Annotated in this window: 51 protein-coding genes and 1 riboswitch (1 of these 52 only partly in view); of the genes, 27 read left to right on the forward strand and 24 right to left on the reverse strand. The window is 74.9% G+C overall.

What is annotated here, in order from left to right:
- Positions 1-67: 67 nt before the first annotated feature.
- A complete protein-coding gene (locus FB00_RS14205; RefSeq protein ID WP_052877691.1) occupies positions 68-682 on the reverse strand; it encodes a DUF4190 domain-containing protein in 615 nt (204 codons plus the stop codon).
- 184 nt (positions 683-866) lie between these two features.
- Between FB00_RS14205 and FB00_RS14210 the strand changes: the two genes are divergently transcribed.
- Positions 867-3,920 (forward strand): carbohydrate binding domain-containing protein, encoded by a 3,054-nt coding sequence (locus tag FB00_RS14210; protein WP_047233587.1) that lies wholly within the window; start codon positions 867-869, stop codon positions 3,918-3,920.
- Between the two features lie 57 nt (positions 3,921-3,977).
- On the opposite strand, the gene FB00_RS14215 is transcribed toward FB00_RS14210, so the two are convergent.
- Complete coding sequence (locus FB00_RS14215; RefSeq protein WP_047233619.1) at positions 3,978-4,763, reverse strand: exodeoxyribonuclease III; 786 nt, start codon at positions 4,761-4,763, stop codon at positions 3,978-3,980.
- A gap of 72 nt (positions 4,764-4,835) precedes the next feature.
- On the opposite strand from FB00_RS14215, the gene FB00_RS14220 reads away from it, so the two are divergent.
- Positions 4,836-5,600, forward strand: coding sequence for an SDR family NAD(P)-dependent oxidoreductase (locus tag FB00_RS14220; protein ID WP_047233588.1), 765 nt, complete (start codon positions 4,836-4,838; stop codon positions 5,598-5,600).
- A gap of 17 nt (positions 5,601-5,617) precedes the next feature.
- Here FB00_RS14220 and FB00_RS14225 read toward each other — a convergent pair whose 3' ends face one another.
- On the reverse strand, positions 5,618-6,565 hold the full coding sequence (locus FB00_RS14225) for an NAD(P)-dependent oxidoreductase (protein WP_082141334.1): 948 nt from the start codon (positions 6,563-6,565) through the stop codon (positions 5,618-5,620).
- A 47-nt stretch (positions 6,566-6,612) separates the two neighbouring features.
- Between FB00_RS14225 and FB00_RS14230 the strand changes: the two genes are divergently transcribed.
- The 3 genes from FB00_RS14230 (at position 6,613) to FB00_RS14240 (ending at position 12,733) form a co-directional block, all read left to right on the forward strand.
- Positions 6,613-7,020 (forward strand): MerR family transcriptional regulator, encoded by a 408-nt coding sequence (locus FB00_RS14230; protein ID WP_047233589.1) that lies wholly within the window; start codon positions 6,613-6,615, stop codon positions 7,018-7,020.
- A gap of 60 nt (positions 7,021-7,080) precedes the next feature.
- Positions 7,081-7,668 carry an orotate phosphoribosyltransferase gene (pyrE, locus tag FB00_RS14235; protein ID WP_419865527.1) on the forward strand — a complete coding sequence of 196 codons (588 nt, stop codon included), beginning with the start codon at positions 7,081-7,083 and terminating at the stop codon, positions 7,666-7,668.
- 223 nt (positions 7,669-7,891) lie between these two features.
- Positions 7,892-12,733, forward strand: a complete 4,842-nt coding sequence (locus FB00_RS14240; protein WP_047233590.1) for an HtaA domain-containing protein — start codon at positions 7,892-7,894, stop codon at positions 12,731-12,733.
- A 77-nt stretch (positions 12,734-12,810) separates the two neighbouring features.
- On the opposite strand, the gene FB00_RS14245 is transcribed toward FB00_RS14240, so the two are convergent.
- Positions 12,811-13,584 (reverse strand): HAD-IIA family hydrolase, encoded by a 774-nt coding sequence (locus FB00_RS14245; RefSeq protein ID WP_047233591.1) that lies wholly within the window; start codon positions 13,582-13,584, stop codon positions 12,811-12,813.
- A 1-nt stretch (position 13,585) separates the two neighbouring features.
- Entirely contained in the window at positions 13,586-14,398 is an 813-nt protein-coding gene (locus tag FB00_RS14250) for a VTT domain-containing protein (protein WP_331386746.1), read from the reverse strand.
- 112 nt (positions 14,399-14,510) lie between these two features.
- On the opposite strand from FB00_RS14250, the gene FB00_RS14255 reads away from it, so the two are divergent.
- The 3 genes from FB00_RS14255 (at position 14,511) to fbaA (ending at position 17,247) form a co-directional block, all read left to right on the forward strand.
- Complete coding sequence (locus FB00_RS14255) at positions 14,511-15,353, forward strand: SDR family oxidoreductase (RefSeq protein ID WP_047233623.1); 843 nt, start codon at positions 14,511-14,513, stop codon at positions 15,351-15,353.
- A complete protein-coding gene (locus FB00_RS14260) occupies positions 15,350-16,114 on the forward strand; it encodes a TrmH family RNA methyltransferase (RefSeq protein WP_419865528.1) in 765 nt (254 codons plus the stop codon). The genes FB00_RS14255 and FB00_RS14260 overlap by 4 nt, the downstream gene beginning before the upstream one ends.
- Positions 16,115-16,224: 110 nt before the next feature.
- Positions 16,225-17,247 carry a class II fructose-bisphosphate aldolase gene (gene fbaA / locus FB00_RS14265; protein ID WP_047233592.1) on the forward strand — a complete coding sequence of 341 codons (1,023 nt, stop codon included), beginning with the start codon at positions 16,225-16,227 and terminating at the stop codon, positions 17,245-17,247.
- 170 nt (positions 17,248-17,417) lie between these two features.
- Here fbaA and FB00_RS14270 read toward each other — a convergent pair whose 3' ends face one another.
- Entirely contained in the window at positions 17,418-17,849 is a 432-nt protein-coding gene (locus FB00_RS14270) for an STAS domain-containing protein (RefSeq protein ID WP_047233593.1), read from the reverse strand.
- Positions 17,850-17,987: 138 nt separating this feature from the next.
- On the opposite strand from FB00_RS14270, the gene FB00_RS14275 reads away from it, so the two are divergent.
- On the forward strand, positions 17,988-20,210 hold the full coding sequence (locus FB00_RS14275) for a SpoIIE family protein phosphatase (protein WP_047233625.1): 2,223 nt from the start codon (positions 17,988-17,990) through the stop codon (positions 20,208-20,210).
- Positions 20,211-20,225: 15 nt separating this feature from the next.
- On the opposite strand, the gene FB00_RS14280 is transcribed toward FB00_RS14275, so the two are convergent.
- Together FB00_RS14280 and FB00_RS14285 are read right to left on the reverse strand one after the other, a co-directional pair.
- A complete protein-coding gene (locus FB00_RS14280) occupies positions 20,226-20,588 on the reverse strand; it encodes an STAS domain-containing protein (protein WP_047233594.1) in 363 nt (120 codons plus the stop codon).
- Between the two features lie 76 nt (positions 20,589-20,664).
- On the reverse strand, positions 20,665-21,099 hold the full coding sequence (locus tag FB00_RS14285) for a DUF3151 domain-containing protein (protein WP_047233595.1): 435 nt from the start codon (positions 21,097-21,099) through the stop codon (positions 20,665-20,667).
- Positions 21,100-21,405: 306 nt separating this feature from the next.
- Here FB00_RS14285 and FB00_RS14290 point away from each other — a divergent pair, with 306 nt between their 5' ends.
- Complete coding sequence (locus tag FB00_RS14290) at positions 21,406-22,692, forward strand: adenylosuccinate synthase (RefSeq protein WP_047233596.1); 1,287 nt, start codon at positions 21,406-21,408, stop codon at positions 22,690-22,692.
- Between the two features lie 87 nt (positions 22,693-22,779).
- Positions 22,780-24,102, forward strand: coding sequence for a phosphoribosylamine--glycine ligase (gene purD, locus FB00_RS14295; RefSeq protein ID WP_047233597.1), 1,323 nt, complete (start codon positions 22,780-22,782; stop codon positions 24,100-24,102).
- Positions 24,103-24,259: 157 nt separating this feature from the next.
- Here purD and FB00_RS14300 read toward each other — a convergent pair whose 3' ends face one another.
- Positions 24,260-25,855: a ricin-type beta-trefoil lectin domain protein gene (locus tag FB00_RS14300; RefSeq protein ID WP_231581861.1), complete on the reverse strand. Its 1,596-nt coding sequence runs from the start codon at positions 25,853-25,855 to the stop codon at positions 24,260-24,262.
- 295 nt (positions 25,856-26,150) lie between these two features.
- Between FB00_RS14300 and FB00_RS14305 the strand changes: the two genes are divergently transcribed.
- The gene (locus tag FB00_RS14305) at positions 26,151-27,095 is read left to right on the forward strand and encodes a phosphoribosylaminoimidazolesuccinocarboxamide synthase (RefSeq protein ID WP_047233627.1); all 945 of its coding nucleotides are present in this window, start codon (positions 26,151-26,153) and stop codon (positions 27,093-27,095) included.
- Between the two features lie 4 nt (positions 27,096-27,099).
- Here the strand turns inward: FB00_RS14305 and FB00_RS14310 are convergent, their stop codons facing one another.
- Complete coding sequence (locus FB00_RS14310; RefSeq protein WP_047233598.1) at positions 27,100-27,444, reverse strand: hypothetical protein; 345 nt, start codon at positions 27,442-27,444, stop codon at positions 27,100-27,102.
- 173 nt (positions 27,445-27,617) lie between these two features.
- Between FB00_RS14310 and FB00_RS14315 the strand changes: the two genes are divergently transcribed.
- From FB00_RS14315 to FB00_RS14340, 6 genes are all read left to right on the forward strand, one after another.
- Entirely contained in the window at positions 27,618-27,992 is a 375-nt protein-coding gene (locus tag FB00_RS14315; RefSeq protein WP_231581862.1) for a PadR family transcriptional regulator, read from the forward strand.
- The gene (locus FB00_RS14320) at positions 27,989-28,561 is read left to right on the forward strand and encodes a hypothetical protein (RefSeq protein WP_047233600.1); all 573 of its coding nucleotides are present in this window, start codon (positions 27,989-27,991) and stop codon (positions 28,559-28,561) included. The genes FB00_RS14315 and FB00_RS14320 overlap by 4 nt, the downstream gene beginning before the upstream one ends.
- 188 nt (positions 28,562-28,749) lie before the next feature.
- Positions 28,750-29,037 (forward strand): phosphoribosylformylglycinamidine synthase subunit PurS, encoded by a 288-nt coding sequence (gene purS / locus FB00_RS14325; RefSeq protein WP_047233601.1) that lies wholly within the window; start codon positions 28,750-28,752, stop codon positions 29,035-29,037.
- Positions 29,037-29,756, forward strand: coding sequence for a phosphoribosylformylglycinamidine synthase subunit PurQ (gene purQ / locus FB00_RS14330; RefSeq protein WP_047233602.1), 720 nt, complete (start codon positions 29,037-29,039; stop codon positions 29,754-29,756). The genes purS and purQ overlap by 1 nt, the downstream gene beginning before the upstream one ends.
- A 10-nt stretch (positions 29,757-29,766) precedes the next feature.
- Complete coding sequence (locus tag FB00_RS14335; protein ID WP_052877693.1) at positions 29,767-30,915, forward strand: GNAT family N-acetyltransferase; 1,149 nt, start codon at positions 29,767-29,769, stop codon at positions 30,913-30,915.
- A gap of 71 nt (positions 30,916-30,986) precedes the next feature.
- Entirely contained in the window at positions 30,987-31,298 is a 312-nt protein-coding gene (locus FB00_RS14340; protein WP_047233603.1) for a hypothetical protein, read from the forward strand.
- Here the strand turns inward: FB00_RS14340 and FB00_RS14345 are convergent.
- The 4 genes from FB00_RS14345 to FB00_RS14360 all read right to left on the reverse strand — a co-directional run bounded on the left by FB00_RS14345 (position 31,285) and on the right by FB00_RS14360 (position 34,887).
- Positions 31,285-32,175, reverse strand: coding sequence for an LLM class flavin-dependent oxidoreductase (locus tag FB00_RS14345; RefSeq protein WP_047233604.1), 891 nt, complete (start codon positions 32,173-32,175; stop codon positions 31,285-31,287). The genes FB00_RS14340 and FB00_RS14345 overlap by 14 nt on opposite strands.
- Before the next feature lie 29 nt (positions 32,176-32,204).
- The gene (locus tag FB00_RS14350) at positions 32,205-33,182 is read right to left on the reverse strand and encodes an MBL fold metallo-hydrolase (RefSeq protein ID WP_047233605.1); all 978 of its coding nucleotides are present in this window, start codon (positions 33,180-33,182) and stop codon (positions 32,205-32,207) included.
- Between the two features lie 11 nt (positions 33,183-33,193).
- Positions 33,194-33,682: a hypothetical protein gene (locus FB00_RS14355; RefSeq protein ID WP_047233606.1), complete on the reverse strand. Its 489-nt coding sequence runs from the start codon at positions 33,680-33,682 to the stop codon at positions 33,194-33,196.
- A 140-nt stretch (positions 33,683-33,822) separates the two neighbouring features.
- Positions 33,823-34,887 carry an LLM class flavin-dependent oxidoreductase gene (locus tag FB00_RS14360; RefSeq protein WP_047233607.1) on the reverse strand — a complete coding sequence of 355 codons (1,065 nt, stop codon included), beginning with the start codon at positions 34,885-34,887 and terminating at the stop codon, positions 33,823-33,825.
- A gap of 72 nt (positions 34,888-34,959) precedes the next feature.
- On the opposite strand from FB00_RS14360, the gene FB00_RS23015 reads away from it, so the two are divergent.
- Positions 34,960-35,082: a hypothetical protein gene (locus FB00_RS23015; RefSeq protein ID WP_255364885.1), complete on the forward strand. Its 123-nt coding sequence runs from the start codon at positions 34,960-34,962 to the stop codon at positions 35,080-35,082.
- On the opposite strand, the gene recD is transcribed toward FB00_RS23015, so the two are convergent.
- The 3 genes from recD to recC are packed head-to-tail and all read right to left on the reverse strand — an operon-like array spanning position 35,058 to position 44,085.
- On the reverse strand, positions 35,058-37,073 hold the full coding sequence (recD, locus tag FB00_RS14365) for an exodeoxyribonuclease V subunit alpha (RefSeq protein ID WP_082141336.1): 2,016 nt from the start codon (positions 37,071-37,073) through the stop codon (positions 35,058-35,060). The genes FB00_RS23015 and recD overlap by 25 nt on opposite strands.
- A complete protein-coding gene (locus FB00_RS14370) occupies positions 37,070-40,642 on the reverse strand; it encodes a UvrD-helicase domain-containing protein (RefSeq protein ID WP_231581863.1) in 3,573 nt (1,190 codons plus the stop codon). The genes recD and FB00_RS14370 overlap by 4 nt, the downstream gene beginning before the upstream one ends.
- Positions 40,639-44,085, reverse strand: a complete 3,447-nt coding sequence (recC, locus tag FB00_RS14375; RefSeq protein WP_231581865.1) for an exodeoxyribonuclease V subunit gamma — start codon at positions 44,083-44,085, stop codon at positions 40,639-40,641. The genes FB00_RS14370 and recC overlap by 4 nt, the downstream gene beginning before the upstream one ends.
- 191 nt (positions 44,086-44,276) lie before the next feature.
- On the opposite strand from recC, the gene FB00_RS14380 reads away from it, so the two are divergent.
- The gene (locus FB00_RS14380; protein WP_156186418.1) at positions 44,277-44,762 is read left to right on the forward strand and encodes a hypothetical protein; all 486 of its coding nucleotides are present in this window, start codon (positions 44,277-44,279) and stop codon (positions 44,760-44,762) included.
- 24 nt (positions 44,763-44,786) lie between these two features.
- Here the strand turns inward: FB00_RS14380 and FB00_RS14385 are convergent, their stop codons facing one another.
- From FB00_RS14385 to FB00_RS14395, 3 genes are all read right to left on the reverse strand, one after another.
- Positions 44,787-45,509 carry a class I SAM-dependent methyltransferase gene (locus FB00_RS14385; protein ID WP_047233610.1) on the reverse strand — a complete coding sequence of 241 codons (723 nt, stop codon included), beginning with the start codon at positions 45,507-45,509 and terminating at the stop codon, positions 44,787-44,789.
- A gap of 155 nt (positions 45,510-45,664) precedes the next feature.
- Entirely contained in the window at positions 45,665-46,915 is a 1,251-nt protein-coding gene (locus FB00_RS14390; RefSeq protein ID WP_197088818.1) for an O-succinylhomoserine sulfhydrylase, read from the reverse strand.
- Positions 46,912-47,403 carry a rhodanese-like domain-containing protein gene (locus FB00_RS14395; RefSeq protein WP_082141338.1) on the reverse strand — a complete coding sequence of 164 codons (492 nt, stop codon included), beginning with the start codon at positions 47,401-47,403 and terminating at the stop codon, positions 46,912-46,914. Before FB00_RS14395 ends, FB00_RS14390 begins: the two co-directional genes overlap by 4 nt.
- Positions 47,404-47,668: 265 nt before the next feature.
- Here FB00_RS14395 and FB00_RS14400 point away from each other — a divergent pair, with 265 nt between their 5' ends.
- From FB00_RS14400 to FB00_RS14410, 3 genes are all read left to right on the forward strand, one after another.
- Positions 47,669-48,250: a hypothetical protein gene (locus FB00_RS14400; RefSeq protein ID WP_197088819.1), complete on the forward strand. Its 582-nt coding sequence runs from the start codon at positions 47,669-47,671 to the stop codon at positions 48,248-48,250.
- Positions 48,251-48,295: 45 nt separating this feature from the next.
- Positions 48,296-48,411, forward strand: a riboswitch (SAM riboswitch).
- A 35-nt stretch (positions 48,412-48,446) separates the two neighbouring features.
- Complete coding sequence (locus FB00_RS14405; RefSeq protein WP_047233612.1) at positions 48,447-49,883, forward strand: aminotransferase class V-fold PLP-dependent enzyme; 1,437 nt, start codon at positions 48,447-48,449, stop codon at positions 49,881-49,883.
- 114 nt (positions 49,884-49,997) lie between these two features.
- Positions 49,998-50,645 (forward strand): GNAT family N-acetyltransferase, encoded by a 648-nt coding sequence (locus tag FB00_RS14410; protein WP_082141339.1) that lies wholly within the window; start codon positions 49,998-50,000, stop codon positions 50,643-50,645.
- Between the two features lie 83 nt (positions 50,646-50,728).
- Here the strand turns inward: FB00_RS14410 and FB00_RS14415 are convergent, their stop codons facing one another.
- Complete coding sequence (locus FB00_RS14415) at positions 50,729-50,902, reverse strand: CsbD family protein (RefSeq protein WP_047233613.1); 174 nt, start codon at positions 50,900-50,902, stop codon at positions 50,729-50,731.
- A gap of 92 nt (positions 50,903-50,994) precedes the next feature.
- Here FB00_RS14415 and FB00_RS14420 point away from each other — a divergent pair, with 92 nt between their 5' ends.
- Both FB00_RS14420 and FB00_RS14425 read left to right on the forward strand, forming a co-directional pair.
- Entirely contained in the window at positions 50,995-51,648 is a 654-nt protein-coding gene (locus FB00_RS14420; protein WP_047233634.1) for a GNAT family N-acetyltransferase, read from the forward strand.
- 51 nt (positions 51,649-51,699) lie between these two features.
- Positions 51,700-51,930 (forward strand): hypothetical protein, encoded by a 231-nt coding sequence (locus FB00_RS14425; RefSeq protein ID WP_047233614.1) that lies wholly within the window; start codon positions 51,700-51,702, stop codon positions 51,928-51,930.
- Here FB00_RS14425 and FB00_RS14430 read toward each other — a convergent pair.
- From FB00_RS14430 to FB00_RS14440, 3 genes are read right to left on the reverse strand one after another with little or no spacing between them, the layout of a single operon-like run.
- On the reverse strand, positions 51,914-53,014 hold the full coding sequence (locus FB00_RS14430; protein WP_052877694.1) for a MaoC/PaaZ C-terminal domain-containing protein: 1,101 nt from the start codon (positions 53,012-53,014) through the stop codon (positions 51,914-51,916). The genes FB00_RS14425 and FB00_RS14430 overlap by 17 nt on opposite strands.
- A complete protein-coding gene (locus FB00_RS14435) occupies positions 53,011-54,447 on the reverse strand; it encodes a 3-oxoacyl-ACP reductase (protein WP_047233615.1) in 1,437 nt (478 codons plus the stop codon). Before FB00_RS14435 ends, FB00_RS14430 begins: the two co-directional genes overlap by 4 nt.
- Positions 54,448-54,474: 27 nt before the next feature.
- A complete protein-coding gene (locus FB00_RS14440) occupies positions 54,475-55,893 on the reverse strand; it encodes an acetyl-CoA C-acetyltransferase (RefSeq protein WP_082141340.1) in 1,419 nt (472 codons plus the stop codon).
- A gap of 255 nt (positions 55,894-56,148) precedes the next feature.
- Here FB00_RS14440 and FB00_RS14445 point away from each other — a divergent pair, with 255 nt between their 5' ends.
- Positions 56,149-57,003 (forward strand): TetR/AcrR family transcriptional regulator, encoded by an 855-nt coding sequence (locus tag FB00_RS14445; protein ID WP_231581864.1) that lies wholly within the window; start codon positions 56,149-56,151, stop codon positions 57,001-57,003.
- Positions 57,000-57,291, forward strand: partial view of an acyl-CoA dehydrogenase gene (locus FB00_RS14450; RefSeq protein WP_047233617.1) — the beginning only. The gene runs 1,841 nt beyond the window's last position; the window shows 292 of its 2,133 coding nt (coding positions 1-292); it begins with the start codon at positions 57,000-57,002; its stop codon lies off the right edge, out of view. The genes FB00_RS14445 and FB00_RS14450 overlap by 4 nt, the downstream gene beginning before the upstream one ends.

Genomic DNA, 57,291 nt, shown 5'->3' on the forward strand with positions numbered 1-57,291 from the left:
GGGGCGGGCGGCCGGGGCGGGCCGGCCGGGCCGCCGGGCGGGGCGAAGAGGTCGTCGTCGGCCACGGCTACGAGTCGCTCAGGGTCGCGGCGAGCACGATGAGCATCGCGAACGCCGTGCAGACGGCTCCCACGACGATCCCGGTGACGGCGAACCCGCGCCCGCGCGTCCCGTCGCGCATCACCTGGTTGAGCGCGACGATCCCGAGGACGAGGCCGACGATCCCGGGGAAGCCCGCGCAGAGCACGAGGCTCGCGATCGAGACGATCATCGACGCGAGCGCCAGCCCGTTCGTCCGCGGCGGCGCCGTGTACACGGACCCGTACGGGGGCGGGTAGGCGCCGTAGCCGGGAGACCCGGGGTAGGCGGACGGATCCGACGGCGGGTACCCGCCGCCCGGTGCGGAGCCGTAGGCGGGTGCGGTGCCCGGGCCGTAGGGCGACCCCTGCCCGACCGGAGCGGCGGGCGCGCCGTAGGGGGCTCCCGTCCCGGCTGCCGGTGTGCCCGGGTACCCGCCGCCCGCCCCGGACGGTGCCACGAAACCGCCCTGCTCCGGCGCCGGGGCGCCGGCGTCGGTCGGCGGGTTGTACGGGGTGAGCGGAGGCTGGTGCGGGCGCGGGGCGGCGTACGGGTCGACAGGTTCGTCGGGCGACCCGTACGGCGGGACGGGGGGCGTGGTCATGGACACACCGTAGCGACGGGGGCGGCGCGCCGTCCGCCGTATGAACAGGCTCTTGTAAGCCGTCGCAAATATTGCTACATCTTGCAGCAACGGTACAGCCAGGGTGCGTCCTCCACGACGGCGGCACGCGGACCGGCGGCCGACGTCCCGGCACCGACGCCGGGACAGACACGGAGGATCACGGATGCGAACAACGAGGCTCGCAAGATCGCGGGCACGCCTGGCGGGGGCCCTGGCCCTCGCCGTCGCCCTGCCGGGAGCGGCCGGCCTGAGCGCCGTCGCGGCGCCGAGCACGACGACGACCGCGGCGACCGCGACGACGGCCACGACGACCGTCTTCTACCCCGACCGCCCGGGCTGGACGGCGACGAACGTCCACTACGGCGTCGACGGCGCCGCGTGGACGACGGTCCCCGGCGTCCCGATGGCGGACGCCTGCGCGGGCTGGCTCACGGCCGAGATCGACCTCGGCGCGGCGTCGGGGGTGCAGCTCACCTTCAACGACGGCGCCGGGACCTGGGACAACAACCGGGGTGCCAACTACCGCGCGGGCGCGGGGACGGTCGTCGTGCGGGACGGCGCGCTCACGTCGGGCGCGTCGCCGTGCGGCACCGATCCCACGGACCCCACGGACCCCGCCGACCCCACCGCGACGATCTACTACGCGACGTCGTGGGCCGCGCCGAAGATCCACTACCAGGTGGGCTCGGGCGCGTGGACGAGCGTCCCGGGCACGCCGATGACCGCCGCGTGCGCGGGCTGGTTCGCGCACACCATCGACCTCGGCGATGCGAGCGGCGGCCAGGTCGTCTTCAACGACGGCGCCGGGCGGTGGGACAACAACGGGGGAGGCAACTACCGCTACACCGCGGGACCGCAGACGGTCTCGGGCGGCGTCGTCGCGCCCGTCGCGCAGAGCCCGTGCGGCCCCGACGTCCCCGAGGAGCCGGACACGCAGGCGCCCAGCGTCCCGTCCGGGATCGTCGCGACGGCCGACGGCGTGCGCGTGACGGTCACGTGGGACGCCGCGACGGACGACACAGCCGTCACCGGCTACACCCTCACCCGCACCGGGGGAGCGGGCCCGGTGACGCGGGACGTCACGACCGCGTCGGCGACGGACGTCGGGCTGCTCGAGCGGACCGCGTACACGTACACCGTGGCGGCCGTCGACGCCGCCGGGAACCGCTCGGCGGCGAGCGCGCCGGTCGTCGTCACGACGGGGACGAAGCCCGTGGTCGACCCGGGGACGACGGGCGAGCCGCTCGGCGGCGACCCGCGCGAGGACTCGATCTACTTCGTCATGACCGCGCGCTTCAACGACGGCGTGAGCGAGAACAACCGCGGCGGGTCCCAGCACGTGAAGTCGGGCAACGCGGCGAACGACGACCCCATGTTCCGCGGCGACTTCCAGGGGCTGATCGACAAGCTGGACTACGTCAAGGGCCTCGGCTTCTCGGCGATCTGGATCACGCCCGTCGTGCTCAACCGGTCCGACTACGACTTCCACGGCTACCACGGCTGGGACTTCTTCCGCGTGGACCCGCGCCTCGAGACGCCGGGCGCCTCCTACCAGGACCTCATCGACGCCGCGCACGCGAAGGGCATCAAGATCTACCAGGACGTCGTGTACAACCACTCGTCGCGCTGGGGCGCCAAGGGCCTGTTCGTGCCGACCGTGTGGGGCGCGCGCGACGGCCAGTGGGACTGGATGTACTCGGCCAAGGAGGAGGGCCGCGAGTACGACCCGATGGAGGAGAACGACGGCAACGACCCGACCCTGACCGCCGCGCAGAACGCGCTCGCGAAGGGCCGCACGTACAACGGCGACCTGTGGTCGACGACGGCCCCGGCGGGGAGCACGTGCTCCGGGTTCGGCACGCCCACGCAGTACAAGAGCCCAGAGGGGTTTCAGATCTACCACTGCCAGTGGCCCTCGCCCACGTCGGGCATGTTCCCGAAGAGCACGTACCACCAGTGCTGGATCGGCAACTGGGAGGGCAAGGACGCGCAGGACTGCTGGCTGCACGACGACCTGGCCGACTTCAACACCGAGAACGCCGAGGTGCAGCAGTACCTCATCGACGCCTACAACCGGTACATCGACATGGGCGTCGACGGCTTCCGCGTCGACACCGCCGTGCACGTCCCGCGCGTCATGTGGAACCGGCACTTCCTGCCCGCGATCCAGGAGCACGCCGTGGCGACGCACGGCGAGAAGGGCAAGGACTTCTACGTCTTCGGCGAGGTCGCGGCGTTCGTCAACGACAAGTGGAACCGCGGCTCCGTGAACCACTCCGCGCAGTTCTACACGTGGAAGGAGCGCAAGGAGTACTCCCTGGACGACGTCGTGGCGGCCGCCGAGCAGTTCCAGTACGAGAACCTCCTGGGCACGGGCAACCAGCCGACGTCGGACAACGCGTTCCTCGGTGGCGCCGACGGCAACACGTACCACGCGCCCGACCACTCGAAGTTCTCGGGCATGAACGTCATCGACATGCGCATGCACATGAACTTCGGGGACGCGGGCAACGCGTACCACAACGGCAAGGACTCGGACGACTCGTACAACGACGCGACGTACAACGTCGTGTACGTCGACTCGCACGACTACGGGCCCAACAAGTCGACCGTGCGCTACGCCGGCGGCACCGACGCGTGGGCGGAGAACATGAGCCTCATGTGGACGTTCCGGGGCATCCCGACGCTCTACTACGGCTCGGAGATCGAGTTCCAGGCAGGCAAGCCGATCGACTGCGGGCCGACGTGCCCGCTCGCGACCACCGGACGCGCGTACTACGGCGACCACCTCGCGGGCGACGTCGTGGCGAGCGACTTCGGCGTCGTGGAGTCCGCGTCGGGCGCGGTCGCGCAGACGCTCCAGAAGCCGCTCGTCCAGCACGTGCAGCGGCTCAACCAGATCCGTCGCGCCGTGCCGGCGCTCCAGAAGGGGCAGTACTCGACGGTCGGCGTGCAGGGGAACATGGCGTACAAGCGCCGGTTCACCGAGGGTGCCGTGGACAGCTTCGTGCTCGTCACGGTGACGGACGCCGCGACCTTCTCCCGCGTCCCGAACGGCACCTACGTGGACGCCGTGACGGGCGACCGGAAGGTCGTGACGACCGGGACCCTGACCGTCCCCGCACCGGGCAAGGGCAACCTGCGCGCCTACGTCCTCGACCTCCCGGGCAACCCTGCGCCGGGCAAGGTCGGGCAGGCGGGGCCGTACCTGAAGTAGCTCGGGAGAGCCTCGACCGTCCCGCCCGCGTCCACGCACCGCGGGCGGGACGGTCGCTCAGTCCTCGAGGTCGACGACGACCGGCACGTGGTCCGACGCGCCCTTGCCCTTGCGCTCGTCGCGGTCGATCGTCACGCCGGTCACGCGGGCGCGCGCGGCGGGGGAGAGGTAGGCGAAGTCGATCCGCATGCCCTCGTTCCGCGGGAAGCGCAGCCGCTGGTAGTCCCAGTACGTGTACGTGTGCTCGGCGGGGAGCGCCTCGCGCGTGACCTCGGTGTACCCGGCTGCCCCGAACGCGGCGAACGCGTCCCGCTCCGCGGGCGTCACGTGCGTCTTGCCCGCGAAGTACGCGACGTCCCACACGTCGGTGTCGAGCGGCGCGACGTTCCAGTCCCCGACCAGGGCGACCTGCGCCGCGGGGTCGTCCGCGAGCCAGCCCTCGGCCCGGCCGCGCAGCTCGTCGAGCCAGCGCAGCTTGTACGCGTAGTGCGGGTCGCCGACCTCGCGGCCGTGCGGGACGTACAGGCTCCACACACGCACGCCGCCGCACGTCGCGCCCAGGGCACGCGCCTCGACCTTCTCGCCGAAGGCGGGCTGGCCCGGGAAGGAGGTCTCGACGTCGTCCAGGCTGACGCGCGAGACGACCGCGACGCCGTTCCACTGGTTCACGCCCACGTGCGCGACCTCGTAACCCGCCGCCTCGAACGGCGCGACGGGGAACTGGGCGTCGGCGCACTTGGTCTCCTGGAGCGCGAGGACGTCGGTCCCGGTTCGCTCGAGGAACGCGACCGCCCGGTCGACGCGGGCACGGACGGAGTTGATGTTCCAGGTCGCGAGGCGCACGGGCTCCACCGTACCGACGTCGGTGTCCGTGTGGCGGCGGGGTCCGGGCGCCGCCGCCCGTAGGCTGTGGCCATGGCGACAGCACTCATCACCGGCGCGAGCGCCGGCCTGGGCCTGGAGTTCGCGTGGCAGCTCGCCACGGCGCGGCACGACCTCGTGCTCGTCGCGCGCGACGAGGCGCGCCTCGAGGAGGTCGCGGGCCAGGTCCGGGCCGCCGCGGGCGTGCGGGTCCAGGTCCTGCCGGCCGACCTCTCCGTGCCCGACGACGTCGCGCGCGTGGCCGAGCGCCTCGCCTCGACCGGGGGCCCGGACGAGCGGCCGGTCGGGCTGCTCGTCAACAACGCGGGCTTCGCGACCCAGCAGCACTTCGTGGACGGCGACCTCGACGTCGAGCTCCGTGCGCTCGACGTCATGGTCCGGGCCGTCCTGGTCCTGTCCCACGCCGCCGCCGGGCAGATGACGGAGCGGGGACGCGGCGCGATCCTCAACGTCGCGTCCGTCGCCGCCCTCACCGCCGGCGGCACGTACGCGGCGGCGAAGGCGTGGGTGCGCTCGTTCACGGAGGGCCTCGCCGTCGAGCTGCACGGCACGGGGGTCACCGCGACCGTCCTGTGCCCGGGCTTCACGCACACCGAGTTCCACGACCGCGCCGGCATCGACAAGTCCGTCCTGCCGGACCTCGCGTGGCTCGACGCCGACCGCGTGGTCGCGACGGCGCTCGCGGACGTGCGGCGCGGCGTCGTCATCTCGACCCCGTCGGTGCGCTACCGCGTCGCGTCGGCCGCGCTGCGGGCGATGCCCCGCTCGGCCGTCCGGGCGATCGGCAAGTACCGGTAGGTGCGCAGCCTCGCTCGTCAGGAGGCGCCCGGCGCCGGGGTGAGTTGCTCGATCAGCGCGGCGTAGCTCAGCTCCGCCCGGCCGGCGGCGATCGCGCGGGCCACCACCGACCCGAACAGCCGCGGGAGCTCCGCGTCGACGCCCAGCTTCTCGCTCACCCGGACCAGGTGGGCGATCCCGCCCGCGTGGGTGGCGAGCGTCGCGTCGTCGGGCGTGAAGGAGCCGCGGTCGATCTGGGCGGCATATCCGGGCAGCCACCCGACCGTCTCCTGCGCGACCTGCGCCGCGAACGGCGTGAAGGCGGACGCGTCGACGCCGGCGGTGCTCAGCAGCGCCACCCCCTGGAGCCAGGCGTTCAGGACGCCCCACATCACGCTGAGGCCGGCGACGTCGTACAGCGCCGACAGGCCGTGGTCGTCGCCGAGGAAGGTCGCGTCTCCGAGTGCGGCGAGGAGGGACTGGTGGGTCTCGAAGGCCGCCCTCGAACCGCTCAGCAGGATGACCGCGTCGGCGGTGCCGATGGTCGAGGGGACCGCCATGATCGCGCCGTCGAGGGAGCGGGCGCCGGCCTGGTCCGCCCACCGGGCCAGCTCGCGGGCCTGCTCCGGGTCGCCCGAGGTCAGGTTGACCAGGACCCGGCCGTCGAGCTCCCCGGAGACCGACGCGAACGCTTGCCGGAGCGACTCGTAGTCCGCGACGCAGACGATGCTCACGGGGCTCGCGAGGACCGCGCTCTCGACCGAGGCGGCGAGCCGCGCACCTCGGGAGGCGAGTCTCTCCGCCTTCGCGGCCGTGCGGTTCCAGACCGTCACCCGGTGCCCCGCCGTCAGCACCGCGTCTGCCAGAGCCCTGCCCATCAGCCCCAGGCCGACGATCGTCACGTCGGTGCTGGTCTCGGTGCTGGTCTCGGTGCTGGTCTCGGTGCTGGTCTCGGTGCTGGTCTGGGTGCTCGTGTGGTGTGCCATGGCAGCATGGTCGACGTTCAGACCGGTCTGAAGGTCAAGGGGGCGTCGTGCACATCGGAGAGCTGAGCCGTCGGAGCGGGGTCAAGGCCCACCAGCTCCGGTACTACGAGGACCAGGGGCTGCTGGAACCGGACCGTACCGCGGGCGGATACCGCCGGTACGACGAAGCCGACCTGGTGAAGGTGAGGCAGATCCGGCACCTGCTCGACGCCGGGCTGTCCACCGAGGACATCCGCTACCTGCTGCCGTGCGCCACCGGGGAGGCTCCGGAGCTCGTGGGATGCCCGGAGCTGCTGACCGCCCTGCGGGCGCGGCTGGATCGCGTGGACGACCAGATCGACACGCTGACCCGGTCCCGCGAGGCCCTGGTCCGCTACATCGACGACGCCGAGCGGGTGGGCGGCGCGACGTACGGGCCCTTCGGCGCGAGCCCGGTGGAGCCGGTCCACGCGTGAGGGGCCGGGAACGCCCGGGCGGTCCTGACGGGCGGCGCCCCGCCGACTACCCTGGCCGTCGTGACTAGTGATCTGGGCTCGACGCTCGCCGACACGCCCCGCGAGCAGCTGCTCGCCCTCATCCGTGAGCTCGCCGTCGTGCACGGCCGGGTGACGCTCTCCTCCGGCAAGGAGGCGGACTACTACGTCGACCTGCGGCGCGTGACGCTGCACCACCGAGCCGCGCCCCTCATCGGGCACCAGCTCCTCGACCTCCTCGAGGAGCGTGGGCTCGGGACGGCGGAGGTCGACGCCGTCGGCGGGCTGACCCTCGGGGCCGACCCCATCGCGACCGCGCTCCTGCACGCCGCGGCCTCGCGCGGGCAGGACCTCGACGCGTTCGTCGTGCGCAAGGCGGCCAAGGCGCACGGCATGCAGCGGCAGATCGAGGGCCCGGACGTCGCCGGCCGCAAGGTCGTCGTGGTCGAGGACACCACGACGACGGGCGGGTCGCCGATCACGGCGATCGAGGCCGTGCGCGCCGCCGGTGGCGAGGTCGTCGGGGTGGCGACGATCGTCGACCGCGCGACGGGCGCGGGCGAGAAGATCGAGGCGTTCGGCGTGCCGTACCACTTCCTCTTCAGCCTGGAAGACCTCGGCCTCGCCTGATCCCGGTCCTCCCGCCGTCCTGACGACGCCCCGTGGCCACGCCACGGGGCGTCGTCGTGCGAGCAGCCGCGCGACGAGGCACGCGTCACACCAAGATAGGTCAGGCTTACCTTGCTTTGGTGAGGCGAGCCTTATATGGTCCGTCACGACGGAGCGTCAGCACGCTCCGCGTCGTCGGTCCCGCTCCCGCCGGGACCTCGCCCGGACCAGCACGGGAGACCTTGTGCGCACTTCATCGTCGAGACGCGTCCGCCGCGGCCTCGCCTCCTTCCTCGCCGCGGCCCTCGCCGCAGGCCTGACCGTCGCGGGAGCGGGGGCTCCCGCGCAGGCGGCCCCGACCGACGTGACGGGCGGCTCGGCCACCTGGAACTTCGTCGACTCCTGGACGTCGTACGTCACCGGCCCGATCGCGCAGGGCACGGTCACGCCGGCCCTCCAAGGGGGCCAGTCCTCCTACGGCCCGGCGTCCGGCACCTACGACGACGGGTCCGGCATCGGCTCCGTGCGGCTCGGGGGCTCCACCCGCTACCAGGGCCACCACGGCGCGCTCGACGTGACCGTCTCCGACCTGCGCCTCGACCTCACCGGCCCCACGACCGGCGTCCTCTACGCCGACTTCGCCGGCACCGTGAACGCCGGTGCCGGCGACGACGCCAAGGTCGCGGACGTCGCCGTGTCGGCGACGCGCGACGGCGACCAGGTGACGTTCGTGGCGAACGGGACCGTCGCGGCGTCGCTCGGCGACGTCTCCTCCTACTTCTCGTCGTACGCGGGGAAGCCGATCGCGACGCTGACCGCGCGCGTCGAGTCCCCCGAGCCGGCGGCCCCGGCGCAGGCGACGACGACCACGCTCGCCGTGACGCCGGCGGGCACCTCCGTCGCGGGCACGACCGTGACGCTCGCCGCGACCGTCGCGCCTGCCGCCGCGGGCACGGTCGAGTTCCGTGACGGCAGCGCCGTGCTGGGCACCACGCCGGTGGCCGACGGCGTCGCGCGCCTGGAGACGGCGAGCCTCGCCGCCGGTGCGCACGAGCTGAGCGCGACCTTCGAGCCGGCCGACCCGGCGGCCTTCGTCGCCTCCACGTCGGCCGGTGTCGCGCACTCCGTGACCGCCACCGCGCCCGAGCCCGAGCCGGAGCCGGAGCCCGCGGTGGACCCGAAGGTCACCGTCTCGCCGTCCACCCCGGTGGACCCGGCGGTGGAGAACACGTTCACGGTCTCGGGCACCGGGTTCGTCGGCGACGGCGCGCGGTTCGGCGCGTACGTGGTGGTCGGTGAGAAGTCGATCTGGGACGGCTCGGGCCCGCTCGTCGCGACCGGGTGGCTCCAGCTCGGCTGGGTCATGCCGCAGCAGGTGGTCGACGGCGCGTTCACGACGACGCTGACGGTCCCGGCGGGCTCGTTCGACCCGTCGAAGGAGTACGTGGTCGCGACGTCGGCGGCGCACGGCCTCTCCGCGACCGACCGCAGCCTCGACACGTTCACCCCCGTCGCGGTGCAGCAGCCGGAGCCCCAGGAGCCTGTCAGCGCGCCCTTCCCGCAGATCGCCGAGCCGGGGACGACGCACGGCACCGTCTCGTGGAAGGTCTCCGACCGCGTCTTCTCCTACTACAACGACAAGCAGGTCACGGGCGGCGTCACCGCCGACGGCACGTTCGGCTTCCCGGTCACGGCGGTGGCGCAGTCCGGCGGCGTCACCGACCTGACGCTGTCCGGAGCGGTCCGCCTCACGTGGAAGAACACGTACGCGGGCAGCACGCCGTTCTACTGGCTCCAGCTCGAGGACCTCACCGCGCGCGTCGACCAGGCGGGGCACGGCGTGCTGTCGGCCGCGGTGTCGTGGGACAACCTCACGGACGCGGCCGACTCGTCCGCCGCGACGCGGCTCGACGTCGCGACGTTCACCGTCGACCCGGGGGCGCTCGGCACCGGCCGGGTCCTCGTGACGTCGTCGGCCCAGCAGTACACGGACGCCCTCCTCGCCTACCTCGAGCCGACGGGCCAGCGCGCGCACTTCGCCGCTAGCGGCCCGAACGACGCGAACGCCGAGGCCAAGAAGACGGCACCGGTCACCCTCGCGTTCGGCGAGGACGAGGTCACCGCGTGGGAGCCCGCCATCGACGTCTACGCCGCGGACGGCACCACGCCGCTCGGTGACACGCCCGTCCAGGTCGGCGACACGATCGTCGTCAAGGGCTCGGGCTTCGACCCGGCGGCGAACGTCGGGGGCTACGGCATGCCGATCCCCGCGACGCTCCCGCAGGGCACGTACGTCGTGTTCGGGTCCTTCGCGGAGGAGTGGCGTCCGTCGGAGGACGCCAAGGGGTCGGCGCGCAAGGTCGGTTCGCAGTCGTGGGCACTCGCGGCGTCCGTCCTGGACCAGGTCCCGCCGCAGTACCAGGGGGCGATCCGCGCGGCCTGGACCGAGATCGCCGAGGACGGCACGTTCGAGGCGCGCCTCGTCGTGAAGAACCCCGCGGCGCTGGAGGGCGGGCGCTACGGCGTCTACACCTACCCCGCCGGCGGCGCCGTCAACGCGGACCAGGAGCTCTACGCCCCGGTCGTGTTCGACGTGCCCGCGTCGCTCTCGGTGACGCCCGCCACGACGACGGTCGAGGCAGGCGACACCGTGCGGATCGCCGTGGACGGCCTCGTCGAGGGCGACGTCGTCAAGGGCGTGACGTTCGGCGGAAAGGCTGCGACCTTCTCGCGTGACGGCGCCACGATCCTGCTCGCCGTCCCGGCCGACGCCGCCGCGGGGTCCGTCCCCGTCGTCGTGACGTCCGAGCTCGGCGTGACAGGCAGCACGACGCTCACCGTCACGGCCCCGGCTCCGGAGCCGGAGCCCGCGGTGGAGCCGAAGGTCACCGTCTCGCCGTCCACCCCGGTGGACCCGGCGGTGGAGAACACGTTCACGGTCTCGGGCACCGGGTTCGTCGGCGACGGTGCGCGGTTCGGCGCGTACGTGGTGGTCGGTGAGAAGTCGATCTGGGACGGCTCGGGCCCGCTCGTCGCGACGGGGTGGCTCCAGCTCGGCTGGGTCATGCCGCAGCAGGTGGTCGACGGCGCGTTCACCACGACGCTGACGGTCCCGGCGGGCTCGTTCGACCCGTCGAAGGAGTACGTGGTCGCGACGTCGGCGGCGCACGGCCTCTCGGCGACCGACCGCAGCCTCGACACGTTCACCCCGGTCGCGGTACGCCAGCCCGCGCCGGAGGCCCGGCCGACCACGACAGCGCTCGCCTCTTCGGCGACCTCGGTCGTCGAGGGCACGGCCGTGACGTTCACGGCGACGGTCACCCCGCAGGCGGCCGGCGCGGTCCGCTTCACCGCCGGGGACACGACGCTCGGCACGGCGACGGTCGTCGACGGCGTCGCGTCGTACCGGGCGACCGGACTCGCGGCCGGGTCGCACGCCGTGACGGCGACGTTCGTCCCGTCGGACAGCACCGCGTTCGTCGGCTCGGCCTCGTCGCCCGTCACGGTGACGGTGACGGCGAAGCCGTCGGTCCCGACGACGGCGGGCTCCCTGACGTGGGGCGTCAAGGAGTCGTTCCGCAGCTACATCGTCGGCCCGGTCGCGGGCGGCGGGGCGACGACGTCGTCCGGCGCTGCCGTGGTCGACGGACTCTTCCGGTTCGGCCAGGCCGACGGCGGAACGTGGACCGCGGCGAGCGGGCGGGGCAGCGTGAAGTACTCCGGCACGGTCCGCTTCACGGGTCACTCGGGCGCGCTGGACCTCGCGCTGACGAACCCGGTCGTCGACGTCACCGGACCCGGTGCGGGTCGCCTGCTCGTGGACGCCCGCTCGACGGGGCTCGACGGCTCGACGTTCGACCGCAAGGGCGTCGTCGTCGCCTCGCTCGCGCTCGGTGCGCCGACGACGAGCGCGGACGGGGCCGTCACGTACACGAAGGCTGCGGCGACGCTCACGGCCGACGGCTCGCTCGCGTTCTCCGGCTTCTACCCGGCGGGCACCGCGCTCGACCCGGTGACGTTCACCGTCGGCGCGGTGTCGACCGCCCCCGGTGGCGGCGGCACCATCGGCACCCCGGGCACCGGGACGCCGGGGACGCCGACCGACCCGGCGAAGGCGACGCTCTCGGTGGCGCAGGCCCGTCCGGGGGACGAGGTCACGATCAGCGGCGTCGGGTTCGGCGCGCACGAGGCGGGGATCCGTACGGAGATCCGCTCGACGCCGCGCACGCTCGCGACGGGTGTCACGGCGAACGCGGGCGGCGCCGCGAGCTCGACGGTGACGATCCCGAAGGACGTCGCCCCGGGCGAGCACACGCTGCTGCTGATCGGTGCGGGCCACACGGCGTCCGCGCCCCTCACGATCGTCGGTGCCGGCACGACCGGCACCGGCACGGGCTCGGGCAGCGCGGCGGAGCAGTGCTTCGCGCAGGGCGTCAACGGTGCGACGCTCTCGTGGGGCGTGAGCGACCGGTTCCGCGCGTACGTGACGGGTCCGATCGCGAAGGGCTCGGTCTCGACGAGCGGCGTGCAGGACTCCGGCTCGGCGTTCGCGTGGAGCGGCGGCAAGGGCTCGTTCAACACGGACCTCGGCAAGGGGCGCGCGAGCTTCGGCGGCTCGGTGTCGTTCTCGGGCCACGAGGGCATCCTCGACCTGCGGATCAGCAACCCGCGCGTCGTCGTGGACGGGTCGTCGGGCACGCTCGTGGTCGACGTCCAGAGCAGCGACATGGAGGGCAACAAGTCCTCGTCGAGCGGCGTCGCGTTCGCGAGCCTGGACCTGTCGGGCAAGAAGTCGACGTCGGGTTCCACGATCACGTGGAGCGGCGCTCCCGCGACCCTCACGGCCGCCGGGGCGAAGGCGTTCGCCGGGTTCTACGAGGCCGGCACGGCCCTCTCGCCCGTGACGTTCACCTTCCCGGTCGGCGGCGACGTCGAGTGCGACGCGTACTCCGGTGCGCTCGCCTCGACCGGGACGGACGCGGGCAGCCTCGCGCTCCTCGCCGGGACCCTGCTCCTCACGGGCGGGGCGATCCTCACCGTGCGGCGCCGTCGCGCCGGTCGCGCGCAGGCGGTCACGCTCGCCTGAGCCACCGCCCACGCACGACGGCGCCCGGTCACCTCACGAGGTGACCGGGCGCCGTCGCATGTGGTGCCGGTGGAGCGTCAGACCAGGTCGACGAGGTCCGCGACGGAGTCGACGACCTTGCTCGGCCGGAACGGGAACCGGTCGACGTCGGACATCTTCGTCGACCCCGTCATGACGAGGTACGTGTACAGCCCGGCCTCGATGCCCGCGACGACGTCGGTGTCCATGCGGTCGCCGATCATCGCCGTCTTCTCCGAGTGCGCGTCGATCCGGTTGAGCGCCGAGCGGAACATCATGGGGTTGGGCTTGCCGACGAAGTACGGCTTGCGGCCCGTCGCGGCCGTGATCATCGCCGCCACGGCACCCGTCGCGGGCAGCGGGCCCTCCTGGGACGGCCCGGTCGTGTCCGGGTTGGTGCAGATGAACCGCGAGCCGCCGAGGATGAGCCGGATCGCCTTGGTGATCGCCTCGAACGAGTACGTGCGCGTCTCGCCCAGCACCACGTAGTCCGGGTCCGACTCGGTGAGCGTGTAGCCCGCCTCGTAGAGCGCCGTCGTCAGCCCCGCCTCGCCGACCGCGTACGCGCTGCCGCTCGGGATCTGGTCGCTGAGGAACTGGGCGGTCGCGAGCGCCGACGTCCAGATCGACTCCTCGGGGACGTCGATGCCCGACGTCGCGAGGCGCGCGCGCAGGTCGCGCGCCGTGAAGATCGAGTTGTTCGTGAGGATGAGGAACGGGCGGCCCTTGTCGCGCAGCGCCCGCACGAACTCCGGAGCACCGGGGATCGCGTGCCCCTCGTGGACGAGCACGCCGTCCATGTCCGTCAGCCAGCTCGTGATCTCTCGCGTCATCTCAGGCGTCCTTCCCGTCCTTCTCGTGCCCGACGGCGGTCGTGCCCTCGGTGACGGCGTGCTCGCCGCCGGTCCCTGCCGCGTCGGCGGCGATCTGCGCCTCGAGCGCCGCGGCGCGCTTCTCAGCGCGGCGCCCGCGCCAGACCTCCACGATCATCGGGACCACCGAGAGGAAGACGATGAGCAGGACGAGCGCCTCGATGTTGTCCTTGACGAACGTGATGTTCCCCAGCAGGTAGCCGAGCCACGTGAGGCCCACGGCCCACAGCAGCGCGCCGAGCGCGTTGAACCCCACGAAGTGCCGGTAGTGCATCTTGCCGACGCCCGCGGCGACCGGCGCGTACGTGCGCACGATGGGCACGAAGCGCGCGATGACGATCGTCCGGCCGCCGTACTTCTCGAAGTAGGCGTTGGTCTGGTCGATGTACTTGCGCTTGAAGAACCGCGAGTCCGGCCTGTCGAACACCTTGGGCCCGACGGTGCGCCCGATGAGGTAGGCCGTCTGGTCGCCGAGGAACGCCGCCGCGAAGAGCAGGGCCAGCAGCACGGGCAGGCTGATCTGGAGCGAGTCCTGCGCGACGAGCGCACCCGCGGTGAACAGCAGCGAGTCGCCCGGCAGGATCGGGAAGAGCAGGCCGGTCTCGACGAAGATCACGACGACGATGCCCACGAGCGCGGCGTCGCCGAAGCGCTCGATGAGCGACATCGGGTCCATCCAGTCCGGGCCCAGGGCGGCGACGGGCCCCGCGGCACCGAGGCTCGCGGCGTGCGCGGCCCCGGGCAGGGCGGAGGCGAGCTCGGCGAGGGTGTTCACGGGTCACCAGCGTAGTGGGGGCGGCGGTGCCGACCCCGACGCAGGGTGTGCACCGGCCGTGAAGGTCCCACGGGGCCGGAGCGGTGGAGCGGGTACCGGCAGAATGTCCGTCATGGCGAGCATCGCGGTGGTGGGCGGGACCGGTGCGGCGGGTCGCGCCGTCGTGCGGGAAGCAGCCACGCGCGGCCACGACGTACGCGTGCTGTCGCGGCACGCGCCCGACGACGGCGCGCGGGTCCCCGGGACGGCGCACCACCGTGTCGACCTCCTCGCACCCGACGACGGCACGGTCGCAGCCGCGCTCGACGCGGCGCTCGCCGATGTCGACGCCGTGGTCGACGCGAGCAACGGGATGTCGCCGGGGGCGATGAAGGTCTTCACGGTCGGTGCGCAGCGGCTCGCGGAGGCAGCACGCCGCGCCGGGGTCGGACGCGTCGTCGTGCTGTCCATCGTGAACGTCGACCAGGGCGACTACGGGTACTACCGCGCGAAGGCCGAGCAGGAGCGGGTCCTCTCGTCCGGGGGCGTCCCGACGACGGTCGTGCGCGCGACGCAGTTCCACGAGTTCCTCGAGCTGTTCCTCGGGCGCGACGGGCGGCTCGGACGGTGGGCACGGCTCGGCCTGCTGCCCGTGCCGCGCGGGGTGCGGTTCCAGCCGATCGCGCTCGCCGACGTCGCCCGGGCGCTCGTCGACGCCGTGGAGGGGAGGCCGCCCGGGGGCGGCGTGCCAGGACCTGGCCCCGACGCGACGACCGTGACGATCGGCGGCCCGGAGGTCCTCGACGCGCACGACATGGCGCGCGCGTGGCGCACCGCGCACGGCTCGCGCCGCCCCGTCGTCGGGGTGCCGCTGCCCGGCCCGCTGGGCGAGTTCTTCCGTGCGGGCCACAACCTCGTGCCCGAGCACCGCTACGGGACGCTCACCTACCGCGAGTGGCTCCGGGAGCGCGCGTGACGCCGTCCGACGGGGTGCGCGCGGAGCCGCCCGGAACGCGACCCGCCGCCGGGTCCGACGGCGAGCGCACCGACGAGCGCACCGACGAGCGCGAGGTGGGGGTCGGGCCGTGGCCCGGCGGACCGGACGCGTGGCCGCGCGTCCCGGACCCCGACGGCCCGCCCGGGGCGTCGCGCCTCGACCCCCGCTACGACCCCGAGCTGCTCGCGCACGGCGACCGGCGCAACGTCGTCGACGCCTACCGCTACTGGACCGTCGAGGCGGTCGTCGCCGACCTCGACGCGCGCCGCGACCCGGGGCGGTCGCTCCACGTCGCGATCGAGAACTGGGCGCACGACCTCAACATCGGGTCCGTGGTGCGCACGGCGAACGCGTTCAACGCAGCGGGCGTGCACGTCGTCGGGCGGCGCCGGTGGAACCGCCGCGGCGCGATGGTCACCGACCGCTACCTGCACGTGCACCACCACGCGTCCGTCGACGACCTCGCCGCCTGGGCCGCGGGGGAGGGGCTGCCCCTCCTGGGCGTCGACAACCTCCCGGGGTCCGTCCCGATCGAGGGGTACGCGCTGCCCGCGTCGTGCGTGCTGCTGCTCGGCCAGGAGTCGACCGGGCTGACGCCCGAGGCGGTCGCCGCGTGCCGCGACGTCCTGCACATCACCCAGCACGGCTCGACCCGCTCGATCAACGCCGGCGCGGCGGGCGCGATCGCCCTGCACGCGTGGGCGGCCCAGCACCTGCGGCCGGACGGCGCGCCCACGTAGAACCGTGGTCACCGGGCGACCACAGGTCGAACGGCCCTGACGCCCGCGCTGTCATCCATGCCAGACTTTGACCCGACAGTCCACCCCGCACGACTCCACAGGAGCTTCGCATGCCCATCGCTACCCCCGAGGTCTACGCCGAGATGATCGACCGGGCGAAGGCAGGCTCGTTCGCCTACCCGGCCGTCAACATCACCTCGTCGCAGACCATCACCGCCGCGCTCCAGGGCTTTGCCGAGGCCGAGTCCGACGGCATCATCCAGGTCTCCGTGGGCGGCGCCGAGTACGGCTCGGGTTCGACGGTCAAGGACCGCATCGCCGGTTCGCTCGCGCTCGCGGCGTACGCGCGCGAGGTCGCGAAGAACTACCCCGTGCAGATCGCGATCCACACCGACCACTGCGTCAAGAAGAACCTCGACTCGTGGGTCCGCCCGCTCCTCGCCATCGAGGCCGAGCAGGTGAAGAACGGCGGCCTGCCGACGTTCCAGTCGCACATGTACGACGGCTCGGACGTCCCGCTGGACGAGAACCTCACCATCGCGGCGGAGCTCCTCGAGCTCTCGCAGGCGGCGCGCACCATCCTCGAGATCGAGGTCGGCGTCGTCGGCGGCGAGGAGGACGGCCACGAGGCCGAGATCAACGAGAAGCTCTACACGACGGTCGAGGACGGCCTCGCGACGATCGAGGCGCTCGGCACGGGCGAGAAGGGCCGCTACCTGACGGCCCTCACGTTCGGCAACGTGCACGGCGTGTACAAGCCGGGTGCGGTCAAGCTCCGCCCGGAGATCCTCAAGGAGATCCAGGAGGCCGTCGGCGCGAAGGTCGGCAAGGCGAACCCGTTCGACCTCGTCTTCCACGGCGGCTCCGGCTCCACGGCCGAGGAGATCTCGGCCGCGGTCGACTTCGGCGTCATCAAGATGAACATCGACACCGACACGCAGTACGCGTTCACGCGTCCGGTCGTCGGCCACATGTTCTCCAACTACGACGGCGTCCTGAAGGTCGACGGCGAGGTCGGCAACAAGAAGGCCTACGACCCGCGCGCCTGGGGCAAGCTGGCCGAGGCCGGCATGGCCGCCCGCATCATCGAGGCGTCGCAGCAGCTGCGCTCGGCGGGCAACAAGATCCGCTGACGCCCGCAGGGGTCGGCGGAGAGCCGGCTCCGGGTGCACCGAAGGCCCCCGGTCCGTACGGACCGGGGGCCTTCGTCGTGGTTCGTGACGCCGGGCCGTGACGTGAGGTCGTGCCGGTTGGTCGTGACCGGTGCCGGCGGGGTCGTGACCGTGCGGCGCGCGCGGCGACCTCAGTCCGTGGCGTCGGAGCCGTCGCCCGTGCCCGAGGGCTCGTCGAGGTCGAAGCCGGGGTCCACGTCGACGATGTCGAGCAGCTCGCCGATGCGGGTCACCTCGAGGAGGAACCGGACCGTCGGCGGGGCACGCAGGACGCGGACCCGGTGCGGGCCGCGCGAGGCGAGACGTGCGAGGAACGCCACACCGGACGAGTCCATGAAGGTCACGTGGTGCGCGTCGATCTCGACCGGGAGCCCGGAGTCCTCCGCCGCGGCGGTCGCCTCCTGGAGGTCGGCGCCGAGGTCGGCGTCGATCTCTCCCGACAGCACGATGCGGGCGCGCGTCGTCCCCACGATGACGTGCACGCTCGCGGGGTCGCCCGCCCCAGCGGGGTCGCCGGCGACGCCGACCGGACGGTCGGCGGCCGAGGGTGTACCTTCGCGCACCGGCGCTCCTCTCTGCGTGGTCCCGACCCGTTCCGGTCTCGGGAAGCACCAATCTACGGTTGAATGTCCAGTCGGGACAGTAACGCGACCGTGGCGTCCGTATCCAGACGATCGACGCACGGACCGTCGGAGGTGACGATGGGCAGCTCGCCGGGGCTCGGCACCGACCTGCCCGCGCACGTCCGGGAGCTGTGCACGCGGGCGATGGAGGGTGCCGGCGTCGCGATGTTCGTCACCGGCCCGCGCTCGGACGAGATGCCGATCGTGTGGGTGAACGCCGCGTTCGAGCGCCAGACCGGGTTCGCCGCCGCCGAGGTGCTCGGCCGCAGCCCGCGCGTGCTCGAGTCGCTCCTCACCGAGCCGGTGGAGGCCCAGGAGCTGCGCGCGGCCGTCGCGGAAGGGCGTGAGATCACGCACACCGTCCGCACGCTGCGGCGTGACGGCTCGCCGGTGTGGACGCAGCTCTCGCTGTCCCCGCTCGCCGCGCCGGACGGCACCGTGACCCACTGGGTCGGCGTGCAGGTCGACGTCTCCGAGCACCTCGAGCGGTACGCGGCCCAGGTCGCGTCGCTCGCGCTCGAGCGGCGCGAGCGCGCGGTGCTCGACGTCGTCTCCCGCAGCTCGGACCTCCTCGCCGACCTCGACCAGCCCTACGCGCTGCGCGACATCACCGAGCTCCTCGCCGGGTACGTCGTCGACTGGGCCGGCTTCTACCTCAACGACGACGGGCTCCGGTACGCGGAGGGCGTCGACACCGCCGCGCCTCCGAGCGGGCGCGGGCAGCGGCACGGCCGCTACACGCCCGGGGCGTTCCCCGTCGCGCCCGGCCTGCACACGACCGACGCCCTCGGTGACTCCGCCGCCGTCACCGGGTCGGTGCCGCGCGTGCGCCTCGTCGACGTGCCGGACCGCGTCCAGGACGTCCTGGACGGGCGCATCGAGGGCCCCGTGACCCTCGACCTCTCCGCCACGTACCCGCAGTGGTCGGCCTCCGGCTGGCTCCAGCGCGACCTGCACCACCGGCTCTCGGGCCTGCCGCACCGGCCGGGCTCCGTGACGGTCACCGCCGTGCCGGGACGTCGGCGCATCCTCGGCCTGCTCGTCACGGGCGACGTCCCTGACGCGCCGCTCCACGGGCTGGGCACGGAGGCCGAGGCACGCGAGGGGGTGCGCACGCTCCTCCAGATCATCGCGCGCCGCGCCGGCACCGCGATCGACAACGTGCGGCTCTACGCGCGCGAGCACCGGCTCGCCGAGACGCTCCAGCGCGCGATGCTGCCCGAGCAGGCCGACGTGACCGGCCTCGACGTGTGGACCTACTACGCGCCCAACTCGGAGCACGCCCAGGTGGGCGGCGACTGGTACGACGTGCTCCAGATCGCGCCCGACGTCGTGGGCCTCGTGATCGGCGACGTCGTGGGCCACGACGTCGAGGCGGCGGCCGCGATGGGCCAGCTCCGCTCGGTCGTGCGGTCGTACGCCTACGAGCTCACGACGCCCGGGCCGGTGCTCGAGCGCGTCGACCAGCTCGTCCAGGGCATGCGCATCCCGCGCTCCGCGAGCCTCGTGTACGCGGCGCTCACGCAGCCGGACGCCGCGCAGCCCGAGGACGCCTGGCGGATCGAGTACTCGCGCGCCGGGCACCTGCCGCCGCTCCTGCTGCGCGACGGCACCGTGACGCAGCTCGACGACGCCGGGGGCGCGCTCGTCGGGTTCGGCGGCCGGAGCCGGTCGACGGGCGTCGCGGCGCTCGCGCCGGGCGACACGCTCGTCTTCTACACCGACGGCCTCATCGAGCGCCGCGACCGCGCGCTGCGGGTGGGGCTCGAGGCGCTCGTCGCGGCGTCGGAGGCCGTCACGGCCGTCGACGCCGCGGGCGTGGGCGAGGAGCTGCTCTCGCGCCTCGCGGACGCCCCCGAGGACGACGTCGCGCTCGTCGTCGTGCGCATCCCGGACCCGGTGCACGACGCGTCGGCCGTCGTGCTGAGCCCGCGCAGCCGCCGGTGGCTCCTGCCCAGCGAGCCCGCGTCGATCGGGCGCGCCCGGCACGCCGTCGTGCGCACGTGCCAGGCGTGGGGCGTGCGCGACAGCGCGAACGCCGAGCTCGTCGTCTCGGAGCTGGTGGCGAACGGGGTGCTGCACGGCTGGGGGCACCTCGCGCTGCGCCTCTTCGACACCGGCGACGGCATCCGCGTCGAGGTCGAGGACTCCAACCCGGCGCCGCCCGTCCCGACCGACGGGCACCCGAACCGCATGGGCGGGTTCGGCATGCAGATCGTCGAGCGCCTCGCGGACTGGGGCTGGCGCCCGACGGCGTCGGGCAAGCTCGTCTGGGCCACGCTGCGCCCGTCGGGGCGGTAGGAGCGCCCGGGAGCGTCAGGCCGGGGGCTCGACCTTCGCGAAGCCGGACGGCGGCGTCGCGGGCTCGCAGCGGTGGTCGGAGTCGATGCGGAACAGCTCGAGCGCCCCGCAGACCTCCAGCACGAACAGGTCGCGGTCGTCGCAGCCGCGCAGCACCGTGGCGCCGCCCCGCTTGCGCCCCGAGTCCGCGAGCGAGATGAGGAACGCCGCGCCGGTGGAGTCCATGAACGTCACGCGGCACATGTCGATCACGAGGAGCTGGCGACGCAGCCCGACGACGCGCGCGGCGATCTCCGGGAACTGGTCACGCTCGGCGAGATCGAGGTCTCCGGCGATGACGAGGGTCGTCGTCGCGGGGGACGTGGCGATCTCGATCATGCCGTCGACTCTAATCGCCGCCCGGGTGGGTCGCGCGTCCACCGCCCCTGCACGGCGGTCGCGCGACCCGGGCTGGTCAGCGCAGGGCGCGGACCTCGTCGGCCGACGTGCCGGAGTCGCGCAGGAACTGCTCGCAGCGCTCGGCCTCCTCGACCTCGCCGAGGTACGCCGCGCACTCGGCGAGCGCGAGCAGCGCGCGCAGGAAGCCCTGGTTCGGGACGTGGTCGGCGGGGATCGGGCCCTGGCCGCGCCACCCCGCGCGGCGGAGGGAGTCGAGGCCGCGGTGGTACCCGGTGCGCGCGAACGCGTACGCGGTCACGGCGCCGCGGGACCCGTTCTCGTGGAGGAAGTCCTCCGCGAGGTACGCCCACGCGAGCGAGCTCGCGGGCGAGCGCCCGGCGATCTCGTACGGGTCGCCGTCGGCCGCGATGGCGTCGCGGACGTGCGCGAAGTCGTCGGGCAGGCGGACCGGCGCGGGGCCGTCGAGGAGGTTCGCGTGCGTGTCGCTCATGGGCCCATTCTGCCCGCCCGGGGTTGCCGCGGCACCGGAAGGTGCCGAGCCCGCGGATGCAGGCAGGTTCGGCACGCGAACCCCTCGGTATCCCCGGGCTCGGCGGACGCGCCGTGGACGACGGACGCCCGAAAGGTCAATGGCCGGTAAACTCGGCGCCGGTCCCCGGGTGACTGCCGCCCGGGTGACGCCTCGGGCCCGCGGGCCCAGCGCCGTCGGGCACGACCTGCCCGCTCCGCTCCGGACGCCGGTGCGCCCACGACCATGACCGGCCCGAGGAACAGGCAGTGCGAAAGTGGGGATTCCATGCCAGGCGTGGTGCTCGTCGGTGCCCAGTGGGGCGATGAGGGCAAGGGCAAGGCGACCGACCTGCTCGGCTCCCGGGTCGACTACGTGGTCAAGTTCAACGGCGGCAACAACGCCGGCCACACGGTCGTCATCGGGGACGAGAAGTACGCGCTCCACCTGCTGCCGTCGGGCATCCTGTCCCCGGGCGTCACGCCGGTCATCGCGAACGGCGTCGTCGTGGACATCGAGGTGCTGTTCCAGGAGCTCGACGACCTCATCTCGCGCGGCGTGGACGTCTCCCGCCTGCTGGTCTCGGGCTCCGCGCACGTCATCGCGGGGTACCACCGCACGATCGACAAGGTGAGCGAGCGGTTCCTCGGCAAGCGCCGCATCGGCACGACCGGCCGCGGGATCGGCCCGGCCTACGCGGACAAGATCAACCGCGTCGGCATCCGCATCTGGGACCTCTTCGACGAGAAGATCCTCGCGGAGAAGATCGAGGGCTCGCTCGACCAGAAGAACCACCTGCTGGTGAAGGTCTACAACCGCCGTGCCATCACGGTCGACGAGACCGTGGCCGAGCTGCTGCAGTACGCCGACCGGCTCAAGCCGATGGTCGCGGACACGGCGCTCGAGCTGAACAAGGCGCTCGACGCGGGCAAGAACGTCCTCTTCGAGGGCGGGCAGGCCACGATGCTCGACGTCGACCACGGGACGTACCCGTTCGTCACGTCGTCCAACGCGACCGCGGGCGGCGCGCTCACGGGCTCCGGCGTCGGGCCGACGCGCATCAGCTCCGTGATCGGCGTCATCAAGGCGTACACGACGCGCGTGGGCGAGGGCCCGTTCCCCACCGAGCTGTTCGACGCGAACGGCGAGTACCTGCTCAAGCAGGGCGGCGAGTACGGCGTGACGACCGGCCGCGCGCGCCGCTGCGGCTGGTACGACTCAGTGATCGCGCGCTACGCGACCCGCGTCAACGGCATCACCGACATGGTGCTCACCAAGCTCGACATCCTCACCGGGTTCGAGAAGGTCCCGGTGTGCGTCGCGTACGACGTGGACGGCGTCCGCTACGACGAGATGCCGCTCGACCAGACGGCGTTCCACCACGCGAAGCCGATCTACGAGGAGCTCGACGGCTGGTGGGAGGATATCTCCGGCGCTCGCACGTTCGAGGACCTGCCGACGAACGCCCAGCGCTACGTGCTCGCGCTCGAGGAGATGTCGGGCACGCGCATCTCCGCGATCGGCGTCGGCCCGAGCCGCGACGCGATCATCCCGCGGCACGACCTCATCCACTGAGCCGCCGTCCCTGAACCGACGACGCACGCCGACCACGGCCCGGACGCCCCGCGGGGCGTCCGGGCCGTCTCGGTAGACTCGGCGCCCGTGAAGATCCTCGTCGTCGGGACCGGTGCCCGCGAGCACGCCATCGTCCACGCCCTCGCGCACGAGGCCGACCGCCCGGGCGCCGAGCCCCACGAGCTGCACGCCGCTCCCGGGAACCCCGGCATCGGGGGCCTCGCGACGCTGCACGCCGTCGACCAGAACGACGGCGCCGCGGTGGCCGCGCTCGCCACGCACCTGGGCGTCGACCTGGTCGTCGTCGGCCCGGAGGCGCCGCTCGTCGCGGGCGTCGGGGACGCGGTGCGCGAGGCCGGGATCCCCGTGTTCGGGCCGAGCGCCGAGGCCGCGCGCCTCGAGGGCTCCAAGGCGTTCGCCAAGGACGTCATGGCGGCGGCGTCCGTCCCGACGGCGCTCGCGCACGTGTGCACCGACGTCGACCAGGTCGCGGCCGCGGTGGACGCGTTCGGCGCCCCGTACGTCATCAAGGACGACGGCCTCGCCGCGGGCAAGGGCGTCGTCGTCACCGAGGACCGGCAGGCCGCGCTCGAGCACGCCGCCGCGTGCTTCGCGACCCCGCGCCGCGCGGCGGACGGCACGCCCGAGGACCCGCGCGTCGTCGTCGAGGAGTACCTGGACGGCCCGGAGGTCTCGCTCTTCTGCGTGAGCGACGGCGCGACGGTCGTCCCGCTCGCCCCCGCCCAGGACTTCAAGCGCGCGTTCGACGCCGACGCCGGCCCCAACACGGGTGGCATGGGCGCCTACAGCCCGCTCCCGTGGGCGCCGGAGGGCCTGGTCGACGAGGTCGTCACGCGCGTCGCGCAGCCGACGATCGACGAGATGGCGCGGCGCGGCACCCCGTTCGTCGGCGTGCTGTACGTGGGCCTCGCGCTGACGAGCCGCGGCACGCGCGTCGTCGAGTTCAACGCGCGGTTCGGCGACCCGGAGACGCAGTCGGTGCTCACGCGCCTCGCCACGCCGCTGTCCGCCGTGATGCTCGCCGCGGCGCAGGGACGCCTCGCCGAGATCGGCGCGCTGCGATGGCACGACGACGCGTCGGTCACCGTCGTCGTCGCGGCGCACGGCTACCCGGGCGCGGTGCGCGGCGGCGACCCGATCACGGGCATCGACGCGGCGGAGGACGTCGAGGGCGTGCACGTGCTGCACGCGGGCACGTCACGCGCGGACGACGGCGGCCTGGTCGCCTCGGGCGGCCGCGTGCTGTCGGTCGTGGCGCGCGGCGCGGACCTGGCCGAGGCGCGCCGCCGGGCGTACGCCGCCGTCGACCGCATCGTGCTCCCCGGCTCGCACCACCGTACGGACATCGCGGCGAAGGCCGCCGCGGGCGACGTCACGCTCGCGGGCTGACACCCCGCCGTCGGGCCCACCGGCCCGATCCCGACGCGCCCGGGCGCCCGTCGAGCACGACACCCCACGCCGTCGAGCACGACATGACGGTCGCTATCACGCTGATGGCGACCGCCATGTCGTGTTCGGCGCCCTGGGGTAGTTCAGGGGCGACGTGTCAGGCTCGGTGCCACTTCTGGGCCGCGGTGCCGTTGCACGTCCAGATCTGGAGCTGCGTGCCGTCGGTGCTGTTGCTGCCCGGCACGTCGACGCACTTGTTCGCCAGCACGGACACGAGGTCGCCCGCGCCGCTCAGCACGAACTTCTGGGCGGGGTTGCCGCTGCAGTTCGCGAGCTGCACGGCGGTCCCGTCGGCCGTCGCTGCCCACGCCACGTCCATGCACTTGCCGCCCGCGCGGACCGTGCCGTCGGCCTCGAACGTCCAGCGCTGCGCGCTCGTCCCGTTGCACGTCCACAGCTGCAGGCGCTTGCCGTCGCTGAAGTCCGAGCTCGGCACGTCGATGCACTTGCCCGCGAGCCCGACCAGCGCGATGCCCGACCCGCCGCCCGTCGTGACGAGCGACAGCCCGTACGCCGAGAGGATCGGGTTCACGGGCTGGTAGATGAACTTGCCCCCGTTGGAGCAGTCGTTGATGCGACCCGAGGTGACGCCCTGCGCCTGGTTGCCCGAGATCACGGAGCCGCCGGAGTCGCCGCCCTCGGCGCACGCGCTGCCGCGCACGAGGCCGGGGATGTCGCCGTTGCCGTAGTTCACGGTGATGTTCTTCTGCTCGATGACGCCGCAGCGCCAGCCCGTCGTCGCGCCGGACCGGCAGACCGACGCGCCGACCGGCGCCTCGGCGGACCCGGCGACGTCGACGGTGCCGCCCGCGTAGTTGTTCACGCGCGGGACGGGGGAGAACCCGGCGTCGACGCGCACCCAGGCGTAGTCGTGGCCGGGGAACGACGCCGCCTGGACCGTGCCCATGCGCGCCCAGCTCGCCGTGAGGACCTCCTTGCCCGCCGCGCCGCAGTGCCCGGCCGTGACGAAGCCGCCCTGCACGGCGAAGCCGATCGAGCACGCCGAGCCCGACGACGCGCCGGGGTCCCGGGTGATGTACCGGTCGCCGCCGCGCACGTCGGCCGTGAGCTCGTACGGCGCGTCGACGACCTCGGTCCGGACGGCGGCCGCGTCGACCCCCGACGCCGCGACGAACGCCTCCGCCGCGGCCGGGTCGAGCGACTCGACGACGACCTCGTTGGTCGTCACGTCGACGTACCAGGCCTGGACGGCGTCGGGCGTCGACGCCTCGTCCAGCCCGGCGGCGACGCCGTCGAGGTCCGCGAGGCTGCGCTCGACGACGACGGCCTCGGCTCCGGCCGCCTCGACCGCCGGCACGGCGGCCGGGTCGGTGACGGCGACGACGGGCGTCGCGGCGTCGGCGTCGACCCACGTGCCGGCGTACGCCGCGCCCAGGTCGTCGCTCAGCGCCTGCTCGACGGCGCCGGTCGCGGCGTCGAGCGCGAGCCGGTCGGCGACGCCGACGGCGTCGAGGCCCAGGTCGCGCTCGAGCGCGCGGAGCTGGCCGGGGGACAGGTCGTCGGGTCCGGGGACGGGGCCGGTGAGCAGCGCCGGGGTCTCGGTCCCGATGGTCGACGGTGCGGCGAAGGGCGCGCTCGCGTTCGCCGACGTCGCGAGCCCGATGCTCGCGGCGATCATGCCGATTCCGGTTGCTAGCGCTGTCAGGCGATGGTGCATCGTGCCGTGGTGCATCGTTGCCTCCTCGGTGCGGATGTCGCCCCGCCGTCGTCGGCAGGGGCGGGACAGCGGTGCAGGCGCCCCCGAGGGGGTTGCTCCGATGCAGGCCCCCGACGGTGAGGGAGCGCTCCCACGACCGTCCTGATGGCACAGTAGCGACTCCGGCGGCGTTCGTCGCGCCGGCAGGGCGGGCCGGCAGGCCGACCGACCGGTCGTCGGACACGGTGCCGCGCCTGTGGAGGGCGGTGCGAGACTAGGGGCCGTGACCGACACCCCTCAGGACCCTGCCTCGGCCCTCTCGCTCGGCGAGGTGGACGCGCTCGACACCGCGGCGCTCGACCTGCCCGGTTGGACGCACGTGTACTCCGGCAAGGTGCGCGACCTCTACGCGCCGGACCTGCCCGCGGTCGGCGGCGTGCACCCGCTCGGCGACGTCGTGCTCGTCGTGGCGAGCGACCGGGTCAGCGCCTACGACCACGTGCTGTCGCCCGGCATCCCCGACAAGGGCGTCGTGCTCACCCAGCTCAGCCTGTGGTGGTTCGAGCAGCTCGCCGACCTCGTGCCGAACCACGTGGTGTCGACCGAGGTCTCGTCGGAGCCGGGCGACGGCCTCGTGCCCGACGTCGTCGCCGGGCGCGCGATGATCTGCCGCCGCCTGGACATGTTTCCGGTCGAGTGCGTCGTGCGCGGCTACCTCACCGGCTCGGGGCTCGTCGAGTACCGCGCCGGGGGAGAGGTCTGCGGCGTGCCGCTGCCGGCCGGGCTGGTCGACGGCTCGCGCCTGCCCGAGCCGATCTTCACGCCCGCGACCAAGGCCGCCGTGGGCGAGCACGACGAGAACGTCTCGTTCGACGTCGTCGCCGAGCAGATCGGGCTCGACGACGCCACGCGCCTGCGCGACCTGACGCTCGCCGTGTACGCGCGCGCCGAGCAGGTCGCGCGCGAGCGCGGTGTGATCCTCGCGGACACCAAGCTCGAGTTCGGCGTCGACCCGACGACCGGCCGGACCGTCCTGGGCGACGAGGTGCTCACGCCCGACTCGTCACGGTTCTGGCCCGCGGACCAGTGGGAGCCGGGGCACGCGCAGCCGAGCTACGACAAGCAGTTCGTCCGCGACTGGCTCGTGTCGCCCGCGTCCGGGTGGGACCGCGCGTCCGACACCCCGCCGCCGTCGATCCCCGCCGAGGTCGTCACGCGCACCCGCGCCCGCTACCTCGAGGCGTACGAGCGGCTCACGGGCTCGACGCTCGGCTGAGCCGTCAGGCGGTCCGGGCGGCGACCGGGCGCACGTAGGTGTGCCCGCTCGGCGCGGTCCACCGGACCGAGCCGTCGGCGAGCAGGGCGGGACGCCAGCCGTCGCGCGCGCGGACGACCCGATGGTGCCGGCAGAGCGCGACGAGGTTGTCGGCCTCCTGCGCGGCGGCCGCGGCGTCGTCGTCCGCGCCCGGTCGTGGGGCCACGAGGTGGTCGAGGTCGCAACGGAACGCCGGGACGTGGCAGCCGGGGAACACGCAGGTCTCGTCGCGCGTGAGGACGCGCGCGACGGTCTGCGGCGACGGCCGTGCCCTGCCGCGCTCCGCGGCGGGGGCGAGCGGTGCTGCCATGCGACCTCCCTGCGTCGTCGAGCCCTGGTTCGTGCGAAGGGCGGGGAAGGGGCAGGACCCCGCCCTCGCACCGTGCCCGAGCGTGCGTCTCGAACACGTGTTCGACTCTAGCGGCACCCTCTGACACGCGTCGAGGGCTGGCGCGATAGATCGTCGTCCGATATATATCGATCATGGCATCGAGTCCTCCGGCGTTCCGCATGACCGAGCAGGCGTACCTCGTGCTGCTCTCGCTCAGCGCAGAGCCGCGGCACGGGTACGCGGTGATCCAGGCGGTGCGCGAGCTGTCCGACGGCCGCACCCGGCTCGGGGCCGGCACGCTCTACGGCAACCTCGACCGGCTCGTCGCAGCCGGGCTCGTGGAGCCGACCGGCGAGGAGGTCGTCGACGGCCGCCTGCGGCGCTACTACCGGGCCACCGACGACGGGCGCCGCGCGGCGCGGGCCGAGACCCTCCGCCTCGCCGATCTCGCCGAGCGCGCGCGGCGGTCCCTGGAGCGCCACGGCCCGGCAGGCACCGCCGACGGCCTCGCGGGGAGCGGCGCGTGAGCGCGGGCGGCGCGGACCGGTACGAGCGGTCCGCCCGGTTCTGGCTCCGCGCCTACCCGCCGCGCTGGCGCCGCCTGCACGGTGAGGAGGCGCTCGCGGTGCTGCTCGACCTCGCGCCCGCACCCGACGACACCGGGGCGCCGCACGGCATCGGCGCGCGCGAGGCGTGGGGGCTGGTGCGCGCGGGCTGGGGGCTGCGGTGGCGCGAGCACCCGCCGCTCGGCCGGTGGCTGCTGTACCGGCTGTTCGACGCTCGGCTGCCCGCGCGCTACTGGTGGTGGGTGGCCGACGACATCCACGGGGCGCTCTACCCGTGGCGCGTGACCATGACGGGGCTCGCGACCGCTCTCGCGATCTTCTACGGCTGGCCGGTGCTGGCGCAGGTCCTGTTCTCGGACGACGTCACCAGGCCCGACCTGTGGCTGATCCTCCTGTGGTGCGGGACGTTCCTCGGCGGGGGGCTGCTCTTCCGCCGTTCGCACGTCGCGCGCGCGTGGCGCAAGCACGTGCTCGACGGCAACATCCCCGTGGACACCCCGACGGACCCGCCGCGCGCGGCCGGTGCCTGATCCGGCGCCGCGCCGTCGTGCCAGGGTGCGGACGCCCGGCGGGACGGTCGTGCGCGCCCGGTAGACTGGCCGCGGAATCCCGCCGTCGGCTCCCGCTCGTCCCGTCCCACCGACCGTCCTCGACGGCCGTGACGTGGGCGGGATCCCGGAGCCCCGGCTCTCCCGAACTCTCTCGCCAAGGAGCCCCCGTGGGACGCGTCGTCGTCGAGGTCATGCCCAAGCCCGAGATCCTGGACCCGCAGGGCAAGGCCGTCGTCGGGGCGCTGCCGCGCCTCGGTTTCACCCATTTCACGTCCGTGCGCCAGGGCAAGCGGTTCGAGCTCGAGGTCGACGGCCCGGTCACGCCGGAGATCCTCGCCGCCGCCCAGGAGGCCGCGGTCAAGGTCCTGTCGAACCCGGTCATCGAGGACGTCGTCCGCGTCGCGGACATCGAGGCGGACGCAGCGGCGACGATCACGTCCGAGGGGCTCGCCTGATGTCCGGCGCGACGCTCGCGACGACGCGGATCGGCGTCGTCACGTTCCCCGGCACGCTGGACGACCGCGACGCGGCGCGTGCGGTGCGTCTCGCGGGTGGTGAGGCCGTGTCGCTGTGGCACGCGGACGCCGACCTGCACGGCGTCGACGCGGTCGTCCTGCCCGGCGGCTTCTCCTACGGGGACTACCTGCGCGCGGGCGCGATCAGCCGCTTCGCGCCCGTCATGGAGTCGATCGTCGACGCGGCCGCGGGCGGTATGCCCGTCCTGGGCATCTGCAACGGCTTCCAGGTCCTCACCGAGGCGCACCTGCTGCCCGGCTCGATGGTCAAGAACGACCACCTGCACTTCATCTGCCGCGAGCAGGTGCTCGTGGTCGAGAACGCGGACACGGCCTGGACGCGCGACTACACGGCCGGCCAGCGCATCACGATCCCGCTGAAGAACCAGGACGGCCAGTTCGTCGCGGACGACCGCACGCTCGACGAGCTCGAGGCGGAGGGCCGCGTCGTCTTCCGCTACGACGGCTGGAACCCGAACGGGTCGCGCCGGGGCATCGCGGGCATCACGAACACCGCGGGCAACGTCGTCGGCCTCATGCCGCACCCGGAGCACGCCGTCGAGGCGGGCTTCGGCCCGGCGAACGAGGCGGGCCCGCGCGCGGGGACCGACGGGCTCGGCTTCTTCACGTCGGTCCTGGGCGCGCTCGTCAGCGCATGACGAGGTCGGCGTGAGGGGCTCGCCCCCGCGCGTCCTGGCCGACGGCGCCGGGCGCCCGGGCGTGCGCGTCACCGTCGAGGCGGTGCCCGGGGACGACGCCGCGGCCGAGCTCCTGCGCACCCGTCAGCAGGCGGAGCTCGCCGTGCGCTACGGCGAGCCCGACGCGGGCACGTTCGTGCCCGACGCCTCGATCGCGAACGTCGTGGTCCGCTCGGCCGGTGAGCCCGTCGCGTTCGTCGCACTCCGCGACGTGTCGGGCACGCCCGACGGCCGCGGCGGCACCCATCCCCGGCGGACGGGCGAGGTGAAGCGGCTCTGGGTCGAGCCGGCCCACCGGGGCCGCGGGCACGCGCGCACGGCGATGCGGGCCGCCCACCGGCACGCGGTCGAGGCCGGGCTCGACCGCCTGGTCCTGGAGACCGGGACCCTCCAGCCCGAGTCGATCGACCTGTACCTCTCGCTCGGCTACGTCCCGATCGAGTCGTACGGGCACTACGCCGGGCACCCGCTCTCGCGCTGCTTCGCGCTCGACCTGGGGGCTGCGGACCCGGGCGTCGGCACCGGCCCTGCGGACGCGACCTCGGCGACGAGCAGCGGGCGCGGGGCGCGCGACGCACGCAGGCCCGCCACCCCGAGCGAGTCCGTGACCGTCCCCGCCCCTGGGGTCGTCGAGGTTCGCGCCGTCCCGTGGGACGACCCGGCCGCGGCGGCGCTGCGGCGCGAGATGCACGAGACGTCCTCGGCGGTGCTCTACCCCGAGCTGTTCGCCGGGCTCGACGCCGCCGGAGGGTTCGAGTCTGTCGACGCCCGCGTGGGCGCCGAGGTCGTCGCGACCCTCGTCGCGTACCGGGACGGCGAGGCCGTCGGGTGCGCGTCGCTGCGCCGCCCCGCACCCGGGGCGCCCGTGGACGCGCTCGAGGTGAAGAAGGTCTTCGTCCGCGAGCGCGCACGCAGGACCGGGATCGCGCGCCGGCTCCTCGACGCCCTGGAGGCCGTCGCCCGCGAGCGCGGGGTGTCCACCCTGCTGCTCGAGACGGGCATCCGCCAGCCGGGTGCGATCGCGCTCTACCGCTCGCTCGGGTACCGCGCCGTCGAGCAGTTCCCGCCGTACGTCGGGGACAACCACGTCGCGCTCTGCTTCGCGAAGCCGCTGGTCTGAGGGTCGCGCCGGGGTCCTCTCAGGGGTGTGCCGGATATGCCCGCGGTGTCCGGTCCCGCTAGGGTGTCCCCGTGATCCCCCTCGCGACCGGTGCCTACTCCGCGGCCTCCGTGATCCTCGAGCTCCTCGGCTGGGTCGCCGCGGTCGCGTCACGGGTGCCCGGCCGCGTCGGGGTGCTCGCGGGCGAGCTGCGCGAGACCGCGGTCGAGTGGGGCCTCCCGGTCGGCGAGGTGTCCGACCTCTACGCCGCCTTCCCGGTGCGCCTCGCGCTCGCCGTCGGCGCCGTCGCGCTCGTGTGCGCCGTCGTCGCCCTGGTGCACGGGCTCCGCGAGCGTCAGCGCGCCGAGGGGTCCGCGGACGCCGTGCGCGTCAGCGGTCGCTGAGCAGCGGCACGACCTCCCGGCCCAGGAAGCGGACGAACTCCTCGACGTCCGGCTCGTCGGCGGTCGGCTGGACCGCGACGGCCGTCGCGCCCGCGTCGGCCAGCGCCTGGACGGCCGCGGCGATCGTCGCGGCGTCCCCGCCCGCGCCGATGCCCTGACCCGCCTCCTTGCCCCACAGCGGCACCTCGCGGTCCACGCGCTCCTGCGCGTCCGGCCCCGTCGCCGCGATGAGCGTCGCGTGGATGTCGACGTCGCTCCCGGCGCCGGCACCGTTCCCGTCCCGGCCTTCTCGAGCCGCTGCGGCTGCCGCCCGGACGTCGGCCGGAGTGAGCGCGTTCGCGAGGATCAGGCCGTCGCCCAGCTCGCCCGCCAGCGCGAGCGATCGCGGGCCGACGCCGCCGAGCCACAGCGGGACGGGCTCCGTGGGGGGCCAGTCGAGACGGACGCCGTCGAGCGTGACGTACCGCCCCGCCGTCGTGACCTCCTCGCCCGCGAGCAGGCTCCGCAGCGCCGTGGCGTGCTCGCGGAGCAGCGTCAGCGGTGACGCGACGCGGACGCCGGCCTGCCCCATCCACTCCTGGACCCCGTGACCCACGCCCGCGACGAGCCGCCCGGGGAACATCCGGGCGAGCGTCGCGACCTCCATCGCGGTGATCGCCGTGCTGCGCAGCGGGGCGGGCATGAGGCCGATGCCGACGCGCACGCGCTCGGTCCAGGCGAGCGCTGCCGCCGCCGACGCGAGGCCCGACTGCTTGAAGCAGTCCTCCCACACCCAGAGGTCGTCGAGGCCCGCCTCCTCCGCGGTCGTGGCGAGCCGTCGCAGGCTCTCCGGCGCGTGGGTGGGCACGAACGCGATACCGAGCCGTGGTGTGGTCATCCCGTCATCGTGCCGGGCGCCACCGACACTCAGCCGTCGTGCCGGGGGGCACGTGGCCCCCCGTGGGCGGGCCGCCGTGCGAGCTCGTCGGACTGCGCCAGGAAGGCGAGCTGCGCCGCGACGGACTGCCGCGCCGCCCCGAGGACGGACGGGTCGACGTCGGCGTAGACGCGCGCGACCACCTGCTCCACCGCGTCGTGGGCCCCCGCGGACAGCCCGAGCGCGGCGAGCGCCGCCCGGACCTGGGCGAGGCGTTCGAGCCGGTGCTCGCGGTACGCGCGCACCCGATCCGCGAGGTCGGCGACGACCGGCCCGTGGCCGGGGAGGCCCGTCGCCCGGCCCGTCCCCGCGGACGCGACCGCCTCGATCGCGTCGAGGCTCGCGAGGTACGCGCCGAGCGAGCCGTCGGGCTGCGCGATCACCGTCGTGCCGGTCCCGAGCACGGTGTCCCCGGTGAGGACCGTCGTGCCCGACGGCGACCCCGCGCCCCCGGTCGCGGCCTCATCCGACCGGGTGTCGCCAGGGGTCCCGTCGCCAGGGGGCGCGTCACCAGGGCGCGTGCCGCCTCCGGCGAGGTCGTCGGCCGGGGCGGGCTGGCCGTCGTCGGGCAGCACGAGGCAGACCGAGTCGGCGGTGTGGCCCGGGGTGGCGAGGACGACGACGCGCAGCCCCGCGGCCTCGATCACCTCGCCGTCGTGCAGCGGCTCGCCGCCGTGGCAGTGTGCCGGGTCGGCGGCGCGCACCGGCGCCCCGGTGCGCTCGCGCAGCCCGGGAGCGCCGGCCGTGTGGTCGGCGTGGCGATGCGTGACGAGCACGAGCTCGACCGGCCCGGCCGCGGCGAGCGCGTCGAGGTGCGCGGCGTCGTCGGGCCCCGGGTCCACGACGACGCACGTCGCCGACCCGGGCGCGTGCAGCACGTACGAGCGCGTGCCGTCGAGCGTCATCGGTCCCGGGTTGTCGGCGCGCAGCACCGCCGCGAGCCGGGTGACGGGCGTGGGCTCTGTCATCGCGGGCCGGCTCAGGCGCGGTGGCGCAGGACCGTCGGGCGACCCTCGTCGTCCCACTGCGAGAAGCGGGCGTCGATCAGCGGGCCGACGAGGTCGTACGTCTCCCACGTGTCGGGCACGCGGTACACGTCCTCGGGCTCGCCGTCGCCCGGGCTCACCGCGTCGACGTAGTCCTCCAGGTAGAGGCCGCCGTCGTCCTCGTCCTCCTCGTCGCCCGTGTAGTACGCGCTCGCGAACGCCGCGGCGACGTCGTCGAGGTCCTCGTCGACGAGCCTGCCGTCGCACGCGGCGAGCACGAACGCGCCGGGCGTCGTCCTCCGCTCGCGCAGCGCGGCGAGGTCGTCAGCGGCGTCCTCGGCGATCTGCTCGGAGACGTGCCCGCCGAGCACCGCCCACGCGAGGAACACGCCGATGTGCGTCGCGCCCGCCGCGGGCCCCGCCTCGGGTGGATAGCCCAGGCCCTCGGAGTGCCAGGACGCGTCGTCGAGCTTCGTCGTCATGCGGCGACGCTACCCCCTCCCGCCGAACACGACATGAGGGTCGATATCCCGTGGATCACGACCCCCATGTCGTGTTCGACCGCGTGCCAGGTCGTGTTCGGCAACGGGGCGGGCGGGTGGGCCGACGGGCGGTCGGCGGGTCAGGACGTCCGGGCGCCGGAGAGGGCGTCCGCGAGGAGCTCGAGCGTGCGGGCGCGGCCCGGCGTGGAGTCCAGCGCCTCGTCCGCGCGCGACGCGGCGACGGGGACGACCATCACCTCGTCGACCCCGTGGCGCTCGGCGAGCCGGCGGACCTCGGCCGCGGCGGCGTCGGGCGTCCCGACGGCCCAGCGCCGGAGGCTGTCCTCGACCATCTGCCCGGCCGTGCCGTCGAGGGGTGCCGCCTGGGCCTCCTCCACGGTCTCCAGCGCGGTGAGCGCCTGACCGGTGCGCAGCCGCGCCATCATGCGCGCCTGCGGGAGCGCGCGGGCCCGGGCCTCGTCGTCGGTCTCGGCGACGACGGCGTTGAGCGTGAGGAACGTGCGGGGCTCGGGGAACGCCTCGCTCGGGCGGTAGCCCTCGCGGTACAGCGCGAGGATCTCGTCGATGCCCTGGCTGGAGAAGTGGTTCGCGAACACGTACGGGAGCCCGAGCTCGGCCGCGAGGCGCGCGGAGTAGTCGCTCGACCCGAGGAGCCAGACGGTCGGTGCGGCGTCGGCGGCGGGCGTGGCGTGCACGTCGTAGACCTGGCCGCTCGTGAGGCGCAGCGTCGCGCCCTGCGGGCTCATGAGCGCGAGGATGTCGGTCACGTGCTGGGGGAACCGGTCGACGTCGGCCGTGGGGCCGGTGATCCGCAGGAGCTGCGTGACGACGGGGTCGGAGCCCGGCGCACGGCCGATCCCCAGGTCGACGCGCCCCGGGGCGATCGCCTCGAGCGCCGCGAACTGCTCCGCGACGACGAGCGGCGCGTGGTTCGGGAGCATGACCCCGCCCGAGCCGACCCGGATGCGGTCGGTCACCGACGCCGCGGCGGCGATCATCACGGGCGGCGTCGACGCCGCGACCGCGGGCATGTTGTGGTGCTCGGCGAACCAGTACCGCTCGTACCCGAGCCGGTCCGCGAGGCGGACCAGGTCGAGCGACGCCCGCACCGCCTGGGTGCTGGACTGGCCCGAGCGGACGGGCACGAGGTCGAGGACGGACAGGCGGGGGGTCTGGGTGCTCACCCTGGTGCCAACCGGCGACCCCCGAGCCTCATTCCCCTGGGGAGTCGGGGCACGCCTGTCAGGATGGTCGCCATGGACGTCCCCTCGATGATCATGGGCGCCGCGATCGCGTCCGTCGCCTGGATCGTGCTCGTGCCCTGGAGCCGGCTGAAGGAGCTGCGGGAGAAGGATCAGGCGGGGCGCGCGGAGGACTGACCGCCGGGCAGCGGGGTGCGCAGCCCGCTCGCCCGGTGGACCGGGCTCCTCACCGCGGTGCGCACGGCGTCCTCGGAACCGACGACGCGCACGAACGACTGTGCCCGCGTGACCGCGGTATAGAGCAGCTCGCGCGTGAGCAGGGGCGACGTCGCGGGCGGCAGCACGAGGGTGACGCGGTCGAACTGGCTGCCCTGCGCGCGGTGGACCGTCATCGCGTGCACGGTCTCGACCGGCGGGAGGCGGTGGGTGCGCACCCGCAGCGGGGCGCGCGGGTCGCCGAACACGGCGACGACGCCGGCGCCCCCGGGTTCCGCGACGAGCACACCGGTGTCGCCGTTGTAGAGACCCACCTCGGCGTCGTTCGTCGTGACGAGCAGCGGCCGGCCGGCGACCCACGGCGAGTCGGTCGCGTGGTGCCCCGTGGCCTCCTCGACCCACGCCTCGACCTGCGCCGCCCACCGGCCCCGACCCGCGGGGCCGCGCCGGTGCGCGACCATGACGCGGTGCCGGGCGAGGGCGTCCAGAGCCGCGGTGGCGTCCCCCGCGCGGGCCGCCTCGACGAGCGCCGTGCCTGCCGTGACGGCGTCGGCGCGCACGGCGGCGAGCACCGCGTCGTCCGGGACGTCGTCGGGCGTCTCGAGGAACTCCACCGAGCCGTGGCCCGCGCGCAGGAGCGCGAGCGTCGCCTCCGCGTCCCCGGTCCGGATCGCCGCTGCGAGCGGCAGGATCTCGGAGTCGCGGTCCTGGCGGTGGACGGTGCGCAGCCGCACGACGCCGTTGCCCAGCACGGCGCGGTCGTCCACCTCGCCGTCGGCGGGCGGCGGGGAGGCGGCGAGCGCGACGTCGGCCGTCGCGACCACGACGGCCGACGTCGCGGGCGCGGCGACCGGCTCCCGGTGCACGAGGTCCCCGAGCACCGCGCCGGCCTCCACGGACGCGAGCTGGTCGGGGTCGCCGACGAGCACGAGCCGTGCGTCGGGCCGCAGCGCCTCGAGCAGCCGCGCCATGAGCGGCAGCGCGACCATCGACGTCTCGTCCACGACCACCACGTCGTGCGGCAGGTGGTGGTGCGCGTCGTGCCGGAACCGGGTGCTGCTGCCCGGCCGGTAGCCGAGCAGCCGGTGCAGCGTCGTCGCGACGGGGGCGCCGACGCGCTCGCGGTCGGCCGGGTCGCCGAACCCGGCGACGACCTCGCGCACCGCCTCCTGGAGGCGCGCGGCGGCCTTGCCCGTGGGCGCGGCGAGCGCCACGCGCAGCCCCGCGCCGGACGCGGGGGCGGCGGACGACGAGGACGGGAGGGCTGCGTCGTGCAGGACGGCGAGCAGCCGCGCGACCGTCGTCGTCTTGCCCGTGCCCGGGCCGCCCGTGAGCACGGTGAGCCGGCGCGTCGCGGCGTGCGCGGCGGCGAGCCGCTGCCGGGTGTCGTCCGCCGCGGGGAAGAGGCGGGACAGCGCGGCGTCGAGGCGGTCGCGGTCCACGGGCAGGTCGTCCGAGGCGAGCCGCGCGTCGACGTCGTGCCGGACCGCGAGCTCGTCGCGCCAGTACCGGTCGAGGTAGAGGGCGCCGCCCACCCAGCGCGCGGGGCGGTCGGCCGGCCCGTCGACGCCCGCCGCGACGAGCGGGCTGCGCGCGACCGCGTCCGCCCACGCGGAGCGGTCCGGCCAGGGCAGGTCCGTGGCGACGGTGCGCGCCGCCTCCTCGTCCTCGGGCAGCTCGAGCGACCCGAGGTCGTCCAGGCGCACGCACACCGACCCGCTGCGCACCGCGCGCACGGCGAGCGCCACGGCGAGCAGCACCTCGTCGTCGTGCTCGCCCGTGAGCCGGCCGAGCCGCAGCGCGACGCGCAGGTCGGCCGCGGAGACGACGCGCGCGGCGTTGAACGCGCCGAGCCGGGCGGGCACCCCGACGGCGAGGCGCGGGTCGCCCTCGTCCACGGGGGGAGCCGGCGGCGCGACGGGCGTCGTCGAGCCGAGAGGGGCCGTGGTCATGCGCGACCTCCGTCGAGCAAGGCGGACAGGGCGACGACGAGCCCCGGCGGCGGCGTCCAGGCGACGACGCCGTACGGCGCGCCGTCGGGACCGGTCGGGGTCTCCGGGCCGGCCATGCCGCGCACGAACAGGTAGGCGCCGCCCGCGAGGTCGCGGTCGGGGTCGTAGTCGCGCACGCGCCAGCGCAGGTAGCGGTGCAGCGCGACGAGGTAGAGCACGAGCTGGAGGGGGTAGTGCGAGGCGAGCATCGCGTCGCGCGTCGCGTCCGGGTGGTAGTCGCCGACGGCGAGCGGCACGCCGGGCGGGCCGACGCGGTTGGTCTTGTAGTCGACGACGAGGTACCGCCGGCGGCCGGCGGGGTCGGGACGACCGTCCGGGCCCGCGACGGGCACCCGCAGCACCGCGTCGATCGAGCCGGTGAGGTACCCCCGCAGCGGGACCCCGCCGTTACCGCCCGCCGGCCCGCCCTCGCTCTCGTCGGCCAGCGCCGCGAGCAGGTCCGGGTAGCGGGCGAACGGGTCGTCGGCGGACAGGTGGGCGCGCAGGACGTCGGCGAGGTCGCGCAGCGTCGACGGCCGGACGCCCCCGGTCTCGTCGCCGCCCGCGAGGGGGAGCTCGAACTCGAGCTCGGGGAGCCGGTCACGCGGGTCGACGTCGGCGAGGGTGAGCCCGCCCGCGATCGGTCCGAGCGGGGTGCGCAGCGACAGGCCGAGCGCCGCGGCGAGCGACACGGGCTCCACGCCGGGCACGCGGACCGTCGCCGCCTGGGCGCACCGGGCGCGCACCTCGGCGTCGAGGTCGTCGGCGGCCGTGTCGACGTACTCCAGGATCTCGTGCACCAGGGTGCCGAACGCGGTGCCTCCCGGCTGCCCCTCGTAGGGCGAGGGGGCGTCGGCACCGGGACGGGCGGCCGGGGTCTCGGTCGGCGCTCCGGACGGCACGGCGCCGGTCTCGTCGGCGTCCGGCGACTCCTCCGGCTCGTCCTGGATGCCCGGGTCCTCGGGCTCGCTCTCGATCCCGCCGACCGGACCGTGGTGCGCCGCCGCCGTGAGCGCCGAGTACGACGCGCGTCGCCACTCGCGGTCCGGAAGGTGCGCGGTGGTCGCGAGCGCGAGGTCCGCGGCGGCCCGACGCCCGGGAGACCAGCGGACTCCCTTCGGCCGGCTCTCGACCTGCTCGACGACGACCGTCCCGCCCGAGCGCGCGGCGAGCGCCTCGAACGCGGACCGGACGGCGTCGTCGCGCATCGCGTCGGGGCGGGCATGACGGCCGGGCTCGCCGCCGAGCATCCGGTCCGCGAGGAGCAGCCGCGTGAGCGGTCCGGAGCCGGTGCTGCGCTTGGTCGGCGTCCAGTGCACCACCACCTGGTGCCGGGCGCGCGTGAGGGCGACGTACAGCAGGCGCAGGTCCTCGCCCAGCTCCTCGTCGCGCCAGCGCGCCTTGGCGTCCACGAAGCCGGGGGAGCCCACGCCGCCCAGGTGCAGGACGCGCTGCCCGTGGTCGTCGTGGAACGCGAACAGCTCCTGGTCGTCCGACTCGAACCGCTCCCAGCCGAACGGGACGTAGACGACGCCGAACTCCAGGCCCTTCGCGGCGTGCACCGTGACGACCTGGACGGCCGCGGCGTCCGTCTCGAGGCGCCGGGTGCGCTCGTCGGTGAAGACGCTCCCGACCTCGGCGATCCGGGCGCGCAACCACGCGGTGAGCGCGGCCGTGCCGAGCCCTTCGGTCACCGCGGCCTCGTGCAGGGCCTGCGTGACGTGGCGCAGGTCGGTGAGGTAGCGCTCGCCGTCGACCCGGGCCATGACCCGTGCGGTCGCACCTCCCCGGGCCGCGACCTCGGCGACCGCGGCCACGCCGCGGTCCGCGAGCAGGCGCGCCCAGGTTCGGACGGTGTCGCCGAGCTCGTCGTGGTCCGCGTCCCCGGCCGTCGCGAGCCGCTGCGCGTCCCAGCCCACGAACGGTGTGAGCGCGAGCGCGGTCGCGCGGCGGTGCAGGCCGGGCTGCTCCAGCGCGGCGAGCAGCGTGAGCCAGTCCTGGGCCGCTGCCGAGCCGAACACGCTCGACGGCCCCGACACCACCGCGGGGACGCCCAGCGCGACGAGCGCCGAGCGCACCGCCTCGGCCTGGGCGTTCGTCCGGGTGAGCACGGCGACGTCCCGCGGCTCGAGCGCCCGCCATCGGCCGGCGGCGCCCGCGTCGTCGGCCGGCGCCGCGAGCCCGTCGTCGCGCACGCGGTCGCCGCCGCCGTCCGCGGTCCCGAGGCGGCCCGCGACGTCCGCCGCGACGTCCTGTGCGAGCAGGGTGCGCGCGTCCGGCGCCGACGGCGCCGACGATCCCCCGAGGCGGTAGGCGCGCCGCGTGACCTGCCGCAGCCGCACCGGCGCGCCGCCGGAGAAGCGCGGCTCGGGGTGGGCCGCGTCGACGGGCCGGACCACGATGCGCGGGTCGCCCAGCGCCGTCTCGCCCAGGAGCGCGTGCAGGCCCGTGAGGAGCGGGCCGTCGCTGCGCCAGCTCGTGCTGAGCGTCGCGGTGTCCGCCGCGTCCTCGACCGCGCGGAGATACGTCACGACGTCCGCGCCGCGGAAGGCGTAGATCGCCTGCTTGGGATCGCCGATGAGCACCAGCGTGCGGCACTCCTCGGGGTGCCCGTGGAACGCCGTGCGCAGGATCTCCCACTGCTCGGGGTCGGTGTCCTGGAACTCGTCCACCATGACGACGCGGAACCGCGACCGGACCCGCCGCGCCGCCGTCGCGCCGTGCTCCGGGTCCGTCAGCGCGCGGCGCAGCAGCACGAGCAGGTCGTCGTAGTCGAGCAGGTGCATCGCCCGCTTGCGCGCCTCGACCTCGCGGCGCGCGGCGACCGCGGCCTCGTACCGCGCCGCGGCCACCGACCCCTCGGCCGCGTCCGACGGCGCGATCACCGCGCCGTGGTCGCTCACCGCCGCCCGGGCGACGTCGCGCACGTCGCGCGGCGACAGGATCGGCTCCGGCTCGTCCGCGAACCTCCGCACGTACAGGTCGTCGGTGACCTCCTCGACGAGGTCCGCGACGTCGGGCAGGAAGCTCGTCGTGAGGTCGACGTCAGCCGCCGTGCCGAGCGCCGTGAGCATCTGCTGGCAGAAGCCGTGCGTCGTCGTGATCGTCGCCGCGTCGAGCTGGGACAGCGCGACGCGCAGGCGCTCCCGGCGACGGGCGAGCTCGTCGTCGTCGACGGCGGCGAGGAACGCGACGAGGGGCTCCGGGTCGTCCGCGGGAGCGGGCCCGCGCAGCGCGCGCTCGGTCGCGACGAGGCGCTCGCGGACGCGGTCGCGCAGCTCCGACGTCGCGGCGCGGCCGAAGGTCACGAGCATGATCTCCGGCAGGGCGGCCACGCCCTCGGCGACGTACCGCGTCGTGAGGGTCGCGATCGTGTGGGTCTTGCCCGTGCCGGCGCTCGCCTCGAGCACGACCGTCCCGCTCGGCAGGTCGCCGAACGGGTCGAAGCGCCGCGGGGTCCCGCTCCTCCCCACGTGGCCCGCGTGCGGGGCGGCGCCGTCGGTCGCGGTCCGGGACGTCGCGCCGTTCACCGTGCACCTCGCAGCTCGTTCTCCAGCAGGGGCTCCCACACGCGGCGCGCGAGCGCGCCGAGGCGGGTCGGGTCGTCGGGGAAGCGGACCAGGTCGGCCGTGGTGGCGAGCCCCGCGACGTCGGGGAGAGCCGGGTCCTGTCCCCACGCGAGGACGACGTACGGGTCCTTGCGCTCGAAGCCCTTGTTCCACGCCCAGCCCGCGCGCATCAGGGCGTCGCGCGCGTCGCTCGTGCTCCGCTCCTCGGTGTAGCGCAGCGACACCTCGGGGAGCACCGGCAGCGGCTCGCGCGCCGCCTCGTCGCGCAGCGCCACGAGGTCGGCGAGGACCCGCGTCGCGGTGTCGTGGTCCGGTGGCGTGAGCGTCGACCAGGCGACGCCCGGACCCCGGGACGAGCGGCCGATCGCGACGGCGTCCCACGGGCGCCCGGGGTCGCTCGCCGTGAGCGCGAGCGCCTGCACCCAGGCGCGCAGCCGGTGCTTGGGACCGAGGCGGGAGTACTCGGTGCGCACGACGCGTGCGCCGTGCACGCCGGGGACGCTCCCGACGAGGGTGCGGCCGTCGGGCAGCACGGCGCGGACGTCGACCGTCTCGGCCGAGCTCAGCACGTCCTGGCTCACCGGACGGCCGGCGGCGAGGTCGGCCTCGCGCGCGGCCTCCACGGCGGTGACACGCAGCGGGCCGACGGCACGGACCACCTCCTGGAGCGCCGTGCGTCCCAGCTCGCGCGGCGGGACCTGGCCCCGGCGCCACTCGGCCTGCATCGCCCGGTTCGGGTCGACGCCGGAGAGCGCGGCCCGCAGCACGCGGTCGCCCACGCCCCAGCCGGAGAGCCCCGTGAGCGCGAGCGGGAGGCGGTCCTCGACGTCGTCCTCCTCCAGCACGAGGCCCACGTCGAGCGTGTGCTGGGCGAACCACCTCGGCGCGTTCTCCAGCAGGCGGGCCAGGTCGTCGAGCTCGACGTCGCCCGGGGCGCCCGGCGACCCGGCACCGCCCGCGGCACCCGCGGGGAGGTCGAGCGGTGCGCCGACGAGCGCGCCGACGGGCCGGCGCTCGCGATGCAGGGCTCGGGCCCCGGCGAGCGCGGCGTCGTCGTGGCTGAACGGCCCCGGCGCACCCAGGGCACCCGGGACGAAGTTGCGCTCGTCCACGGTCTGGAGCGGGTGCTGCACGACCACGTGCTCGCGCGCCGGGCGGCCGTCGACGGTCGTCGCCACGCGGTCGAGCGCGTCGAGCAGCTCCGCGACGGGAACCGCGGGCGGCCGGACGGCACCCGTGCGCTCGTCGGCGCCCGTGTGCACGACGACGAGGTGGTCGCCCGCCGCGGCGACGGCGTCGAGGAAGATCTGCCGGTCCTCGCTGCGCGCGTCGCGCTCGCCGATCTCGGGGTGCCGGGCGAGCAGGTCGTCGCCCGCGGGCGCGGCGGTGCGGGGGAACACGCCGTCGTCGAGCCCCAGGAGGCACACCACCCGGTGCGGCACGGAGCGCATCGGCTCGAGCGAGCACACGGTGAGCGCGCCCGTGCGGAACCCGGCGCGGGTCGGGCGACCCGCGAGACGGTCGTCGAGCAGCGCGCGCACGTCCGCGAGCCGCAGCGCGACCCCGCCGTGCGCCGCCCCCGCCGCGCGGACGTCGCCCAGCACGCGGCGCGCGGAGCCGATCTGCCACGCCTCCGTGGGCGGGGCCTCGGCGAGCAGCGTGAGCGCGCGGTCGAGCGCGTCGAGCCAGTGCGCGAGCGGGTGCACCCCGTCGAGCGCGCGCAGCGTCTCCGTCAGGCGCGCGACGAGCTCCGCGAGGCGGCCCGCGAGGTCCACGTCGGTCGAGCCGACGTCGTCGAGCGGCAGCGCCGGCCCGACGAACCGCGCGTCCTCGTCGGCCATCGCCGCGCCGAGCAGGAGGCGGTCGAGCGCCGCGTCCCACGTGCCCTGCCGCACGTGCCCGTCGATCCCGAACCGCGCGCGGCGCTCGCCGTCCTCGCCCCAGTGCACGCCCGCCTCGACGGCCCACTGACGCAGGCGGTCGACGTCGTCGTCGGAGAACCGGAACCGGCGGCGCACCGGCGCGCTCGCGGCGAGGTCGAGCACCTCCGACGCCGTGACGCGGCCGTCGGCGAGGCGCAGCAGCGTGGCGAGCAGCGCGAGCACGGGGTTGGTCGTCCCGGCGCCGCGGTCGGCGAGGCTGACCCGCAGGCGCTGGCCGGGGTGCGCGTCCTCGCCGAGCTCGGGGACCGCTCCGAACGTCGCCGTGACGAGCGGGGCGAACGTCTCGACGTCGGGGCACAGCACGATGACGTCGCGCGCCTGGAGCGTCGGGTCGGCGGAGAACAGCCCGACGAGCGTCTCCCGCAGCACCTCGACCTGCCGCGCCCGGCCGTGGCACGCGAGCACCTGCACGGACCGGTCCGCCGGGTCCAGCACGTGCGCGCCGTCCGGCTCGTCGGCCCGCAGCGCGGACTGCAGCGCGCCGAGCAGGGTCGGCGGCGGGGGCGCCGCCTCGTGGTGGGTCTCACGAGCCTCGCCCGCGGCGAGCCGGAGCTGCAGCTCGACCGCGTCCCGGCCGGTGGACGCGAGGAACGGGTGCCGCGCGAACGTCGGCAGGTCCGCTCGACGCCGGACGGGCGCACCCGTGCGGTCCGCGCCCGGGTCCGCGCCGCCCCTGGCGGGGTCGCCGTCGTCGGACGCGGCGACCGTCGCCCACAGCGCCGGCGAGGGGTGCACGAGCCACAGGTGGACGTCGCGGTGCTCGGCGAGCGCGCGCAGGACCCGGAGCTCGTCCTCCGGGACCCGCGTGGGCCCGAACACGGACAGCCGCGGCGGCAGGTCGACGGCCGCCGGGTCCGCGCGCAGCGCCGTGACCGCCTCCGTGACGCGCCGCGCCGGGTCCGTCGCCGGGACGCGCTCCACCAGGCGGCGCCACAGCTCGGGCTGCCACGCGAGGTCGTCCGGGGCGGCGGCGGTGCCCGTGACCGGGGACGCGGCCGACCACGCGAGCACGACCTCGGGCCGCTGGCGCGCGTAGTCGACCAGGAGGTCCGCGAGCCGCCGGGCGAGCGTGAGCCGACGCCCCCGGCGCACCTCGTCGCCCGGGTCGCCGACGTACCGCGCGAGCGGTGCCGCCCACGGCTCGGCGAGGTGCGCGTCGAGCACCTCGAGCACGGACCACGCGAGCCGCTCGGGCCGCCACGGGTCGTCGTCGGGGTCGAGGTCGGTGAGGTCCGCGACGACCTGCTCCACGAGCCGGCGCGGCCCGCGGAAGTCGACGTTCGCGCAGATGCCCGACGTCTCGCCCGCGCCCAGGTGGTGCGACAGCCGCTGCGCGAGCCACCGCTCGACCCCTCGCGTCGGGACCGCGACGACGTCCGGCGTGAACGGGTCCTCCGGCGCCTCCGCGAGCACGGCGGCGAGCGGCGCCACGAGCGCCTCGGCACGCTCGGAGCGGTGCACGTGCAGCAAGAGGACCCCTGTCGGTGGTGGCGGACCGGTCGTCGCGCCCTGCCGGTCGGCCGAGCGCTACGAGGAATCTACGAGGTGCGTCCCACACCGTCGAACCGCCGTCCACAGGTCGCCGGGGACTACGGTGTCCGCACCGCACGTGCGCGCATGCCCCGGCGGAACCGGCACCCGAGGGAGGCCTGATGCGGCAGCGGAGGACGACGGCCGTGCTGTGCACGATCGCCGACGGCGCCGCGCCGGGCACCGTCGCGGCCGCGTGCCGCGGCGCGCTCCTGGCGCTGCGCGACCGGGTGGCACGGCTCCAGGTCGACGTGTACTCCGACGAGCCGTGGCCACCGGACGCGACGCACGCGGTGCACGCCTTGGACGAGCTGCGCCGCGCACGACGCGGACGCCTGGCCCGGCGCTTCGGGTGGGAGCCCCCGATCTCGCTCGCGCTCGACCCGCGCGACGACCGCGAGCTCGACCTCGCCCTCGCCGTCGCCCCCTCCACGATCTGCGGCTCGGGCTTCGACGAGCACTGGACGCTGCTCTGGGACGTGAACGACACCGGGACGTCGGTGACGTTCTCGCTGCTGCCGCACGAGCTGGACGCGGTCCGGTCGCACGTCGCACGGTCGGGCGGGCGCCCGGAGGATGTCGTCGTGCTGGGCGACCGTCGCGGCTGACGCGCGTGGGAGCGCTTCGCGCGCTCAGCCGCGCCGTGCGACGAAGACCCACTCGCGACCCGGACGGTCGGGCGCGTCCCGGACGTCCACGACCTCGAACCCGCACGCCACGAGCGACGTCTCGACCTCGTCGCGCTCCCGGAAGCGCAGCGTCGAGTCGGTGTGGAGCGTGGTGCCGTCGGGCAGCACGGTCGTGTCGTGGAAGGACACGAAGGGGAGCGACACGTCGGTGAGGTCGGTCCACGACTCGACCGGGCCGACGTCGGACACCTCCACGCGCGTGGTCGTCACCTCGCGGACCCACCCCTCCCAGGCCCGGCGGGCGGGGACACGGGTCTCGAGCACCAGCCATCCGCCCGGCACGAGCACGTCGTGGACGCCCCGAAGCGTCGCGGTCCACGCGTCGTCGGTGAGGAACACCTGCGCGACGTTCGCCGTCATCGTCGCGAGGTCGACCTGGAGCGGGGGGAGCGCCGTCGCGTCGCCGTGCAGCCAGCGCACGCGCTCGGCGCCCGGCTTCGTGCGGGCGACGTCGAGCGACGCGCCCGCCGGGTCCACGCCGACCACGTCGAGCCCGCGCTGCGCCACGAGGCACGCGAACGTCCCGGTGCCGCACCCGATGTCGAGCACACGGCGCGCACCGAGCTCGTCGACGATCGCGACGTAGGCGTCGAGGTCGCTGCGGTCGGGGTCGAGCGGGTCGTAGAGAGCCGCGAGGCGGGGGTCGTCGAAGATCGCGTCGGGCACCCTCCGACGCTACGAAGGGTCGGCGCAGCCGGTCCACGCCTTTGCCGAGCGCCACGTGTCGACGATGCACCCGCTGCCCGCTGCCCGCTGAGCACGTGGTCGTGGCCCGTCCCGACGCCGGGACGGGCCACCACCGCATGCTCGGCGGGAAAGGGTCAGGCGTTCAGCGCCTGCTCCACGTCCTCGATGACGTCGAGCGGGTCCTCGAGGCCCACCGACAGGCGCACGGTCGTCTCCGCGATCCCGACGGCGGCGCGGCCCTCGGGGCCGAGCTTGCGGTGCGTCGTGGTGGCCGGGTGGGTGACGAGCGACTTGGCGTCTCCGAGGTTGTTCGAGATGTCGACGACCTGGAGCGCGTCGAGGAACGTGAACGCGCGCTTCTTCGCCGTCTCGGGGTCGGTGCCCTCGGGGACGGCGAGGTCGAACGTCACGACCGTCCCGCCGCCGCTCTGCTGCGACTGCGCGAGCTCGCGCTGCGGGTGCGACGCGAGGAACGGGTACCGCACACGGCCGATGCCGGGGAGCTGCTCGAGCGCCTCGGCGACCTGCGCCGCGGCGGCGTTCTGCGCGGCGACGCGCACGGGCAGCGTCTCGAGGCCCTTGAGCAGGACCCACGCGTTGAACGCCGAGAGCGAAGGCCCCGTGTTGCGGATGAACGTCTGCACGGGCCCGGTGACGTACTCCTCGGTCCCGAGGATCGCGCCGCCGAGCACGCGACCCTGGCCGTCGATGTGCTTGGTCGCCGAGTACACGACGACGTCCGCCCCGAGCTCGAGCGGCTTCTGGAGCAGCGGCGTCGCGAACACGTTGTCGAGGACGACGACCGCGCCCGCGGCGTGCGCGAGCTCGCTCACGCGCCGCGCGTCGACGATGTCCTGCATGGGGTTGGACGGCGTCTCGAAGAACACGACGTCCGCGGGCGTCGAGAGCGCCTCCTCCCACTGGGAGAGCACGTGCCCGTCGACGTAGTCCGTCCGCACGCCCCACTTGGCGAAGATCTCGTCGAAGATGACGATGCTCGACCCGAACAGCGCGCGCGCCGCGACGATCCGCGACCCGGAACCCACGAGGGCGGCGAGCGACGTGAACACCGCGGACATGCCCGACGCCGTCGCGTAGCACGCCTCGGCGCCCTCGAGCAGGCGCAGGCGCTCCTCGAACGCGTGCACGGTCGGGTTGCCGTAGCGCGAGTAGACGAACCGGTCGAGCTCGCCCTTGAACGCGGCCTCGGCGTCGGCGGCGCGGTCGTACGTGTAGCCCTGCGTGAGGAACAGCGCCTCGGACGTCTCCTGGAACTCCGTGCGGTGGTGCCCGCCGCGCACGGCGAGCGTCGCGGGGCGAGCGCTCGCGGGCAAGGGCTTGCGGCCGGAGCCGCCGGGCACGCTCCCGGGCTGCGCGGCGCTCACCGGGCGGCCTCGTCGTAGGTCGTGGTGGGCAGGCCGCGGACCTTCCAGCCCTCGACGTCGCGCAGACCGGAGAAGCCCTGGGCGCCCTCGAAGCCCTCGAGCACGTTGTACGACGGCCCGAGCCCGGCGGCCGTGGCCGCGCGCGCGGCGCCGATCGAGCGCTGGCCCGAGCGGCACAGGAACACGACGGGACGCTCGTCGCCGGGGGTGAGCCCGGCCTCGACGAGCTGGTCCAGGAAGCGCGGGTTGGGCCCGGCCGGGGTCACCCACTCGTCGAACACGACGTCGCGGGCGAGGTCCGAGGCGTCGGGGACGCCGATGGTGCGCCACTCGCCCTCGGTGCGGACGTCCACGAGGACGGCGCGCTCGTCGCTCGTCAGCAGGTCCCACGCCTGCTGGGGGGTGAGGTCGCCGGCGTAGCCGACGGCGGGTCGCGCGTCGGGCGGCGCCGGCCGGGATGCCGACTGCTGCTGGGACTGGTCGCTCATGAGTCCTCCTCCATCGATCGTGGCAGTAGCACCCTGCGCCCGGCCGTCTCGCGACGGACCGGGGGGTTGCTGCGGCGTCGACGTGCCACGTCACTCGGCCGCTCCGGATGGTTGCTCGGGATCGTACGCCACCCGTCCGACGCGCGGAACGCCCGTCTCGCCGAGCGGCCCGTGGGCTGGGTGCCCGACGTCGGACGGTCGCGCTAGCGTGGCCGCGCGGCCGGGCGGGGGTCCCGGCGGGCAGGGCGACGGGCAGGGGAACCGGATGTGGACCAGCCGGCGACGGGTGCTGGGTGCGGTCGTGGTGGCGGGCGTCGTCGCCGCGGGCGCCTGGCTGTGGGTAGCGACCGGCGACGAGGAGCCGCCGCCGCGCGTGGCGAGCGTCCGTCCCGTGGAGGACGACGCCCTCGACCCGGCCGGGAGTGCGCGCATCGTCCTGGTCGAGCCGGACGTCGGCTCCCCGGCGCCGCTCTCGCCCCGGTCGGCACCCGCCGACGTGGCGACCGTGGGCGAGCCGGTAGACCTCGCGGAGCTCACCGTCGGCGGCTACGAGGGGTGGTGGAGCGGCGACGGCGACGGCGCCGCCTGCGACGCGTTCGCCGTCGCCCACCCCGAGGTGGTCCTGGTGAGCACGCGGTCGGCGCAGCCGCTCGAGGCGTTCGTGAACGGTACGAGGCTCCAGGGCGTCCCGAACGGCATGCTCGGAGAGCCCGCGGAGTGGCCTGCCGACTCCGTCGTCGTGCTCGACGCCCGCACCGGCGAGGTGCTCGACGCGTTCGAGGTCGACGAGTCGGGGTGGCGCCTCGAGGTGCCCGTGGACTGTGTCCCGCCATCCGAGACGCCCTGACCACCGGTTGACACGGCGCGTCCCGCGCGCACATCCTGGGACGCAGGTCATGAGTGCCAGCGTGAAACCCCGGTTTGCTGGCCGGCAACCCTCCTCTCGCGGCGGGGTGCCCCGGGTGACGACCAGGCCGTACGCCGACCGGCGCGCGGCAAGCGCGGGGATCACCGTCCCCGGACCGCCCTCGGAGGACTGTGCCATGACTGCTCTCGCCGACGTCTCGTGTCCGACCGAGGTCTCGGGAGCCCCCGACCTCGCGGCGGTCGCCGACGCACCCGCCCTGCTGCTCGTCGTCGGCGCGGACACGCTCGTCCCGCTCGTCGACGGCCGTAGCGTCCCCTACGCGAACCTCGACGTCGCGGCCTCGGCCCCGGCGCTGCGCTCGGTCGCGGACCGCGTGACCGAGGTGCTGCCGCTCTACGCGAGCGTGCACCGCGGTGCGGGCTACCTCTCGCAGGTCTCCACGGCGCTCTACGAGGCGTCGCGACGCACGATCGGCGCGTTCGTCGGCGCCCGCGAGGACGACGTCACGGTCGTCACGCGCAACACCACCGACTCGCTCAACCTGCTCGCGGGCTGCGTCCCGGCGAACGCGGACGGGACTCCCGGGCGCGTGCTCGTCCTCGACGTCGAGCACCACGCGAACCTGCTGCCGTGGCAGCGCGCGGGCGGCGCGACGGTCCTCGCCGGCGGCGCGTCCGTCGCGGAGACGCTGTCCGGCTTGCGCACCGAGCTCGCGCGCTTCCCGTACGCCCTGGTCGCCGTGACCGGCGCGTCGAACGTCACGGGCGAGTCGCTGCCCGTCGCGGACGTCGTGCGGATCGCGCACGACGCCGGGGCGCGCGTCGTCCTCGACGGCGCCCAGCTCGTCCCGCACCGCGGCTTCTCGCTCGCCGCCTCGGACGTCGACTACGTCGCGTTCTCCGGCCACAAGACGTACGCGCCGTTCGGCGCGGGCGCGCTCGTGGGCCGTCGCGACTGGCTCGACGCGGGCACGCCGTACCTCGCCGGGGGCGGCGCGGTGCGGCAGGTCGCCGTCACGGGGACGCAGTGGCAGACGGCGCCCGCGCGCCACGAGGCCGGGTCGCCCAACGTCGTGGGTGCCGCGGCGCTCGCGGCGGCGTGCGACGCGCTCGCCGCGCTCGACCCCGCCGACCTCCACGTGCACGAGGCGACGCTCCGCGCGGCGCTCGTCGCCGGGCTGGAGGCGGTCCCCGGCGTGCGGGTCGTGCGGGTCTGGGAGGACGCCGTCGACCCGGTCGGGGTCGTCACGTTCTCCGTCGACGGTCACGACCCGGGCCTCGTCGCCGCGTACCTCTCCGCCGAGCACGGCATTGGGGTGCGCGACGGCCGGTTCTGCGCGCACCCGCTGCTCGCGCGCCTCGGCTACGACGCGGGCGCGATCCGCGCCTCGGTGGGCGTCGGGACGACGGGTGCGGACGTCGTCCGGCTCGTCGAGGCCGTGCGGTCGTACGTGGAGCAGGGCCCTGCGACGCGCTACGAGGTCGTCGACGGCTGCTGGGCCGTGGCCGACGACCCGCGCCCGGTGCCCGTGGGCTCGGGTCTCGAAGGCCTCTTCGCGACCGCCGCGGCGGGCTTCCTCGCCGACGCCGCGGGGTGCGGCCCCGCCGTCTGACCCGGCGCCGGCGGGACCGCCGGGACAGCCGTTCACCGAGCCGTCGACGAGCGTTGTCCACGACGTCGACGAACCCTCTTGGCGGCGTCGTCCGCGTGTGCTCTGATATGCGCTGTGCTGCACGACGTCGTCCTCTCGGGGCACGGTTTCCGCCTGGAACCGCTGGCCCTGGAGCACGCTGAGACACTGGCCGGCCTCGTCGACGAGGCGATGTGGTCAGGCATGAGCATCCCCATGCCCTTCGGGGTCGCGGGGATGGCCGAGCTGGTGGCCGCGACACGCGCCGCCCCCGACCTGACGGGCTTCGTCGTGCGCGCCGCCGGACCCGACGGGGCCCCCGGTGACGTCCTCGGCAGCACGGCGTTCCGCGACCTGTCGCTCGTCGACCGCCGGGTCGAGGTCGGCCGGACGTTCTACGCCCGCTCCACGTGGGGGAGCCTCGTCAACCCCGTGACCAAGTGGCTGCTGCTGCGGCACGCGTTCGAGACGTGGGACGTGCACCGCGTCGGCTTCCGCGTCGACACGCGCAACACGCGCTCGCTCGGGGCCATGCGCCGGCTCGGGGCGTACGAGGAGGGCGTCATGCGCGGCCACCGCACCGCCCCGGACGGGACGCGCGCCGACTCCGTGATGTTCTCGATCCTCGCGCCCGAGTGGCCCACCGTCGAGGTCGGACTGCTGGAGCGGATCAACGCCCCGCGCGTCGTGCCCGTGCTGGCGCCACCGCTGCCGCGGGTGGACCTGCCGCTCGCGGCGTCGTGACCGGGCGGTCCGCGAGCAGGCCCCGAGAACGCCGCGAGGGCCCCGCCGCAGCGGAGCCCTCGCGAGCAGATCAGGGGCGGTGACTAGCGGTCGAACGCGTCCTTGACGTCGTCGCCCGCCTGCTTCACGTCGGCCTTGGCCTGGTCCTTCTTGCCCTCGGCCTCGAGCCGCTCGTTGTCCGTGAGCTTGCCCGCGCCTTCCTTGAGCTTGCCACCCGCCTCCTCGGCGGCGTGCTTGGCCTTGTCTCCGAGTCCCATGAGTGCTCCTCTCGTCGGTACGTGCTCGACCGTAGGCACGTGCCGGGTCACTCGCACGCGGTCGGGCACCCGGCGTGTGGTGGGATGTGCGGGTGCAGCACGACACCACTCTCGAAGGCTTCGGCGTCCGCCTCGTCCCGCTCGACGAGAGCCACGCCCCCGCGCTCGGCGCGCTCGTCGACGACGGCATCTGGGCCGGCATGTCGAGCCGCGTGCCCGCTGGGACCGACGCGATGAGCGGCTACGTCCGCGACGCCGTCGCCGCCCCCGGTCGGCTCGCGTTCGCCGTCGTCGGCGCGGGGTCCGGTGACGCGTCCGACGGCGCGGAGGTCGTCCGCGGCTCGACGTCGCTCTACGAGTGGGTGCCGTCGCAGGGCAGGGTCGAGCTGGGCTCGACGTTCTACGCGCGCGAGTGGTGGGGCGGCGTGACGAACCCGGCGTGCAAGTACCTGCTGCTGCGGCACGCGTTCGAGGACCTCGGCGTCGCGCGCGTCGCGTTGCGGGCGGACGCCCGCAACAGCCGCTCCATCGGCGCGATCCTGCGCCTGGGCGCCGTGCCCGAGGGCGTGCTGCGCAGCCACCGCGTCGCACCCGACGGGTCGCGCCAGGACACCGCCTACTTCTCGATCCTGCTCGACGAGTGGCCGACCGTCCGCGACGGCCTGCTCGCGCGCCTCGACGCGCTCGTGGGCTCCGCACCGACGGAGCCTGTGGACAACGGTTCGGGGAGGCCCGTGCACCGCTAGCGTGCGACACGCCCCGAGCGTCGAGGGCGTCGACGAAGGGGGCCGCACGCCATGCACCACGAACCGCCCGACCTCGGTGCCGTCGCGTGGCTCACGATGCTGCTCCCCGTCGCGAGCCCGTACTGGGCCGCAGCCGTTCTCGGGTCGCTGTTCGCGGCCGCCGTCGAGGTCACGTCGGTGTGCGCCGCGCTGGGGCGCGACGTGCGTGACCACGCCCGGGCCGTCCGGCAGGCGCGCCGGTCGGCCCGGGCGGCGACGCGACTCGTCAGGAGCGAGGCGTGACCCGACCCGAGAGGTGCAACCGGCCCTTGCCGTCCCACGCCTGGTAGACGACGCCCGTCGTCGGGTCGCCCGCGCCGTCGGGCTCGGCCGGGGCGACCTGCCCGACGGCGTCCCGCACCGCGGCAGGAACGTCGCCCGCGGGGCGCAGCGCCACGTCGACCGTGCTCGGCAGCAGGACCGGCTTCGCGAACGTGACGGTCCAGTCGTACGTGTCGCCACGTCGCGGCCCCGCCTCGGCGAGCGCCCGCGCGGCGGTGTACATCCCGTGCGCGATGGGGCGCGGGAACCCGAACGCCTTGGCACCGAGCCCCGACGTGTGGATCGGGTTGCGGTCGCCCGAGACGGCCGCGTACGCGCGACCGGTCCCCGCGCCGAGCGACCAGCGCGCCGTCGGGAGCGGGGGGACGAACGCCTCGGTGCCCGACGCCGCGGTGGCGTCCTCGTCCACCGGGCCGCCCGGGAGCGTGACGCCCTTCGCGAGGTACGTCGAGACGCCCCGGTAGGCGAGCGTCGTCGCCGACAGCCCGCTCCCGGACGCGCGCTCCTCGTCGGTGCGCTCGACGGCGACCTCCGTGACCAGGTCCACCTGGACCCCGCGCCGGTGCGGACGCAGCCGCTCGGCCCAGGCGCGCACCTCGAGCGTGTCCCCGAGCCGCACCGGACGCAGCACGGACACCGAGTTCGCGAGGTGCACCATGCCGAGCAGCGGCAGCGGGAAGTCGGTCCGGACCATGACGGCCGTCGCGAGGGGGAAGCCGAGCACGTGCAGGTACCCGGCGGGCAGGACCTCCGACGGGGCCTCGCCCACGAGCCGCGCGTACCGCGCGAGGTGCGCGGCGCTGCCCACGTGGCCGGGCGCGGCGGCGTCGCCCGTCGGCACGCCCGCGACGCGGTACGTGACCTCGGGCAGCTCCAGGTCACGACGCCCGCCGCCCGCGGGGAGGCGGTGCGCCGCCGCGATCCGGCCCGACGCCGCGAGCCCGCGCACGTACAGGCCGCCGAGCCCGGGGATCGTGGGCAGGGTCTCGACGCGCGCGGGCGCGACGCGCGCCGGGCCGGCCGCGGTGCCGTCGGGCGCCGTCACCGGCCCACCACGTTCTGCCCGCACACGCGCAGCACCTGCCCGTTCACGCCCGCGGCCGCGGGCGACGCGAGGAACGCGATCGCCTCGGCCACGTCGACGGGCTGACCGCCCTGCTGGAGCGACGCGACGCGCCGCGCGACCTCGCGCTGGACGAACGGGATCGACGCCGTCATGTCCGTCTCGATGAACCCCGGCGCGACGGCGTTCGCCGTCCCGCCCGGACCGCCCGACGCCGCGAGCCGGCGCGCGAACGCGCGCGTGTGCCCGATGACGCCTGCCTTCGAGAACGCGTAGTTCGCCTGGCCGCGGTTGCCCGCGATGCCGCTCGTCGACGCGAGCGACACGATGCGCGGCGCGGAGGAGAACCCGTTCGCGCCGAGGAGGTACTCGGTGATCCGGAGCTGCGCGGCGAGGTTCACCGCGACCACCGCGTCCCACTTGTCCGCCGACATGTTGGCGAGCAGCTTGTCGCGCAGGATGCCCGCGTTGTGCACCAGGATGTCGAGCCCGCCGTGCCGCGCGCGGGCGTGCTCGAGGATGCGCGCGCCCGCGTCGTCGGCGGTCACGTCGAGCTGGAGCGCCGTGCCCTTGATCTCGTTCGCGACCTTGGCGAGCGCCTCGCCCGCCGCGGGCACGTCCACCACGACGACCTTCGCGCCGTCGCGCGCGAGCGTCCGCGCGACCTGCGCCCCGATCCCGCGCGCCGCGCCCGTGACGACTGCGACCTTGCCGGCGAGCGGCTGGTCGGACACGCCGGCGTGGGTGCTCGGGTCGGCTCCGGCGGCCGTCTCACCGGCCGAGGTGGAACCCTGGTCTGCCGAGGGTGAACCCTGGGCGCTCGGTGCGCCGGCGTCGACCTGGAGGAGCTGGCCGTCGACGAACGCGGACCTGGCGGACAGGAAGAAGCGGAGGGTCGCGAGGACGCTCGGGCTGTCGACCGGGGCGTCGTCGGTCACCTGGATGCCGTTGCCGGTCGCGCCGTAGCGGAGCTCCTTGGCGACGGAGCGCAGGAACCCGTCGACACCCTCGCGGGCGGCGGCGAGCTCGGGGGAGTCGCTCTCGGCGGGGGCGCGCGAGATCGTCACGACGCGGCCGTTCGGCGCGAGCCGCCGGAGCGTCGCGGAGAGCGCCATGACGGGCGCGGACGCGTCCTCCGGACGCTCGATCCCGCTGAGCACGACGACGACCGCGCCCCAGCGGGTCGTGTCGTCCGGGGTCTGGCGGACGTCGAGGTCCCAGGCGAGCAGGGCCTCGGCGACGCGGTCGGCGTCGTCGCGCACCCCCGGCGTGCCGCCGAGCACGAGCACGGGCCCGACGGTGAGGGGGTCGCCCGCACGGAAGCGGCGCAGGACCGCGGGGCGCGGGAGGCCGAGCTTCTTGGCGAGCGTCTTCGTGAAGCCGGAGTTGACGGCCTGGACGTAGGAGTCGGTCACGGTGGTTCCTCTCGGGTCGTCGGGCCGTCAGGCGGGGGCGTCGGTCGCGGGGACGGACTCGAGGATCGCGGCGACGCCGAGGCCTCCCGCGGCGCACACGGAGATGAGCGCCCGCGCCGGGGCGCCGGTCTCGGCGGTCTTCGCGGCGAGGAGCTTGGCCGCCGTCGCGACGATGCGGCCGCCGGTCGCGGCGAACGGGTGGCCCGCGGCGAGCGAGGACCCGTTGACGTTGAGGCGCGAGCGGTCGATCGACCCGAGCGCGCCGTCGAGACCGAGCTCGGTGCGGCAGTACTCGTCGTCCTCCCAGGCCTTGAGCGTCGTGAGGACCGTGGAGGCGAACGCCTCGTGGATCTCGTAGAGGTCGAAGTCGGCGAGCGCGAGGCCGTTGCGCGCGAGCAGGCGCGGGACGGCGTGGGCCGGCGCCATGAGCAGGCCCTCGTGACCGTGCACGAAGTCGACGGCCGCGGTCTCGGCGTCGACGACGCGCGCGAGCAGCGGGAGGTCACGCTCGCGCGCCCACTCGGCCGAGGCGAGGAGGACGGTCGAGGCGCCGTCGGTGAGCGGGGTCGAGTTGCCCGCCGTCATGGTCGGCTCGGCGTCGTCGGCGCTGCCCGAGAGGCGCTTGCCGTACACCGGCTTGAGCGCGGCGAGCTTCTCGAGCGACGAGTCCGTACGGAGGTTGTCGTCGCGCACGAGCCCGCGGAACGGGGTGACGAGGTCGTCGAAGAAGCCGGCGTCCCACGCGGCCGCGAGGTGCTCGTGGCTCGCGAGCGCGAGCTCGTCCTGCGCCTCGCGCGTGATGCCCCAGCGCGCCGTCGTGATCGCCTGGTGCTCACCCATGGACAGGCCGGTGCGCGGCTCGTCGGTCGCGGGGGTCAGGGGGGCGAGGTCGGAGGGGCGCACCTTGGTGAACGCCTTGACGCGCTGGCCGAACGTCTTGGCGTGGCTCGCCTCGAGCAGCGCCCGGCGCAGGCCCTCGCTCACGGCGATCGGCGCGTCGGACACGGTGTCGGAGCCGCCCGCGACGCCCGACTCGATCTGGCCGAGGCGGATCTTGTTCGCGACGGTGATCGTCGCCTCGAGGCCGGTCGCGCACGCCTGCTGCAGGTCGTACGCGGGGGTCTCGGGGGAGAGGGACGAGCCGAGCACCGACTCGCGGACGAGGTTGAAGTCGCGCGAGTGCTTGAGCACCGCGCCACCGACGACCTCGCCGAGCCGCTCTCCCTGGAGGCCGAAGCGCGCGACGAGGCCCTCGAGCGCGGCCGTGAACATCTCCTGGTTGCTCGCCGAGGAGTACTTCTTGCCCGCGCGGGCGAACGGGATGCGGTTCCCGCCCACGACCCACGCGTCGCGGGGGGCGCCGGGGGCGCTGGTCGTCGGAGCCTGCTCGGGGGCCCTCTCGGAGGACTGCTCGGGGGTCTGGCGGGGGCTGGTGCGGTTGGCCACTGTGCCTCACTTCCTGTCCGTGCTCGCTGCGCTGCGTCGGTCCCGGCCCGGGGAGGGAGCCCCTGCGCGAGTTCGACGGCGATGCCGCAGTCGATGCCGCGCGGAGGCGAGGGAGAGGGCCGGCTGGTGTCCAATACCAAGAGTACCTGATACTCTCGGTTTCGTGAGTCGGGTCACAGGGCCGTGCCCTGCCCCGACACGGTGCCGGAGGACCAGGCACCGACGACATCGAGGTCGGGCGCAACGGAGGGCGACGTGAACACAGGTGCCGACGCGCGAGCGGCCACCCGAGGACGGGTGCAGCCGGGCGCGGCGGTGGACGGCCGGTCGACCCGCTGGGACGAGCACCGGGCGGCACGCCGCGCGGAGCTCATCCGGGCGGCGAGCAAGGCCGTGCACCGCGGAGGTCCCGGGGTCTCCATGGACGAGATCGCGGCGGCGTCGGGGACGTCGAAGTCGATCATCTACCGCTACTTCGACGACAAGACCGGCCTCCAGGTCGCGCTCGGCTCCGCCGTCGTGGGGCAGATGCACGACGCGCTGACCCACGCGGCCGAGTCGGCCGAGACGCCCAAGCGCGCGCTGCGCGCGATGGTCGGCGTCTACCTCGAGATGATCGAGAGCTCGCCCAACGTGTACTACTTCGTCACCCGGACGAGCGCCGTCGCGGGGACGGAGGAGCCCGCCGCGCAGCTCGCCGCGAGCGGCATCACCAACGGGGCCGCCGGCGCGAGCCGCGCGCCCCTCGCGGCGTTCCTCGACTCGGTGATCGAGCTCGTCGCCGAGCCGTTCGCGCGCGTCACCGACGTCTCGCCCGCCGACGCCGCGGCGTGGGCCGCGGGTGCCGTCGGGTTCGTGCGCGGCGCCGGCGAGTGGTGGCTCGGCCACCGCGACCGGGCCGACGTCCCCGACCGTGAGCAGCTCACCGAGCGCGTCGCCGCCTGGCTCTGGGCCGGGCCCGTCGGCGTCCTCTCCCACAACCCGGGTACCCCCCGCTCCCACGACGAACGGCCCACGGCGCCCGCGACCCGTCGCGACGGCGTCCACCGCCCCGTCACCGACCGCCCTGAGCACCCGGCGACCGCCTCAGACCTCAAGGAGATCCCATGACCGCCACGTCCGACCGTCCCGCCCTCGTCCAGCGCGCGTCGACCACGGGTGACGCGAGCACGACGCCGCAGGGCGACGCCCGCGTCGACGTCGCCTCCCTCGAGAAGCTCCTGCTCGGCCGGTGGGCCGACCTGCGCGCGACGGCGCGCGCCACCGCGGGCGAGGAGGCGTTCCAGCGCATCGAGGGCCTGACCCTGCGCGAGCACCGCGAGCGCGTGCTGGAGCAGATGCGCCTGCTCGTCGGCAAGGGGCAGGTCTGGCGCGGGTATCCCGAGCGCCTCGGCGGCG

This window comes from Cellulosimicrobium funkei (assembly GCF_001019615.1).
Lineage (GTDB): Bacteria > Actinomycetota > Actinomycetes > Actinomycetales > Cellulomonadaceae > Cellulosimicrobium > Cellulosimicrobium cellulans_E.

Bases quoted from the DNA above. Each gene is read 5' to 3' on its own strand.
- FB00_RS14205 (WP_052877691.1), bottom strand. From the start codon at position 682: ATGACCACGCCCCCCGTCCCGCCGTACGGGTCGCCCGACGAACCTGTC.
- FB00_RS14210 (WP_047233587.1), top strand. From the start codon at position 867: ATGCGAACAACGAGGCTCGCAAGATCGCGGGCACGCCTGGCGGGGGCC.
- FB00_RS14220 (WP_047233588.1), top strand. From the start codon at position 4,836: ATGGCGACAGCACTCATCACCGGCGCGAGCGCCGGCCTGGGCCTGGAG.
- FB00_RS14225 (WP_082141334.1), bottom strand. From the start codon at position 6,565: ATGGCACACCACACGAGCACCCAGACCAGCACCGAGACCAGCACCGAG.
- FB00_RS14245 (WP_047233591.1), bottom strand. From the start codon at position 13,584: ATGACGCGAGAGATCACGAGCTGGCTGACGGACATGGACGGCGTGCTC.
- FB00_RS14255 (WP_047233623.1), top strand. From the start codon at position 14,511: ATGGCGAGCATCGCGGTGGTGGGCGGGACCGGTGCGGCGGGTCGCGCC.
- fbaA (WP_047233592.1), top strand. From the start codon at position 16,225: ATGCCCATCGCTACCCCCGAGGTCTACGCCGAGATGATCGACCGGGCG.
- FB00_RS14275 (WP_047233625.1), top strand. From the start codon at position 17,988: ATGGGCAGCTCGCCGGGGCTCGGCACCGACCTGCCCGCGCACGTCCGG.
- FB00_RS14280 (WP_047233594.1), bottom strand. From the start codon at position 20,588: ATGATCGAGATCGCCACGTCCCCCGCGACGACGACCCTCGTCATCGCC.
- FB00_RS14285 (WP_047233595.1), bottom strand. From the start codon at position 21,099: ATGAGCGACACGCACGCGAACCTCCTCGACGGCCCCGCGCCGGTCCGC.
- FB00_RS14290 (WP_047233596.1), top strand. From the start codon at position 21,406: ATGCCAGGCGTGGTGCTCGTCGGTGCCCAGTGGGGCGATGAGGGCAAG.
- FB00_RS14300 (WP_231581861.1), bottom strand. From the start codon at position 25,855: ATGCACCACGGCACGATGCACCATCGCCTGACAGCGCTAGCAACCGGA.
- FB00_RS14310 (WP_047233598.1), bottom strand. From the start codon at position 27,444: ATGGCAGCACCGCTCGCCCCCGCCGCGGAGCGCGGCAGGGCACGGCCG.
- FB00_RS14315 (WP_231581862.1), top strand. From the start codon at position 27,618: ATGGCATCGAGTCCTCCGGCGTTCCGCATGACCGAGCAGGCGTACCTC.
- purQ (WP_047233602.1), top strand. From the start codon at position 29,037: ATGTCCGGCGCGACGCTCGCGACGACGCGGATCGGCGTCGTCACGTTC.
- FB00_RS14345 (WP_047233604.1), bottom strand. From the start codon at position 32,175: ATGACCACACCACGGCTCGGTATCGCGTTCGTGCCCACCCACGCGCCG.
- FB00_RS14350 (WP_047233605.1), bottom strand. From the start codon at position 33,182: ATGACAGAGCCCACGCCCGTCACCCGGCTCGCGGCGGTGCTGCGCGCC.
- FB00_RS14355 (WP_047233606.1), bottom strand. From the start codon at position 33,682: ATGACGACGAAGCTCGACGACGCGTCCTGGCACTCCGAGGGCCTGGGC.
- FB00_RS23015 (WP_255364885.1), top strand. From the start codon at position 34,960: ATGGACGTCCCCTCGATGATCATGGGCGCCGCGATCGCGTCCGTCGCC.
- recD (WP_082141336.1), bottom strand. From the start codon at position 37,073: ATGACCACGGCCCCTCTCGGCTCGACGACGCCCGTCGCGCCGCCGGCT.
- FB00_RS14380 (WP_156186418.1), top strand. From the start codon at position 44,277: ATGCGGCAGCGGAGGACGACGGCCGTGCTGTGCACGATCGCCGACGGC.
- FB00_RS14395 (WP_082141338.1), bottom strand. From the start codon at position 47,403: ATGAGCGACCAGTCCCAGCAGCAGTCGGCATCCCGGCCGGCGCCGCCC.
- FB00_RS14400 (WP_197088819.1), top strand. From the start codon at position 47,669: ATGTGGACCAGCCGGCGACGGGTGCTGGGTGCGGTCGTGGTGGCGGGC.
- FB00_RS14405 (WP_047233612.1), top strand. From the start codon at position 48,447: ATGACTGCTCTCGCCGACGTCTCGTGTCCGACCGAGGTCTCGGGAGCC.
- FB00_RS14415 (WP_047233613.1), bottom strand. From the start codon at position 50,902: ATGGGACTCGGAGACAAGGCCAAGCACGCCGCCGAGGAGGCGGGTGGC.
- FB00_RS14425 (WP_047233614.1), top strand. From the start codon at position 51,700: ATGCACCACGAACCGCCCGACCTCGGTGCCGTCGCGTGGCTCACGATG.